The sequence below is a fragment of the Streptomyces mayteni genome (assembly GCF_054783955.1).
Map to the genome: position 1 here is coordinate 1 of NZ_BAAGPR010000051.1, position 51,971 is coordinate 51,971.

Here is a 51,971-nt window from a genome sequence, read left to right on the forward strand (position 1 = left end):
AGTTGCCAGACATATTTGTCTTCCTAAGACCGCTTGGCCTCCGACTTCCCGGCGCAGCAGCCGCAGCGCGGCCAGCGCCGCGGCGGCGGCCGCGGGGGCGAGCCCGGTGTCGAACACGAAGGTGCGCGCCGCGTTGACCAGGTGCTCGATGACCCGGGCCGGGCCGAGCACGGCGCCGCCCTGGCTGCCAAGGGCCTTGGAGAGGGTCACCGTGGCCACCACGTCGAGCGCACCTGCCAGGCCGGCGGCGGCCGTCGCGCCGCGGCCGCCGTCGCCCAGCACGCCGAGGCTGTGCGCCTCGTCCACCACGAGCGCGGCGCCGGCCGCCCGGCACGTCGCAGCGAGCGCGCCGAGCGGGGCGAGGTCGCCGTCCACCGAGAACACGGCGTCGGAGACGGCCAACGCGCGCCGCCCGTCCCGCCCGTCGAGGGCCTTGCGGAACGCGGCCGGCTCGGCGTGCGGCACCACCGCGATCTCGGCGCGGGAGAGCCGGCAGCCGTCGATCAGCGAGGCGTGGTTGCCGGCGTCGGAGACGATCAGCGCGTCCCGGCCGCCGAGCGCGGTGAGCGCGGCCAGGTTGGCGGCGTAGCCGGAGGAGAAGACGAGGGCGGCCTGGTAGCCGCAGAACTCGGCGAGTTCGGCTTCGAGTTCGGCGTGCAGCTCGGTCGAGCCCGTCACCAGCCGGGAGCCGGTGGCGCCGCCGCCCCAGCGGCGCGCGGCCTCGGCCGCCGCCTCGACCACCGCCGGGTGGCGGGCGAGGCCGAGATAGTCGTTCCCGGCCAGATCCAGGACGGTGGACTCGGCGGCGCGCGGGCGCAGTCGACGGGTGAGGCCGGCGCGCTCGCGCCGCTCGGCGACGGCGTCGAGCCAGTCGAAGACGCGTCCTGACGAGTGGTCATCCCGCACGGCCGCCCCCCTGGGATTGTTGAGTACCCATAAAACGTAACCCGCGTCCGCCCCCTGAAACAGGAGGCTGTGGACACAGTCCCCCGTGACGCTTTATGCACTTCCTCCTTTGCCGTGCGGGGCGCCGCTGCGCCAGGATCGTCACCATGGACCTGCTCGACAGCCTGGTGGCCAAGGGGCTCAGCCGTGAACTGCCGACCCGCGAGGAGGCGTTGGCCGTGCTGGCCACGTCGGACGAGGAGCTGTTGGACGTCGTCGCGGCGGCCGGCAGGGTGCGCCGCGGGTGGTTCGGGCGGCGCGTCAAGCTCAACTACCTGGTGAACGTGAAGTCCGGTCTCTGCCCCGAGGACTGCTCCTACTGCTCGCAGCGGCTCGGCTCCCGGGCCGGGATCCTCAAGTACACCTGGCTGAAGCCGGATCAGGCGGCGGACGTGGCCAGCGCCGGGGTGGTGGGCGGCGCCAAGCGGGTCTGCCTGGTGGCCAGCGGTCGTGGCCCGACGGACGGCGACGTGAACCGGCTGACCGACATGGTCGCGGCCATCCGCGAGCGGCACGCCGACGTGGAGGTGTGCGCGTGCCTCGGGCTGCTCTCCGACGGCCAGGCCGACCGGCTGCGCGAGGCGGGCGTCGACGCCTACAACCACAACCTGAACTCGGCCGAGGCGACCTACGGCGACATCTGCACCACCCACGGGTTCGAGGACCGGGTGTCGACCGTGCGGCGGGCCAAGTCCGCGGGTCTCTCGGCCTGTTCCGGGGTGATCGCGGGGATGGGCGAGAGCGACGAGGACCTGGTGGACGTGGTCTTCGCGCTCCGCGAGCTCGATGCCGACTCGGTGCCGGTCAACTTCCTCATCCCGTTCGAGGGCACCCCGCTCGCCAAGCGGTGGGACCTCACCCCGCAGCGCTGCCTGCGGATCCTGGCGATGGTGCGCTTCGTCCACCCCGACGCCGAGGTGCGGATCGCGGGCGGCCGGGAGATCCACCTGCGATCGCTCCAGCCGCTCGCCCTGCACCTGGCCAACTCCGTCTTCCTCGGCGACTACCTCACCAGCGAGGGCCAGGCCGGCCAGGCGGACCTGGACATGATCGCGGACGCCGGCTTCGAGGTGGAGGGCGCGGACACCAGGACGCTGCCGGCGCACCGGGCCGAGCTGGTCGCCGTCCGCCGCCGCGGCGCCGGCACCCGGGTGCCGCCGAATGCCTGACGACATCCCCGACACGACGAGGGAGTTGCTGGAACTCGACCGGCGGCACGTCTGGCACCCGTACGCCCCGATGCCCGGCGCGACGGCGCCGCTGCTGGTCGAGTCGGCGTCCGGGGTGCGGCTGCGGCTCGCCGAACCCGCCAACGGGCAGCGCGAGTTGGTGGACGGCATGGCGTCCTGGTGGTCGGCGCTGCACGGCTACAACCACCCGGTGCTCAACGCCGCGGCGCGAGGGCAGCTGGAGCGGATGAGCCACGTGATGTTCGGCGGGCTGACCCACGAGCCCGCGGTGCGGCTCGCCACCCGGCTCGTCGAGATCACGCCGGCGCCCCTCGAGCACGTCTTCCTCGCCGACTCGGGCTCGGTGTCGGTCGAGGTGGCCATCAAGATGTGCCTCCAGTACTGGCGTTCCGTCGGCAGGCCGGCCAAGCGACGGCTCCTCACCTGGCGCGGCGGCTACCACGGCGACACCTGGCACCCGATGTCGGTCTGCGATCCGGACGGCGGGATGCACCGGCTGTGGTCGGGCGGGCTGCCCGCGCAGGTCTTCGCGGACGCTCCGCCGGCCGGCTTCGACGCCGATCCGGAACCGGGCTACGCACGGTCACTGCGCGAGCTGATCGCCCGCCACGCGCCGGAGTTGGCGGCGGTGATCGTCGAACCCGTGGTGCAGAACGCGGGCGGCATGCGGTTCCACTCCCCCGGATATCTGCGGGTGTTGCGCGAGGCGTGCGACGAACACGGCGTGCTGCTGGTGTTCGACGAGATCGCCACCGGCTTCGGCCGCACCGGCGGGGTGCTGTTCGCGGCCGACCACGCGGGCGTCGCGCCCGATGTGATGTGCGTGGGCAAGGCGTTGACGGGCGGCTACCTGTCGATGGCGGCCGCGCTGTGCGTCTCCCGGGTCGCCGATGGCATCTCGCGCGGCGAGTTCCCGGTGTTGGCGCACGGCCCGACGTTCATGGCCAACCCGTTGGCCGCGGCCGTCGCCAACGCCTCGGTCGACCTGCTGCTCGCCCAGGACTGGGCGGCGGAGGTGAAGCGGATCGAGACCGGTCTGGTGGGCGGCCTCGCGCCGGCGGCCGAGCTTCCCGGGGTGCGGGACGTCCGGGTGCTCGGCGCGATCGGCGTGGTGCAGCTCGACCATCCGGTGGACCTGGCCGCGGCGACGGCGGCCGCGGTGTCGGAGGGCGTCTGGCTGCGGCCGTTCGGCGACCTCGTCTACACGATGCCGCCGTACGTGACCGACGACGCGGACCTCGCGCTGATCTGCCGGGCCGCGTGCGCGGCGGCCCGAGCGGGCTGAGGGGAGTTCCGCCATGACCAGCGCCTTCCTGTTCGTCACCGGCACCGGCACCGAGATCGGCAAGACGGTGGCCACGGCCGCGATCGCGGCCGTGGCCAGGGCCGCCGGGCGCTCGGTGGCCGTGCTGAAACCGGCGCAGACCGGGCTGACGGCGGGTCAGCCGGGCGACGTGGCCGAGGTGGCCAGGCTCGCCGGCCCACTCGCCGGCGTCGAACTCGCCCGCTACCCCGACCCGTTGGCGCCGGCGACGGCCGCCCGCCTGGCCGGGCTGCCGCCGGTCGGCCCCGCCGAGGTGGCCAAGGCCGCCGAGGCCCTGGCCGAGGACCACGACCTGGTGCTGGTGGAGGGCGCCGGCGGCCTGCTGGTGTGGTTCGACGAGTCGGGCAACACCCTCGCCGACGCCGCGAGCCGGCTCGACGCGCCCGTCCTCGTGGTGACGACGGCCGGCCTCGGCACCCTCAACACGACGGCCCTGACCGCCGAGGCGCTGCGCGCCAGGCGGCTGGCCTGCCCCGGCGTACTCGTCGGCAGCTGGCCGGCCGAGCCCGACCTGGCGGCCCGCTGCAACCTCGACGACCTGCCGTCCGTCGCGGAGGCGCCCCTCCTCGGCGTCCTCCCCGCCGGCGCCGGCGGGCTGGCGCCGCGCGCCTTCCGGGAGCGCGCCCGCGGCTGGCTTGGCCCGGCCCTCGGCGGCCACTGGAGCCGCTGACCCACCCGCCGGCCGCCGGCACTGCCGAGCGGCGGCGGGGTCACGTCAGGCGACGGCGGTCCCCTCCAACTCGACCAGCTGGCCCGGGATCGCCAGCCGCGTCACCCCGAGCATCGTGGTGGTCGGCGCCACCCCGGCGGCCCCCAACCGCGATGCCAGCACGCCGTAGTGCTGGAAGAGCAGATCGACGTCGGTGGTGTAGACGTTGAGCCGGACGAGGTTCGCGAGGGACATGCCGGCCTCGCCGAGCACGGCCTCCAGGTTGTCGACGCTCAGCGCCAGTTGGGCCGCCAGGTCCCCTTCGTGCTGGGGCTTGCCCTCCCGGCTCATCGCGGTCTGCCCCGAGCAGTACAGGGTGCGGGTGTGCCCGGAGACGACCTCCCCCTGGTTGAATCCCAGCTCCGTCGACCACGTCACCGGGTTGACCGCCGTTCGTTCCATCGCCACATCGGCTCCATTCGATTCGTGGGGCGTGCCCGCGCCCACCGGCGCGGTGCCCGCCCGCCTCGGACGTCGTGTGGAGAGCCTCGCAACGAAAGCACGACATCCTGTGTCGTGTATTCGGATACGGTTCTCGGATGCGCGCCGACCGGTTGGTCTCGCTGGTACTGCTGCTCCGCCAGCGCGGTCGGCTGTCCGCGACCACGCTGGCCCGCGAGCTCGAGGTGTCCACCCGCACCGTGCTGCGGGACATCGACGCGCTGTCCGCCGCCGGCGTCCCCGTCTACGCCGAACGCGGCAGGCACGGCGGTTTCGCGCTGCTGCCCGGTTTCCAGACGGAGCTCACCGGGCTGAACCACGACGAGGCGCTCGCCCTGCTGGTCGCCGGATCGCGGCGTGGCGCGCAGGTGTTCGGCCTCGGCTCGGCGCTCGCCTCGGCCATGCTCAAGGTGGTCGACGCGCTGCCGGAAGGCCATCGGGACACCGCGGCCGGCGCGGCGCGGCGGCTGCTCATCGACCCGGAGACCGACCTCCTCTCGCGTCGGGTGTCGGCCGAGGAGGTGCCGGACGCCGTGGTGGCCGAGATCCGGCGCGCGGTGTTCGCGGGACACCGGCTGCGCATCCGGTACGCGGCCGTCGACCAGACCCCGAAGTGGCGCACCGTGGACCCGGTCGGCCTGGTCACCGTCCGCGGCCAGGGCTACCTGCTGGCGACGAGGTCGGGCGCGGACCGCACCTACCGGCTGTCCCGCGTCCTGGCCGCCGAGGAACTCGACGAACCGGCACACCGTCCCGACCGGGTGGATCTCGACCGGGCCTGGCGGGAACGCAGCACGCGGTTCCGTGCCGGCGGCGATCAGGTCGCCGTGCTGGTGCGGCTGAACCCGACGCGGCGCGCGGAACTGGTGGCCACCGCGCTGGCCGTCGTCACCGAGGAGCCGGACGCGGACGGCTGGCTGCGGCTCGGGGTGACCTTCCAGGACGCGCGGCACGCCGAGTGGGCGCTGTGGCAGTTGGCCACGGACGCGGAGGCCCTCGACCCGCCGTGGTTGCGCAGCTCCCTGCGCGACCGCGCCGCCGCGATCGCGACCCGGTACGGAGCGCCGTAGGACGGCGCGACGGCGGGTACGCCGCGCAGCGGCGGACGCACGGAAAGTTCCCGGTCCAGGACTCTTGCCCGCGCCGCTTACCCCCGCTTAACATCCCGTCCACACGATCGAATCGATTCGACGAATCGATTCGACAACGCACCGTAGGTACGGGCAGGGCACCGCGAAGGAGCGGGAATGGTCACGATCAAGGATGTCGCGGAGCGCGCGGGCGTCGCCCCGAGCACCGTGAGTTACGTCCTCAGCGGTTCCCGCAAGATCTCGGACCGGACCCGGAGCGCGGTGCAGGAGGCCATCGCCGAACTCGGGTACCACCCGCGCGCCAGCGCGCGCACGCTGCGCAGCGCCCGCAGCGAGGTGCTGGTGCTCGCCGTGCCGCGGGAGCCGGGGAAGTACCGGGCGATGGACGGCCGGTTCGCCATCGAGATCAGCGACGCGGCCCGGAGCCACGGCTACGACGTGCTGATGATGACCGAGCCCGACGGCGTCGAGGGGCTGCGCCGGATCGCCCGCAGCGGGCTAGCCGACGCGGCGATCCTGATGGCCGTCCGCGAGGCGGACCCCCGCGTCGTCGCGCTCCGCGAGTTCGACTTCCCGACCGCGCTGCTCGGCCACGGCGACGAGCGCGACGAGACCGAGGTGCCCTGGGTGGACCTCGACTGGGAGGCGGCCGTCGCCCTCGCCGTGCGGGAGTGCGTCGCGGCCGGCCACCAGCGGATCGTCTTCTGGGCTTCGGCCGAGCACGAGATCGCGGCCCGCCGCGGCTACGCCATGCACGGCCTGGACGGGGCCAGGGCCGCCGCCCGGGAGACCGGCGCCGACGTCCGCGTGCACCCGTCGACCGCGGACCCCGAGCTGCTGCGGGCCAGGCTGCGCGACGTGCTCGCGGCCCGGCCGGCGCCCACCGCGCTGGTGGTCCAGCACCTGATCCCGCTGCCCCTGCTGCTCGACGAGATCGCCGCGCTCGGCCTGCGGGTGCCCGACGACCTGGCCGTGGTGCTGGTCGGCAGCATCCCCGACGAGCCGTCGCTGATGACGCTGCCCCGCATCGACCTGCCCGTGAGCCAGATGGCGGCCGCCGTCGCCCAGCTCGCGGTCCAAGCGATCGGCGCCCAGGGCGAGCCGGGGGTTCCCGCGCCGCACGAGCTGATGTCCCCGGGGATGGCCCCGGGGCCCGTCATCGCCAAGCCGTCCCCCTCCCGCTGATCCACCACAGTGTCGTGAAACGGAGACCACCAAGCCCATGCGATCCAGGCCCATACGATCGAGAGCGCGGCGCATACCGGTGCCCGCCGCGGCGTTGACCATGGCGGGTGCCATGGCCGCGTTCGGGCTCACCGGTTGTGCCGCGCAGCCAGAACCGGACACGGTCACCGTGCTCAACTCGGCCACGGACACGGCGGAGCACGAGGCCAACCAGGACTTCTTCGACCGGTGCGCCGAGCCGCTCGGCCTGCGCGTCGAGCAGATCAGCGTGCCGGCCGACCAGGTCGCGTCCAAGGCGCTGCGGATGGCGTCGTCCGACTCGCTCACCGACATCCTGGAGCTCGACGGCTCGCAGGTGCCGCAGTTCGCCGAGACCGACGGGCTGCTGCCGATCGGGGAGGCCGGCGTCGACACCTCGGTGTTCTCGGACAGCGCCAACTCCCTGGGCTCCTTCGACGGCGCCCAGTACGGCGTGGCCCGCTCGGTGAACTCGCTCGCGCTGATCTACAACGTCGACCTGCTGGCCGAGGCCGGCCTCGAACCGCCCACCACCTGGGACGAGTTGGAGACCACCGCCGCCGCGCTCACCCAGGGCGACACCTACGGCATGGCGTTCAGCGCCAGCCCCAACGCGGACGGCGTCTACCAGTTCCTGCCGTTCTTCTGGTCGGCCGGCGGCGACGAGGCCCACCTGGACGACGGCGCCGGGGTGCCGGCGCTCCAGCTGTGGAAGGACCTGGTCGACGCCGGTTCCGCCTCCCGCTCGGTGGTCAACTGGAACCAGCAGGACGTCAACGACCAGTTCATCTCCGGCCGGGCCGCGATGATGATCAACGGCCCCTGGCAGGTGCCGGTGCTCGACGGTCAGGACGACGTCGACTGGGCGGTCGCCAGCATCCCGGTGCCGCAGGCCGGCCAGGACCCGGTGCCGCCGATCGGCGGCACCGTGATGACGGTGCCGCGCAACGACGACGACCCCGAGCGGGTGAGCAACGCGGGCCGCATCCTGAGCTGCCTCAACTCCGAGGAGAACCAGCTGGCCTGGGGCGAGCGCGTGAACAACGTGCCGACCAGGGCGGAGGCCGCGCAGGCGTACCGCGAGGAGAACCCGAAGCTGGCGCCGTTCGCCGACCTGGTGCTCACCGCGCGCTCACGCACCGCCGAGGTCGGCACCCGCTGGCCGGTGGTCGGCGACGCGCTGGCCGGCGCCTTCCAGTCCGTGCTGACCGGCAGGTCCTCGCCAGAGCAGGCGTTGGACGCGGCCCAGAGCCAGGCCTCGGCCGGAGAGTGAGGACGACGCCATGACGATCACCTCCCTTCCCACGGAGGACCGGGCGCCCGAGCGGCGCGCCGTGGCCTCCCGCTCCGGGGCCGGCCGGCGCCGGCTCTACCAGTGGCTCTTCGTCGCGCCCGCGCTGCTCTACCTGCTGGCGTTCTTCGGCTATCCGCTGGTCCGCAACGTGCTGATGAGCTTCCAGGAGTTCACGCCGCGGACGTACTTCACCGGCGAGGCGCCGTTCAACGGCCTGGACAACTGGCGCGGGGTCCTCGACAACGAGCTGTTCGGCGACGCGCTGTGGCAGACGATCCTGTTCACGGTGGGTTCGCTGGTCGGCCAGTTCACGATCGGCCTCGCCCTCGCGGTGTTCTTCTCGCGCCGCTTCCACCTCTCCGGCGTGATCCGGGCCGTGCTGCTGCTGCCGTGGCTGGTGCCGATGGTGGTGTCGGCCGTGGTCTGGCGGCGGATCATGGACGAGGACCACGGGATCCTGAACAGCTTCCTCGAGACGCTCCACCTGTCGGGTGACGGGGTGTCGTGGCTGAGCAGCCCGAGCGTGGCGCTGCTGTCGGCGATCCTGGTGAACATCTGGATCGGCATCCCGTTCAACATGGTGATCCTCTACGGCGGGCTCCAGGAGATCCCGCGCGAGCTGTACGAGGCGGCGGCGCTGGACGGCGCCGGGCCGTGGCGGACGTTCCGCTCCATCACGCTGCCGATGCTGCGCCCGGTGGTCACGGTGGTGCTGGTGCTCGGCTTCATGTCGACGATCAAGATCCTCGACCTGATCCTGGCGCTGACGGGCGGCGGCCCGGCCGACTCGACGCAGACGCTCGGCACGCTCACCTACCAACTGTCGTTCCTCCAGCTCGACTTCGGCCAGGGCGCGGTCGTCGGCAACGTCCTCATCCTCATCAGCGCCGTCTTCGCGGTGCTGTACCTGCGGATCAACCGCAGCGACAACCCGCAGGGAAGGTGACGGCGATGCTTCGCACTCCCGTGCACGGCTCCCCCGCCCGCTCCCGGGCACGCCGCGCCTGGAACACGGCCGCCGCGCTGCTGATCCTGGCCGTGATGCTGTTCCCGGTGTACTGGATGGTCTCCACCTCGCTCCAGCCGCACTCCAGCATCGCCTCGGCCGACCTGTTCCCGACCTCGCCGAGCTTCGAGAACTTCTCGGCGGCGCTGGACAGTCAGGGCGGCTCGCTGGTGACCAGCCTCGTGGTGTCGCTCGGCGCGGTCGTGGTCTGTCTGGCGCTGGCGGCGCCGGCCGCCTACGGTCTGGCCCAGTTCGGGCTCCGGGGCAGCCGGGGCATCGTGTTCGGCACGCTGATCACCCAGATGGTGCCGGGCATCGTGGTGGCGAACGCGCTCTACAGCGCGTACGCGGAGCTCGGCCTGGTCAACTCCTATCTGGGGCTGATCCTCGCCGACGCCTCGCTCGGGCTGCCGTTCGCGATCGTGCTGCTGCGGGCGTTCATGGTGTCGATCCCGACCGAGGTGGTCGAGGCGGCGATGGTGGACGGCGCCAACCGGTTCACCGCCTTCGTCCGCATCGTGCTGCCGATGAGCCGCAACGCGCTGATCACCTCTGGCCTGTTCGCGTTCCTCTTCGCCTGGGCCGACTTCATCTTCGCGCTGACGCTGAACACGACGGACGACGTGCGCCCCGTGACGCTGGGCATCTATCAGTTCATCGGCGCCCATGTCAGCGACTGGGGCGCGGTGATGGCCACCGCCGTGTTGTCCGCCATCCCGGCGGCGATACTGCTGGTCGTCGCACAGAAGTACATCGCCGCCGGGATCGCCGGCGGATCCGTCAAGTAGAGCAAGGCCGGCCATCGCATATGACTGCCAACGAGACGACAACCGCCCGGGGGCCCGCCACGTCGGGGTTCCCCCGCTTCCCGCAGGGGTTCTTCTTCGGCGCCGCCACCGCCAGCTACCAGATCGAGGGGGCGTACGACGAGGACGGTCGCGGCCCGTCCATCTGGGACACCTACTGCCGTGAGCCGGGCCGCGTCGCGGACGGCGCCACCGGGGACGTGGCGTGCGACCACTACCACCGTTACCGCGAGGACGTCGGGCTGCTGCGCGACCTGGGCGCGGACAGCTACCGCTTCTCGGTGGCCTGGCCGCGGATCCAGCCGACCGGCTCGGGCGCGGCCAACCAGGCGGGGCTCGACTTCTACGACCGGCTGGTGGACGAGCTGCTCGCCGCCGGGATAGCGCCGGCCGCGACGCTCTACCACTGGGACCTGCCGCAGGCGCTCGAGGACCTTGGCGGCTGGCGGGTGCGCGAGACGGCGGAGCGGTTCGCGGAGTACGCGGCGCTGGTCGTCGAGCGGCTCGGCGACCGGGTGCCGCGCTGGATGACCCTCAACGAGCCGTTCTGCTCGGCGTTCGTGGGCTACGCGATCGGCCGGCACGCGCCGGGCGCGCGGGAGGGCCGGGGCGCGCTGGCCGCCGCCCACCACCTGCTGGTGGGCCACGGGCTCGCGGTGCGGGTGCTGCGGGAGGCGGGCGTCGACGAGGTCGGCATCGCGCTCAACCCGGACCTGCTGCTGCCGGCCACCGACTCCGAGGCGGACCTGGGGGCGGTACGGCGGGCCGAGACCCTGCACAACGCGGTCTGGCTCGACCCGCTGCTCGCCGGCCGCTACCCGGAGCACGAGGCGGAGACCTGGGGCGGGCTGGCCGAAGGTCCGTGGCGCCTGGCCGGCGACCTGGACCTGATCGGCGCCCCGCTGGACTTCGTGGGCGTCAACTTCTACCGGCCGATCACCGTCACCGACGCGCCGCACCGCGACCCGGACCCGGCGACCCGCACCGCCGTGGACATCCGGGCCGAGGAGACCTGGCGGGACGACGTGCGGCACACCACGATGGGCTGGCCCGTGGTGCCCGACACGTTCACCCGGCTGCTGACGGACCTGGCCGGGCGCTATCCGACGCTGCCGCCGGTGGTCATCACCGAGAACGGCTCGGCCGAGGCCGACGAGGTGGCGGCGGACGGCGAGGTGCACGACGCCGACCGGGTCGCGTACCTGCGCGACCACCTGCACGCGCTGGCCGACGCGATCGACGCGGGCGTCGACGTGCGCGGCTACTACGTCTGGTCGCTGATGGACAACTTCGAGTGGGCGTACGGCTACGACAAGCGCTTCGGCATCGTGCGGGTCGACTACGACACCCTCGAACGCCTCCCCAAGGACAGCTACCACTGGTACCGGGACATGATCGCCAACCACAAGAAGCAGGAGATGCCTTGAAGTTCACCGACGGCTACTGGTTGATGCGCGAGGGCGTCCAGGCGTCCTGGGCCAAGCAGATCGCCGACGCCCGCGTCGATGACGACCGGCTCACCCTGTACGCGGCGGTGCGGCGGGTGGAGCGCCGTGGCCAGACGCTCAACAGCCCGCTGCTGACCGTGGAGTGTTTCTCGCCCGCCGAGGGCGTGATCGGCGTGCGGTCCGTGCACCACGAGGGCGAGGAGGACCCGGGGCCGCGGTTCCGGCTGAACTCCGAGCCGGGGCACGCGGGTAAGACCTCGGCGGACGGCTCGGTCCTCGAACTGTCCAGCGGCCCGCTGTCGTTGCGGGTCGACACGGACGCGCCGTGGCGGCTCGACTTCACGGCCGCCGGGCGGGTGCTGACCTCGGCAGGGTCGCGCGGCACCGGCTTCGTCACGGACGAGGGGCGGCACTTCTCGGTCGGGCAGCTGTCGCTGGGCGTCGGCGAGCTGGTGTACGGCCTCGGCGAGCGGTTCACGCCGTTCACCAAGAACGGCCAGAGCGTGGACGTCTGGCAGGCGGACGGCGGCACGGCCAGCGAACAGGCGTACAAGAACGTCCCGTTCTACCTCACCAACCGCGGCTACGGCGTCTTCGTCAACCACCCGGGCCTGGTCTCGTACGAGCTGGGCTCGGAGTCGGTGGGGCAGGCGCAGTTCAGCGTCGAGGGGCAGTCGGTCGAGTACCTGGTGATCTACGGGCCCACGCCACGGGAGATCCTGGACCGCTACACGGCGCTGACCGGCCGGCCGGCGCTGCCGCCGGCCTGGTCGTTCGGCCTGTGGCTGTCGACGTCCTTCACCACGGACTACGACGAGGCCACGGTCACCCGCTTCGTCCAGGGCATGGCCGAGCGCGACATCCCGCTGAGCGTCTTCCACTTCGACTGCTTCTGGATGCGCGAGTACCAGTGGTGCGACTTCACCTGGGACCCGGCGGTCTTCCCCGACCCGGAGGGGATGCTGGCCCGGCTGAAGGAGCGCGGGCTGCGGATCTCGGTGTGGATCAACCCCTACATCGGGCAGAAGTCGCCGCTGTTCGCGGAGGCCAGGCGCCTCGGCTACCTGGTGCGCAGGGCCAACGGCGACGTGTGGCAGTGGGACATGTGGCAGGCCGGGATGGCGCTGGTGGACTTCACCAACCCGGAGGCGTGCGACTGGTACGCCGGGAAGCTGCGGGCGCTGGTCGGGCAGGGCGTCGACTGCTTCAAGACGGACTTCGGGGAGCGGGTGCCGACCGACGTGGTCTGGCACGACGGCTCGGACCCGTCGCTGATGCACAACTACTACACCCAGCTCTACAACGAGACGGTGTTCCGGGTGCTCACCGACTCGCGGGGCGAGGGCGAGGCGGTGCTGTTCGCCCGCTCCGCGACCGCCGGCGGGCAGCAGTTCCCGGTGCACTGGGGCGGCGACTGCGAGTCGACGTTCGACGCGATGGCCGAGTCGCTGCGCGGCGGGCTCTCGCTCGGGCTCTCCGGCTTCGGCTTCTGGAGCCACGACATCGGCGGCTTCGAGGGGACGCCGACGCCGGCGGTCTTCAAGCGCTGGGTGCAGTTCGGCCTGCTCTCGTCGCACAGCCGGCTGCACGGCAGCAACTCCTACCGGGTGCCGTGGGACTACGACGACGAGGCGGTGGCCGTCACCCGGGACTTCACCCGGCTGAAGCACCGGCTGATGCCGTACCTGTTCCGCGCCGCCGAGCAGGCGCGCGATTCTGGCACCCCGGTGATGCGGGCGATGCTGCTGGAGTTCCCCGACGATCCGTCGTGCCACGTGCTCGACCGGCAGTACATGCTGGGCGGCGACGTGCTGGTGGCGCCGGTGTTCTCGGAGGACGGCACCGTCGAGTACTACGTGCCCGAGGGCACCTGGACGCACCTGCTGAGCGGTGAGCGGGTCACGGGCCCCGGCTGGCGGCGGGAGCGGTTCGGCTTCGACAGCCTGCCGCTGCTGGCCAGGCCTGGCTCGGTGATCCCGTTCGGCGCCGGGGAGGACTCCCCCGAGTACGCGTGGGCGGACGGCGTGACGCTGCGGGTGCACGCGCCGGCCGACGGCGTGGAGACGGTGACCGTCGTCCCGACGCCGGGCGGCGGCACGCCGGCCACCTTCCGCACCCGCCGGGACGGCGACACCGTCACGGTGACGGCGGACGGCGCGGCGGGACCCTGGCGGGTCCAGCTCGCCGGCCCCCTCGGCTACGCCGACCCGGTGCCGGCCGAGCCGGGCGCCGGCTCGCTCACGCTGCCGGCGGCCGACTGACCCGACGCACTACCGGACCCCTCCGCCCGCCTCGATCCGATCGAGCAGCGGAGGGGTCCAGTGCCGGCCGTAGGCGGCGCGCAGCGCGGGCGACCGCCAGTCCCGGCCGGTCACCCGGCCGCGGCACAGCCCGCTGCCGCAGTGGCAGTCCATGGCCCACTCCTCGACGCCGGTGAGCGTGGCGTAGTCGCTGGTCAGCTCCTCGCCGGTGGCGATGTCGCGCCGGGCGACGATGGTGACGGCGTCCGCGTGCCAGAGGTTGGGCTCGCAGGAGTGATTGCCGTAGCGGACCGGCTCCGCCGGATCGATCAGCAGGTGCCGGCCCTCGCCGATGGTGACACTGCAGTGCGGCGGTTCGAGCGCGGCCAACGCGGCATCACCGATGACGGTGCCGCCGAGCCGCTGCGCGGCGGGGAGCATTCCCCGCAACGTGCAGCACGGCGCCCCGTCAGGGGCGCGGGGAACTGCGCGGCCAGCCACAGCCGGCCCGCGGATACCCATCCGCACCTCCCGCGGAGCGACCCGTTTCGGTTCGGCCCCGCAGGGAACCCGCCAGGTCCGCGAGTCTCGTTGCGGAGGTGGACTGGCATGACCGAGCGGACCGAGCGGACCGCGCGCGCCGTCGTCGACCGGTGTGGGGAGACCTACGCCGAGCAGGCCGGGATCCGGCTGCGGAACAGTCCGGCGGCGCTCTACCAGCTGTTGGTGCTCTCGCACCTGTTGTCCGCGCGGATCAGCGCCGGGGTGGCCGTGGCGGCGGCCCGGGCCCTGTTCGAGGCGGGGATGCGCGACCCGCGCCACATGGCGGACGCGACCTGGCAGCAGCGGGTCGACGCGCTTGGCGTGGGCCACTACCGGCGCTACGACGAACGGACCGCGACCCAGCTCGGGAACGAGGCGCGGCTGCTGCTCGAACGGTACGGCGGTGACCTGCGCCGGCTGCGCGACGAGGGGGACGCCGGGGAGTCGCTGCGGCAGTTCCCCGGCATCGGCCCGGTGGGGGTGGACATCTTCCTCCGGGAGGCGCAGGCCGTCTGGCCCGAGTACGCGCCACGGGTGGACCAGCGGGTGCGGGCCGGTGCCGAGCGGGTCGGCCTGCCGCGGACCCCGAAGACCTTGAGCGGGCTGGTGAGCGAGGAGGAACTGCCACGCCTCGCCGCGGGGCTCGTGCGGGTGTCGCTGAACCGGGGCCTCGCCGACGAGGTGCGCGCGACGGCACGCGGCTCGGCCGGCTGAACCGGCGCGCAGGCGGCCGAATCCGACATACCCACTACCCGGGAGGCTCACCATGGCCGACATCGAGGCGCTGGAACTCGAGGCGCTGTGGACCGACTTCCACTCCGCCGTCAACATGACGTCCCCGGAGCTCGCGGCCTGGCTGCGGACCAGCAGCGCGGGCGAGGACAGCGAGGAGATCCCCGACCACGCGGGGCCGGCCCGCGGCCGGGGCGTACTCGGGATTCTCAGGAAGCGGCAGATGGATCTCACCGACGCCGACGTCGCACTGATGCGGGACGTGGTGGCGGCGGTGCGGGACGAGCGGGAGGCCGGCCCCAGGGCCGAACTGCCGGAGCCGGCGTGGCGCTACCGGCTGATGGCGCTGGGGCACGACCCGCTGCGCGCGCCGAGCTGACCTGGGGCGGGAAACCGCCTCAGTGCTCCACGGGCCGGGGCGCGCGCTCCGCGGCGAGTTCGCCGCCGCCCTCCCGGCCGGGCGCGCCCGAGGCAGCGGCCGCTGCCTCGGGCGCGGGCTTGGCCAGCGCCCGCCACCACGGACGGACCGGCAGGTCCTGGGTGGGCTCGAAGGACTCGCCCGGCCTGGGCACCGCCACCGAGACGCCGGCCGCGCGCGCCGCGCGGACGGACCACTCGGCCGGCTCCTCCCAGGGGTGCGGGGCCAGGTTGAAGGTGGCCCAGTGGATCGGCAGCAGCACCCCGCGCGGGGTGCCGCCCGACAGGTCGAGGTGCGCCCGCACGCCCTCGTCGGGCGTCATGTGCACGTCCGGCCAGAACTCGGGGCTGTAGGCGCCCATCTGCATCATGGTGACGTCGAACGGGCCGAGCGCGGCCCCGATGTCGGCGAAGCCGGGGAAGTATCCGGTGTCCCCGCTGTGGAAGACCCGGTGCCGGGGGCCGACCACCGCCCAGGAGGCCCACAGGGTGGCGCCCTGGTTGCGCAGGCCGCGGCCGCAGAAGTGCTGGCCCGGGGTTGCCGTCAGCGTCAGCTCCCCCACCCTGGTGGACTCGTGCCAGTCGAGCTCGACGACCTTCTCGGCCGGCACCGACCAGTGCTCCAGGTGCGCCCCCACCCCGAGCGGCACCACGAACACCGTGTCGGCCGCGGCCAGCGCCCGCATGGTGGGCATGTCCAGGTGGTCGTAGTGGTCGTGGGAGACGACCACTGCGTCCAGCCGGCCAAGCTCACCGAGGGACAGCGGCGTCGGGTGCAGCCGGCGCGGGCCGACGAAGCCGAAGGGCGAGCAGCGCTCCCCCCACACCGGGTCGAACAGCACCCGGTGGCCGTCGATCTCGGCCAGCGCGGTGGCGTGCCCGAGCCAGGTGATCCGCAGCCCGCTGGCCGGCTCGCCGCCCGGCTCGACGAGGGCGGGCCGCACCACGGGCGGCGGCGCGGTCGGGGTGCGGCGCGCCCACAGATCGCGGCGGAAGGACGCGCGCACCAGCGGCAGCGCCTCCCGGGCCCGCAGCGTGCGGGTGGGCCGCTCGTTGCGGAAGGCGCCGTCCCGGAACTGCGGGGAGCTGCGGATCCGCACCAGGCGCTCCCCTGACGGCTCGGCGCCGAAGGAGGCGGGGCGGAGCCCGGACAGCGGGGACCGGCGGTAGGGCTTCTCGTCACGGGCGGACGGCTCGGCCACGGGGACCTCCCAGTTACGTCTCGTCACTGTAGATGATGGGGGTGACAACCCGTCACGCTCCGTCGACGGTCCGGGGCGGAGGGGTGTCGTCCCTCATCGAGGATGCGACCTCGGGGGTGGGGGCGCCTCCGCCTCGGAGGTGATCTTCCGGGCCGCGGAATACTCCACCGGTTCGACTCGGCTCGTGGGCGGCGGCCTTAGGCTTGCCCGCATGGACTGGGCGCTTCGGGATCTCGGAGGGCGGCGGAGCGGCGCCGGTCGGCACGACCGGGTGGGCCGGGTGGACCCGGTCGACGCCTGGCTGGCGCTGCTGTTGCTCGTGCTCTGCGTGTTCAACATCGCGGTGGACGAGAAGCTGCGCGGCGTCGACCTCCTGGAGGCGGTGCCGCTGGCGCTGGCGATGACCGCCGCGCTGGCGCTGCGGCGGCGGATGCCGGAGCTGACGCTGCTGGTGGCGCTGGCGGCCTGGGTGGTCCAGGTGGTGCTGGAGAACGGTCTCCTGGCCACGGCGCCGGCGCTGTACGCGGTGGTCTCCACCGTCGCGGTCCACGGGGCGCCCTGGGCGATGGGCCTCGCGCTGGCCGGCGGCCTCAGCGCCTCGGTGCTCGCCGCGGCCTGGTCCATCGCCAGGGACGACATGCCGGTCGGGGCGGCGACCCAGCTGGCCGTGGCGATGCTGCTGCCGTTCAGCCTCTGCTGGGCCCTCGGCTACCGGGCGCGGTTCCGGCGCTGCTACCACCACCAGCTGGCGGAGCGCGCCGACACCACGCTCCGGCTCGACGCGGCCCGGCGGGAGGAGGCGTTGGCCACCCAACGCGCCGAGATCTGCCGGGAGATGTACGACATCACCGGGCACCGGGTGGCCGGCATGGTGGTGCAGGCGGAGGCGGCGGGGCGGGTGCTCGACCGCGCGCCTGGGCAGGCGCGGCAGGCGCTGCGCACCATAGCCAGCAGCGGCCGCGAGTCGGAGTGCGACCTGCACAGGACCCGCGGCGTGCTGCGCGAAGAGCCGTGACCCGGCGGCCCCGCCGCGTCCGGGGTCAGACGGGTATGGCCGGGGCACGGGCCGGCTCCGGGCGGTGCACGCCGCGCGGGCGGTAGCCGAGCAGGTCGGCGCGGCCGGTGAGGTCGGCGAGCAGCCAGAGGATGGCGAGCCACATCTCGGTGCCCTGGAGGCCGGGTTCGCGTCCCGGCCCGGTGCCTTCCGGTGCGGGTCCGAAGCCGAAGCCGCCTCCCTCGTGCCAGCGGTCCAGGGCGCGGGCGAGCTGGCTCTCGGCCCAGTCGCGCGCCTCGGCGGCGCGGTGCCCGGTCGAGCGGCCGGCGAGCCACAACGGGTGGGCCACGTCCAGCACGTTGCAGGCGTTCTCGCGCCCGGCGGCGAAGTAGCGGGGGGCGCGGGCGTGGTCGAGGACGGTGTCGACGACCCGCTCCGGGTGCGGCACGGGTATCCCGAACTGGGCGAAGGAGCCGCGGGTGAGCCGGTAGTAGCCGTTGACGACCTGGAGCCGGCCGCTGTCGGGCGCCGGGCGGCCCCACATCCCGGTCCACGGGTCGACGCGGGTGAGCAGCCAGCCGAACAGCGCCTCCAGGGTGCCGGGGGCGGCCGGTTCGGCGCCGAGTTCCAGGTTCCAGAGCGCGCCGGTGGCGAAGGAGTCGATCCAGGCGCCGGCGTGCCAGGCCCGGTCGGCCCAGGGCAGCCGGTCCAGACGGTCGGTCAGCGGGCCGGGCGCCAGGCGGCGCACGGTGTGCACCGGGTGGCGCGGCTCGCCGCCCAGCAGGCGCAGCGCGTAGCCGACGGCCAGGACGTGGTAGAGCGCGGGACCGTCGTCCACGAAGCCGTCCTCGGCGGGCGGCGGCAGGGTGGCGCCGAGTTCGGGCACCAGTCCGGTCGTCGGGTCCTGGGCGGCGCGCAGCCGCTCCAGGTGGGCGGCGGCCGGCAGTTGGGCCGGGGCCTCGCCGAGCAGCAGGTCGGCGATCTCGACGGCGTCGCAGTGGGCGCGGACGGTGGGGGCGGCGCCAGGACGGTCCACGTAGCGTTCGCCGTCCCAGCAGCGGGCCAGCACGGCGGCGGCCCGCTCGCGGGCGGCGGCCGCGAGGGCGGCGAGGCGGCCGTCGAGGTCGTCGGCCACGCGGGGCGCGGCGGGCGCCGCGGGGCGGCGGGACGCGCGGTCCCCGGTGTCGCGGCGGTCGCGGATGAACCGGGCGGGGTTGCCGCCCACCATGGCCCAGTCGGGCACGTCGCGGGTGACGACGGCGCCGGCGCCGATGACGCAGTGGTCGCCGATGGTGACCCCGTCGAGCACCACCACGTGCGAGCCGATCCACACGTCGTCGCCCACCACGATGCCGCGGCTGGTGGTGGGCTGACGGTGGATCCGCCGATCGGGGGAAGTGGAGTGGTTGAAGCCGAGGAGCGAGGTGTGGGCGCCGATGCGGACGGCCTCGCCGAGGGTGACGGTGCCGCGCACCGTGGTGAAGGGGTTGATGGTGCAGTCGGCGCCGGTGGTGACGGTGCCGGTGAGGTAGGCGTGCGCGGCGACGTAGGAGTCGGCGCCGAGCCGCAGGCGGTCGGGGAGGACGGCGGCGAGCGGCGAGAGGAAGCAGCGCTCGCCGATCTCGGCGCCGGTGGCGGCCGTGAGGCGGCGCTGGTGCGCGAGTTGGGCCGCCCGCTGTTCCTGGGTGGCCTCCTTCTCGAAGAGCCACGGGCAGTGGTCGAAGCGTCCGTCCGGGGGAACCTGCGGGTCCTGCGCGTTCATCATGTGCCTCACGGGTGTCGCCTGATGGCCGCGGAGAACGGGGCCAGTGAACCGATTCAAAACGCTAGGCCGCCGGAGTTCCCACGGCAAGGCACCGGCCGACCGATCGAGCCGATTCCGAGCGATCCGGTAACTCCGAAGGGCCGGAACGGTCACGAGCCCGTAAACTCGGTGCGGGTAACCGAAGATCGAAACGCGGGGCCGAAAGGCCTCGTCACGTTTCCAGACCGCGGTCCGATCACCCAGCCATTCGGGAATACTGCCTATGCGAAGCACCGCTGTGCTGAAGCGCGCCCTCACCGCGCGAGACCCGGAGGGTGCCGCGCGATCCGCGCGGCCACCGCTCGTCCGGGAGTTGCCGCTCATCGTGGCCCTCTACCTGGCCTACAAGTTCGGCAGACGGGCGGCCAACGGCCAGTTCGCCGAGGCACGCGACAACGCGGAATGGGTGTGGCAGCTGGAGCGGGCCCTGCGGCTGCCCGGCGAGAAGCTGGTGCAGGACCTGCTGTTGCACAGCGAGGCCGTCATCCGCTTCGTCAACGTGTACTACGCCACGGTCCACTTCCCGGCCATCGTGGTCTTCCTGCTCTGGATGTACTGGCGGCACCCGGGCCACTTCGTCTGGGTCCGCTGGGTGCTGACGTGGCTGACCGGCGCGGCGCTGGTGCTGCACCTGCTGTTCCCGCTGGCCCCGCCGCGGCTCTTCCGGCCGTCGCGGATGATGGATACCGGCGTGGTGTACGGGCCCGCAGTGTACGACAAGCCAGAGGCCGACTCGATGGCCAACCAGTTCGCCGCGATGCCCTCGTTGCACGTCGGCTGGGCGGTCTTCATCGCCGTCGCGCTGATCGTGGCCTCCCGGAGCCGGTGGCGCTGGCTCTGGCTGCTGCACCCGCTGATCACGGTGATCGCCGTCGTCGGCACCGGGCACCACTACTGGATGGACGGCCTGGTGGCCTGCGCGATCCTCGCCGTCGTCCTGGCGGTGCTGCGGCCGCCGCGGACCGCGCCGCGCCGGCCAGCCCCGGCGGCCAAGGGCGCCGCGAGCGCGGACGGTCCGGGACCCGATCCGGGCACCGACGACCCGATCGCCGGCGCGGGCGAGACGGCGCTCGGCGCCCCTGACGGCCGGGCGAGCCCCAAGGGCCTCGCCCACCGGGGCGGCTGACCGGGGCCCGCCCCGGCCCGCCGGCGGGTCCCGGCTTCCGACGGCTCGTCACGGTGGGGCTCGCGGCGACGCACGGCGTCCCCGTGAGCCCCACCGTGCCACCCCTGCTCCCTTGTCGCGCCGGATCGCCGCCCATATCGTTTGATCCGCCGGACAACTCCCGTGATCAAGCCATAATCTGACGGGCGTATGGAGCAGTCCGTTCGGGGAGGGATCAGCCCAATGAGCACACGTGGACGCCACCGCCGCTACCGGCCGAACGCGGTCTCCCGCGCCTCGCTTACCGTGACGGCCTCCGGCGCAGGTCTCGCACTGCCGCTGATCACCGCGGCCTCCTCGTCGGCGGCGCCCGTCGACACCTGGGAGCGGGTCGCCGAGTGCGAGAGCGGCGGCGACTGGGCCATCGACACCGGGAACGGCTTCTTCGGTGGGCTCCAGTTCCAGCAGAGCACCTGGGAGGCGTACGGCGGCACCGCCTACGCGCCGCGGGCCGACCAGGCCACCAGGGACCAGCAGATCGCCGTCGCCGAGGCGGTGCTCGCCGGGCAGGGCCCGGGCGCCTGGCCGCACTGCTCGGGGGTGGCGGGGCTCACCCGCGACGGCGTCGAACCCGAGATCTCGCCCGACGGGGCGCCGGCCGCCGAGGCGGCGGCCGAGACCGAGACCCGGGCCGAGCCGGAGGCCGAGGCCGAGCCCGTCGCCGAGGCCCGCCCCGCCTCCGCCCCGGCCGCCGAGGACACCGGCCGCTACGAAGTGGTGCGCGGGGACACGCTGTTCGGCATCGCCACCACCCACGAGGTGGGCGGCGGCTGGCAGTCGCTCTACGAGCTCAACCGCTCCACCATCGGGGGCGACCCCGACCTGATCATCCCCGGCCAGCGGCTCGCGCTGCGCGGCGAGGCGCCCGCCGAGGAGCGGCGCGCCGACCCGGAGCCCGAGCCCGAGCCGGAGGTCGAGGTCGAGGAGCCGGCCGCCGAGCAGGCCGAGCCGGAGCCGGAGCCGGAGCCGGAGCCCGCGGAGGAGCGGGCCGAGGAGGAGCAGCCGCAGGGCGACCGCGACGACGGGCCGGCCCAGGCCGCCTACACCGCCCCGGTCGACGCCGGCACCGGCACCGCCTACCACGCCACCGGCAGCTCCTGGTCCCGCGGCTACCACACCGGCGTCGACTTCCCGGTGGGCACCGGCACCTCGATCAGGTCCGTGGCCCCGGGCGAGGTGGTCTCCGCCGGCTGGGCCGGCTCCTTCGGCTACGAGGTGATCGTCCGGCACGCGGACGGCCGCTTCAGCCAGTACGCCCACCTCTCCGCCATCTCCGTCTCGGCCGGGCAGCCCGTCGGCTCGGGGCAGCAGGTGGGCCGCTCCGGCTCCACCGGCAACTCCTCGGGGCCGCACCTGCACTTCGAGATCCGCACCGGCCAGGCGTTCGGCACGGACATCGATCCGCTGGCCTATCTGCGGGAGCGGGGCGTCTCCGTGTGACGACCGGGTAAACCGGTTCATCACCGGGGCCGCCCCCGGCACGAATCGGCCGTCACGCTGGCTTGATGCCGCCGGCGTGCCGGCCGACCTATCGGGACAGATGGCCAGGTAACCCCCTGGAGTGGCAAGGTCGCTCCCCGGTTTCCTTCCCTCGCATGGCGCGAAGTCAGTACCCTCGACCGTCGGGGCCAATTCGTGCATATGCAGGGGACATTGGAGACGCCGATGGAACGACCCGCCTGGGCGCCGCACGGCATCGACCTGTCGGTGCCGAGTGTTTCCCGGATGTACGACTACTACCTGGGCGGTTCGCACAATTTCGAGGCCGACCGGGCGGCCGCCCGCAAGGCCATCGAGGCCTTTCCCGGGCTCCCCAAGATCATGCAGGCGAATCGCGCCTTCATGCGCCGCGCCGTGCGCTTCGCGATATCCCGGGGCGTCACGCGGTTTCTCGACATCGGCTCCGGCATTCCGACCTTCGGCAATGTCCACGAGACGGCCAGGGCGGCGAGCGACGAGGCGCGCGTCGTCTACGTGGACAACGACCCGGTGGCCGTCGCGCACAGCCGGGCCGTGCTGGCCGACGACGAGCGCGCCGACATCCTGGCGGCCGACTTCCGCGACCCGCTGTCCATCGTGGACAGTGAGCAGGTCCGCCGGCTGCTCGCCCCCGACCAACCGGTGGCCCTGCTGCTCGTCGCCCTGCTGCACTTCCTCGACGACGAGGCCAAGCCGGGGCAGCACGTCGCCCGGCTTCGCGACGCGCTGCCGCCCGGCAGCCTGCTCGTGATCAGCCACGCCGCCACCGAGAGCCTGCCGGGGAGCCGCGAGCGCGGGAACCGGCTGAGCGACGTCTACCGCAGGGGCGGCGCGACCCTGGTGATGCGCACCAGGGAGGAGGTCGCCGCCTTCTTCGACGGCTTCGACCTGGTGGAGCCCGGGGTCGTACCGCTCCCCGACTGGCGCCCGGAGGCGCCGGTCGAGGAGGAGGACCCCATCGTCTATGCCGGCTACGCGGGAGTAGGACGCAGAGCGTGACCCCCTCGCCCTCGGGCCCCGCCGGGGGTTCCCTCGCCGGTCTCGGCACGGAACCACCTGACGGGCCAAGACGTTTCGCCAGAATCCTGTGCCGCGCCGTGTTCCCGGCCACCGCCACCTCGATGACCAGCGCCGAGTTCGAGGAACTGCTCGTCGGCCTGACCACCAGGCTGGCCACCGCGCTGCACGCCAGGCCCTTCGACCCGACGCCGGCGCGCGCCGTGGGCGAGGCGCTGGTGGCGGCGCACTGCACGGCCGCCGACTCGCTGCCCCGGGTGCTCGGCGTCATCGACGCCTACCTCGTCCTCTACTGCGCCGACCCGGCCACGCTCGCCCCCGACGAGTCGCGGAACCGCTGCGCCAGGCTCCAACACGCCATCGCCGCCGGCTTCGCCCAGGCCCTCCAGGAGCGCACCAGGCGCGAGCAGGAGTCGCTCTCCCGCGCCGCGATCACCGCCCAGACCGAGATCGCCCAGGCCCTGCACGAGAGCGAGACCCGCTTCCGCGCGGTCTTCAACGACGCCGCCATCGGCATCGCCATCGCCGACATGGCGGGCGACATCCTCAACGTCAACGACGCGTTGGCCCGGATGTTCGGCGGCTCGGCGCACCAGGTCCGCAGCCGCAACCTCCTCGACCTGACGCACCCGGAGGACTCCCCCGACATCTGGCGGATGCAGCGCGAGCTGATGCGCGGCGAACGCGAGCACTACCGGGTCGAGAAGTCCTACGCGCGCGCCGACGGCACCGTGCTGTGGACCAACCTGACGGTGTCCCTGCTGCGCGACGCGGACGGCGAGCCCCGCTACATGATGACGATGATGGAGGACATCTCGGAGCGCCGGCTGCTGCACCTCAGGCTGCGCTACCAGGCCACCCACGACGCGCTCACCGACCTGCCCAACCGCTCGCTGTTCTTCGAGCGCCTCGAACAGGCCCTCTCCCCCGGCTCCGGCTACGGCCGGGTGGGCCTGTGCTACCTCGACCTGGACGGCTTCAAGGCCGTCAACGACAGCCTTGGCCACGCCGTCGGCGACCAGTTGCTGATCGCGGTGGCCGAGCGGCTGCAGTCCTGCGCGGCGGGCTCCGGGCAGATGCTGGCCAGGATCGGCGGCGACGAGTTCGTCGCGCTGGTCGTCGACCCGCCCACCCCCAGGACGGTCACCGAGCTGGCCGAGCGCGCCCTGGAGGCGCTGGCCTCGCCGGTGGAGCTGGGCGGCCGGGAGCTGATGGTGCGGGCCAGCATCGGCGTCGTCGAGGGCCCGACGCGCGACCTCACCGCGGCCGAGGTACTGCGCAGCGCCGACATCACGATGTACCGGGCCAAGGCCGCCGGCGGCAACCGGTACGCGCTGGCCGACCCGGACTCCGACGCCCGGGCCATCAGCCGGCACCACCTCACCCACCACCTGCCGGCGGCGCTGCGCGGCGCCGAGTTCTTCATCGAGTACCAGCCGCTGGTCGCCATGCGGGACGGCAGCCTGGAGGGCGCCGAGGCGCTGGTGCGGTGGAGTCACCCCCGGCACGGGGTGCTCGGCCCCGACCGGTTCATCCCGCTCGCCGAGCACACCGGCCTCATCGTGCCGCTCGGCCGCTGGGTGCTGCGCGAGGCGGTGCTACAGGCCTGCCAGTGGCAGGTGCGCGGCATCGGGGGCCCGCGGCCGCTCAAGGTCAACGTGAACCTGTCGCCGCGCCAGCTGCACCACCCGGAGCTGGTCGAGGAGACGGTCACGGTGCTCGAGGAGGCCGGCCTGCCGCCCAGCTCGCTCTGTCTCGAGGTCACCGAGACGGCCATGATCAGGGCCGACGAGAAGGAGCTCAGGCCGCTGCGCGAGCTGGCCGACCTCGGAGTGGGCATCGCGCTCGACGACTTCGGCACCGGCTACTCCAACCTGGCCAACCTGCGCCGGCTGCCCGCCAGCACGCTCAAGCTCGACCGGTCGTTCACCCTGGGGCTGCAGCGCTCCCCGGCCGACCCGGTCGACCTCAAGATCGTCGAGGGCATCGTCTCGCTGGCCCACACCCTCGAGCTCTCGGTGACCGTGGAGGGCGTGGAGACGTCCATCCAGGCACAACAGCTGCGCGACCTGGGCTGCGACTCGGCGCAGGGCTGGTACTACGCGCGGCCGGGACCGCCCGAGCAGCTTCCCGAGGCGGTCTGAAGGGCCGGGTCCTGGCGGGAAACGCGCGTGAGAGCGGCACGCCCGGCTCGGTAGGATGGGTGAGTTCAGACGCCGTGATCCGTCACCTTCCGTGACCGTGATCGCGCTCGCGCCCTTCTTGACCATTGGAGCATCCGAGGATGGCCCGACACCTCATCACCAGTGCGCTGCCCTACATCAACGGGATCAAGCACCTGGGGAACATGGTCGGCTCGATGCTCCCGGCCGACGTGTACGCACGTTACCTGCGGCAGCGCGACCACGACGTCCTCTACATCTGTGCCACCGACGAGCACGGCACGCCGGCCGAGCTGGCCGCGCAGGCCGCCGGGCTGCCGGTCGCCGAGTTCTGCGCCCAGCAGCACGACGCGCAGAAGGCGATCTACGACGGGTTCGGCCTCCGCTTCGACTACTTCGGCCGCACCTCGTCCGCGCAGAACATCGAGATCACCCAGCACTTCGCGCGCCGCCTCAAGGAGAACGGGTTCATCGAGGAGCGGACCACCCGCCAGGTGTACTCGCTCGCCGACGGGCGCTTCCTGCCCGACCGCTACATCGTGGGCACCTGCCCCTACTGCGGCTACGAGGCGGCCCGCGGCGACCAGTGCGAGAACTGCACCCGGGTGCTCGACCCGACGGACCTGCTGGAGGCCCGCTCGGCGGTGAGCGGCTCCACGGAGCTCGAGGTGCGGGAGACCAAGCACCTCTTCCTGCTCCAGTCCAAGCTGGAGGGCGAGGTCGCCGCCTTCGTCGAGGCGCACGGCAAGGAGTGGCCCACGCTCTCCTCCTCCATCGCCCGCAAGTGGCTGACGGAGGGCCTGCACGACCGGGCGATCACCCGCGACCTGGAGTGGGGCGTGCCGGTCCCGGCCGACGCCTGGCCCGACCTGGCGGCCGAGGGCAAGGTCTTCTACGTCTGGTTCGACGCCCCGATCGGCTACATCGGCGCCACCAAGGAGTGGGCGGACGCGGCCGGCGACGGCGAGGAGCGCGACTGGCGCTCCTGGTGGTTCGAGGCCGACGAGTCCGTGCGCTACACCGAGTTCATGGCCAAGGACAACGTCCCCTTCCACACCGTGATGTTCCCGGCCACCGAGCTGGGCACCAGGGAGCCCTGGAAGAAGGTCGACTACGTCAAGGCGTTCAACTGGCTGACGTACTACGGCGGCAAGTTCTCCACCTCGCAGCAGCGCGGCATCTTCACGGACGCCGCCCTGGAGCTGCTGCCGGCCGACTACTGGCGCTACTTCCTGATGGCCGGCGCCCCCGAGTCGGACGACTCGTCGTTCTCCTGGGAGCTGTTCTCCTCGGTCGTCAACAAGGACCTGGCCGACACCCTGGGGAACTTCGTGAACCGGGTGCTCTCGTTCTCCCGCAAGCGCTTCGGCGACGCGGTGCCGGCCGGCCACCAGCCGGGCGAGGCCGAGGAACGCCTGGGCGAGGAGATCGCCAGGCTGCTCGCCGAGTACGAGGAGCACCTGGAGGCGCTCCAGTTCCGGAAGGCGGCCTTCGCGCTGCGCGCGCTGTGGAGCGCGGGCAACGCGTACCTGGAGGAGAAGGCGCCCTGGCTGGAGATCAAGACCGACCAGGAGGCGGCGGCCCTGACGCTGCGCACCGCGATGAACCTGATCCACCTCTACGCGGTGGTCTCCGAGCCGTTCATCCCCTTCACCTCCGAGGCGCTGCGCGGGGTCTTCGACGCGCCGGCGGCCGCCGGGGCGGCCTGGGTGACGAGCGAGGAGGCCAGGGCGCTCGACGCCGTCGCGGCGGGCACGGCGTTCACCGTGCCCCCGGTGCTGTTCGCCAAGATCACCGACGAGGACCTGGAGTCCTTCCGGGAGCGGTTCGGCGGCCAGGTCGAGCAGGAGGGCCAGCAGGGCTGAGCCACGCTCAGGTGTGGGCGGCGGGCGACCTGCCGGGGCGTGGCTCCCGGCCGGTCGCCCGCCCGCTTCTGACGTCGATCAGGTGCTGGACGAGGGCCACCAGCACCTGGGTGGCCGAGGCGGACTTCCGGGCGTCGCACAGCACCACGGGCACCTCGGGGCGCAGGTCCATCGCGGCCCTGATCTCCTCGGGCGGATAGCGGATCGCGCGGTCGAACTGGTTGACCGCCACGATGAAGGCGAGGCCGCGGCGCTCGAAGAAGTCCACGGCGGGGAAGCTCTGTTCGAGGCGCCGGGTGTCGACCAGCACGACGGCGCCGAGCGCCCCCTGGCACAGCTCGTCCCACATGAACCAGAACCGCTCCTGCCCTGGCGTGCCGAACAGGTAGAGCACGTGCCGGTCGTCCAGGGTGATGCGGCCGAAGTCCATGGCCACGGTGGTGGCGTCCTTGTGCTCCACGCCCTCCAGGCTGTCCGTGCCGGCGCCGGCCTGGGTGAGCAGCTCCTCGGTGCACAGCGGCTCGATCTCGCTGACGGCGCCGACCAGCGTGGTCTTGCCGACGCCGAAGCCGCCGGCGACGAGGATCTTGACGGCGGTGGGAAAGGGGTCACAGGCGTGCGCGGAGTCCATGCAACACCGCCTCCAGCAGGTCTCGGTCGGTCACGGAACGGCCCGCCGGCACGGGCGAGTTGAGGGTCACGGCGCCGAGCTCGAACAGGTCGGCGAGCAGCACCTTGGTGACCGCGACCGGCAGCCGCACCTGGGCGGCGATCTCGGCCACCGGCATCGGCCCGCCGCACACCCCGAGCACCTGGGCGTGCTCGGGTCCAAGCCGGCGGCGCAGCGGCCGCCCGGTGGCCAGCACCATGGTCAGCAGGTCGAGGTGGACCGTGGGGCGGGTGCGGCCGCCGCAGGCGGTGAAGGGGCGGATCAGCCGGCCGGCGCTCTCGTCGAGCCAGGGCAGCTCGGGCACCGGCGGGTAGGCGGTGCCGGGCTCGGGGGCGGCGTCCGGCACCCGGGTGGCATTCAACGGGCCGCTCGCTGCCTGGCCGGGGTGGCCAGGAAGGGGCGCACGCTCCGCACCAGCAGCGCCATCTCGTAGCCCAGGATGGCCGGATCGGCCTCCCGGCCGGTGAGGACCGCGAGGCAGGCGCCCTGGCCGGCGGCGCAGACGGACAGCAGGGCGCCCGCCAGCTGCACCACCACCTGCCGCACCTCGCCGCCGGACTCCCAGGTGTCGGGGTCGGCCTCGGACGGCGCCTGCGGCAGGGTGGCGGCGCTCCTGGCCAGCGAGTAGAGGCCGGCCGCCAGGGCGGCCAACTGGTCGGCGGTGCGCGGTTCCAGGCCGTGCTCGGCCTTGACGAGGCCGTCGGCGGACAGCAGCAGCGCGCTGCGGGCGTGCGGCACCCGCTCGACCAGACCCGTCAACAGCCAGGACACGTCCGCCTGCCGGCCGAAGGGCACGTCGCTCTCCATGGTCATGGTCGCCTTGATCTCCTCGGGCAGAAGGCTTGGTCAGGGGTGGTCGGCTCGTGCGGGGGCGGGTGGCGGACGTGCCCGGGACGGGCTCGTCGGGCGCTAGGGCATGTCCGGGGTGTCCGGCTGGTCGGCGAGGCTGGCGCCCCGCCGGAAGGCGGCCATCAGCCCCGGGTCGACGCGGGCCTCGGGCTCCGCGACGGCGCCTGGCGCGGACTGCGGCGTGGCGTCCCGCAGTTGGGGCACCAAGTGCTGCTGGCGCTGGCGGCGCGGCAGCGGGAGGCGGCTGTCGGCCCCGGCGAGCCGGGGCGCGGACGCGACGGCCAGCCCCGCGGCGTGGGCGGCCACCGGCGGCTCGCCAAGGGCGCCCCCGAGCGTCAGCCTGGCCAGTTGTCCTGGCGCGGCGGCGGGCGGCGGGTACGGGGGCGGCGGCGGCACGGCGGGCCTGGCGGCCGGCACGTAGACGCCCTCCGACTCCTCGCCCAGCAGCTCGTGCGGCAGCACCACCACGGCCTGGACGCCGCCGTAGATGTTGCTCTGCAGCTGGACCACGACGTCGTGCCGCCTGGCCAGCGTGGAGACCACGAAGAGGCCCACCCGGCCGTCCTCGAGCAGTTGGGCCACATCCAGCCGCTCGGCGCCGGAGAGCACCGCGTTCATCCGGTTCTGCTCGGCCGCCGTCATGCCGAGCCCGCGGTCCTCCACCTCGATGACCATGCCGGCGGTCACCCGCTGGACGCGGAGCAGGACCTGGGTCTGCGGGGCGGAGAACTCGGTGGCGTTCTCCACGAGTTCGGCGAGCAGGTGGACGACGTCGGCGACGGCGTGGCCGCGCACGGTGCCCTCGATGGGCGGCACGAGCCGGATCCGCGAGTAGTGCTCCACCTCGGCCATGCAGGACCGCAGCACCTCGGACATGCAGACCGGGCGGCTCCACTGGCGCCGGGAGATGGCGCCGCCGAGCACCGCCAGGTTCTCGGCGTGCCGGCGGATCCTGGTGGCCAGGTGGTCGATCTGGAAGAGGCCCTTGAGCAGGTCGGGGTCCTCGACGTCGTTCTCCAGTTCGTCGAGGTACTCGAGTTGCCGGTGCACGAACGACTGCATGCGCCGGGCCAGGTTGACGAAGACCTCGACCCGCTCGTCGCCGCCGCCCGCGAGGCCCGTGGCGGCCGCCTGGGCCACGGCCGCCTCGGCCGCGTATCCGGCGGTGGCGATCTCGTGCCTGAGCTGGTCGAGCGGGGCCTCCTCCGGCTCGGCCGGCGGCGGCCCCTCGGGCGGCTTGAGCCGCTCGCCGCGCTCCACCTTGCGGAGCAGCGCCTGGAGTTCGACCCGGACCCTGGTGGCCTGCCGGCGCAGCAGGGTGAGCCTGGCGAGCAGGGCACCGGCCTCGCAGACGGCGGCCACGGCGGCGCTCGCCGCCACGGCGCAGCACAGCACGCCGGCCCCGACCAGGACGCAGACCAGGGCGGCACCCCCGCCGGGCACCTGGCGGGGCCCGCTGAGCAGATAGCCCACGACGACCGTCGCGACGACGGCCACGAGCGCGGCGGGTAGCAGGGCGAGGCACAGCAGCCGGCGTCTGGTCCCCGGCTCCGTGCGGCTCGGTCCCGGGACGGCCAGCCTGCTGTGGCGGGCGGAGTGTGCCCCGTGGCGTAGCTGTTCGGGCATTGGTGTCCTTATCGGGCGGTTCATCATGCGTAGGGCCACGCTATGCGTCAATGGCACTGCGGAGAGGCACGGTTCGCACAATCGCCACCCCTCGCCAGCTTCCATCGAGTGATATCGACGGGGGCGCGTTTGACCAGGGTTCGCCGACCGGACGGCAATGACCGGATATCGACCGGGATCAGTGGTTTATCGGATGGCCCTGTCGTAGGGTCGGGGGACCTTCGCCCCGCCCCAGGGAGGACCCGTGACCCGACAGTCCGCGGAACCCGCGCTCACCGGAGTGGTCAACTTCCGCGACGTGGGCGGGCTGCCGACGGTCGACGGGCGCCGGGTGCGGCACGGGGTGCTGTTCCGCAGTGGCCACCTGGCCCACGCCACCGCCGCCGACCAGGCGTTCCTCGGCGCGCTCGGGCTGCACACGGTCTTCGACTTCCGCAACGCGGCGGATCAGGATCTCGACGGCCACGACGTGGCGCTGCCCGGGGTGCGGCATGTCAACATCCCGCTCAACGATCCGGCCGAAGGCGCGGCGTTCTGGACGCTGGTGCGGGACGGCAGCCTGGCCGAGCTGCGCGCCGAACTCACCGGCCGGCAGGCGCCCGGCATGATGATCGCCTCGTACCGGCGGATGGTGCTGGACCGCACCGCCGAGCACGGCCGGGTGCTGCGCGCGCTGTCCGCCGGCGGCGTCCCCGCGCTGCTGCACTGCGCGGCCGGCAAGGACCGGGCGGGGCTCACGGTGGCGCTGGTGCTGCTCGCCGTCGGCGTGGAGCGCACGGCGATCGTGGGTGACTACCTGAAGTCGAACGCCCCGCACCGCAGGTACCGGCTGCGGCGACCCGGCGACGGGCGGCCGGCGCTGCCGGCCGACGTGGCGGAGGTCGAGGGGCTGTTGGCACCGCTGTTCGACGCCAGGGCGGAGTATCTGGAGTCCGCCTTCGAGCAGATCGACGCGAGCTGGGGCGGGCCCGACCGGTACCTGGCCGAGGGGCTCGGGGTGACAGAACCCGACCGGGAGCGGCTGCGCGACCTGCTGGTGACGGTGGCCTGACCACCCCGGAGGCCCCGGGCGGGGGCCCGCCGGGGCCTACTTGCGGCGGACCACCACGAAGTCGGCCAGCGCGGTCAGCTGCTCCCGCACCCCGGCCGGCATGTCGAGGCCGTCCAACGCGGCCAGGGCGGTGCGGTGTTGCCGCCTGGCCTCCTCCTCGGTCCAGGACCGGCCGCCGGCCTCGTCGATCAGCGCGGCGCGGGTGGCGAACTCGGCCTCGTCGAAGTCCTCGAACTCCTCCTGGCTCTTCTTGGCGTCCGCCGTGAGCAGCGCCGTCAGCCGCTCGGCGGCCGGGCCCTCGGCCGCCACCGCCGCGACCACCGGCAGCGACTTCTTGCGCTGCCGCAGGTCGCTCCAGGTCAACTTGCCCGTGGTGGCCGGGTCGCCCCAGATGCCGAGCAGGTCGTCGACGGCCTGGAAGGCGAGCCCGAGGTGGTGGCCGTAGGTCTCCAGGGCGTCGGCGAGGGTGTCGTCCGCGCCGCCGATCACCGCGCCGATGCCGGCGGCGCAGGCCAGCAGCGCGCCGGTCTTGTTGCCCTCCATCTCCAGGCACTCGGCGACGCTGACCCGCTCGCGGTGCTCGAAGGCGATGTCCTGCGCCTGGCCGTCCACCAGCTTGCGGCTGGCGGCGGCGAGCCGGCGGGCGGCGCGGGCCGCGTGCTCGGTGCCGCCCTCCAGGATGACCTCGACGGCCAGCGCGAACAGCGCGTCGCCGACCAGGATGGCCTGGGCCGGGCCGTGCACCTTCCAGACGGTGTCGCGGTGCCGGCGCTGCTCGTCGCCGTCCATCAGGTCGTCGTGCAGCAGCGAGAAATTGTGCACCAGCTCGACGGCGACGGCGCCCGGCACGCCGGCCTCCGCGCCGGCGCCCGCGGCCTCGGCGGACAGCAGCGCGAGGGCGGGCCGCACGGCCTTGCCGCTGTCGGCCTCGGTCGGCCGGCCGTGGGCGTCGATCCAACCGAAGTGGTAGGCGGCGACGTTGTTCATGGGCGGGGCCAGCCGGTCGACGGCCGTGCGCAGCGCGGGAGCGGCAAGTGCCCGCCCGCGCTCCAGCAGTGCCAGGGCGGCACCATGGCCGTGGGGGTCTGCGGGGTTCACGAGCTCTCCTTGGGAAGATGCGAAGACGTCTGGCGGTACTGGGGTGGGGCCTCGCCGGCCGGCGGCGGTCATGGCGAAGGGGGGCATATCCGCGCCGCCCGCACCGCCCGCGCGGCCGCGAGCCCGCTGCGCACCGCGCCCTCCATGGTCGCCGGCCAGCCGGTGGCCGTCCACGCACCGGCCAGGTAGAGCCCGGGGGCCCGGGTGACCGGGCCGGGGCGCAACCGGCCCACGCCGGGCGCCGGCGCGAAGGTGGCGGCGCGCTCCCGGGTGACGAAGAAGTCCCGCACCCGGGCGCCGGCCACGGGCGGCAACAGCCGGGCGAGCTCGGGCAGGTAGCGCTTGCGCAGCACGTCGGTCGGCAGCTGGATCTCGTCCTGGGCCGCGGACTGGGAGAGCGCCAGGTACTGGTCGCGGTGGCCAGGCCGGTCGGCGAGGCCGGCCGGCCCGGTGCGGTCGAACACCCACTGCACCGGGCTGCCGAGCGCGGCGAAGAACGGGCGGCGCAGCACCGGCCGGTCGTAGATCACGTGGACGTTGAGGATCGGCGCGTTGTCGATGCGCAGCAGCCGCCCCTGGTCGGCGAGGGCGCCGGAGGGCAGCAGGCGGTGCGCGGCCTCCTGCGGGACGGCCAGGACGACCGAGTCGGCGGCGAGTTCGTCGGGGCCGGACTCCGGGACGCGCTGCCGGCTGTCGACGGTGACCCGCCAGCCGCCGGGAGTCTGGCTCAGCCGGCGGACCTTGGTGTCGGTGAGCACGCTGACCCCGACCCGGTCCAGGGCGCCGCGGGCGAGGGTGTCGTGCAGGTGGCCGAGCGGCACCCGGGGCACGCCGATGTCGGCGGCGTCGGGCCCCGACAGCAGCCCGGTGCGGAAGACCATGGCGGCGATGGAGAGCGAGACGTCGTCGGCCCTGGCGTTGAGGGTGGCGACGCCGATCAGGTCCCAGACGGCCTCGATGCCCCGGTCGCGCTGCCCGTGGCGGCGCAGCCAGCTGCCGAAGTCCTGGTCGTCCAGGGCGGGATCGGCCGGGTCGAGGCGGCGCAGCGCGGCGACGGCGCGGACCACGGCGGCCCGCTCGGCCGGCGGCAGGTGCGGGTAGCGGGCTAGGGTGCCGGCCAGGTGGAGCGGCACGGGGAGGGCGGCGCGGCGGATACGGCCGAGGCGCCGGCGCTCGGCGTCCAACACGGGAACGTCGAGGCGGGGTTGCAGGGGGGCGAGCGCGGTGCCGCCGATCCGGTCGAGGAACCCCCGGTAGGCCGTGCAGCAGCGCAGGTAGACGTGCTGGCCGTTGTCGACGGTGAGCGGGCCGATGGCACTGTCCCGGCGGAACGAGAAGGCGAGGCCGCCGAGCCGGGGGCGGGTCTCGAGCAGGGTGACCCGCCGGCCGCGGTCGGCGAGGGCGAGGGCCGCGGCCGTGCCGGCCAGGCCACCGCCGACGACCACGGTGTGCCCGCGCGGCCGCCCGGTCACGGCCACGCCCGCCCGGCGGCGCGGCGGGCGTCGACGCCGGACAGGCCGCGCACGGCGACCAGCACCTTCTGCGCGGCCGGCAGGCCGACCCGGCCGCGGAGCACCGCGTGGGGGTCCTCGGCGATGCGGTCGAGCAGCCGGTGGTAGGTGCCGGCCATGGCGGCGACGCAGGCGCCCGAGCGGCGGTCGAGCATCGGCAGCAGCCGGAAGCCCTCGGCGAACAACTCGCGGGCGCGGGCGACCTCGAAGCGCACCAGGCCGACGAAGTCGCCGCCGGCGCGGGGCGGGACGAGGGCGGGCTCGCCTTCGTCGTCCAGGAAGCCGAAGCGCTCTTGGTCGGCGAAGCCGAACTTCTCGAGATCCTCGGCCGGCAGGTAGGTGCGGCCGTTCTCGGCGTCCTCGCGGATGTCGCGGAGGATGTTGGTGAGTTGGAGGCCGAGGCCGAGGGTGTCGGCGTACTCGGGGGCGCGCTCGACATGGCGCGCGCCCGGCACGGTGCCGAACACGCCCAGGGTGAGCCGGCCGATGGCGCCGGCCACGCAACGGCAGTACGAGCGCAGGTCGTCCCAGGTCTCGTAGCGGCGCCCCCGGACGTCCATCAGGACGCCGTCGATCAGTTCGTCGAGGCCGTCGAGCGGGATCGGGTAGCGGCGGCTGGCGTGGGTGAGGGCGACGGCCACCGGGTCGACGTCGTCCTCCGGGACGGCACCGGCCCGCACCCGCTCCAGCAGGGCTCGGGCCTCGGCGAGCCTGACCTCCTTGACGTCGGGGGCGAGGCCCCCGTCGCCGATGTCGTCGACGCGGCGGGCGAAGGCGTAGATGGTGCAGAGCGCCTGCCGCTTGGCCGCCGGCACCAGCCGGGCGCCGTACTTGAAGTTCCTGGCGTGCTGGCCGGCGACGGCCTCGCAGTACTGGTAGGCGGCGACGACGGCGGGCGTCGGGTTCTGGCTGGTCGGGCTGTTGGTCACGAGGTTGAGCTCACGCGCCCCTTCTGAGTGTGGTTCCCGCCGCGTACAGCAGGCCGGCCTTGCTCGCCTTGGGCGACCCCGCCAGCACGTCGTACCCGGCGTCGGCGATGGCCTGGGCGGCCGCCCTGCCGCCGCCGACGAATCCGGCGAGCATCAGCCGCAGCCGCCCCTGGACGCTGCCGACCAGGGGGGCGCCCTCGTCGAGCAGCCTACGTGCCCGATCGGTGAGATGGGCGATCAGGGTGCGGACGGACGCGTTGGCGGTGGGCTCCGCGAGGTCGGCCTCGGTGACGTGGAACCTGGCCATGGCGTCGGCCGGCAGGTAGATCCGCCCCTGTTCGAGGTCCTCCGCGACGTCCTGCAGGTGCTCGATGACCTGGAGGGCGGAGCAGATGGCGTCGGAGCGGCGGATCCGCTCCGGGGTGGCGGTGCCGGTGACGCCGAGCACCATCCGGCCCACCGGGTTGGCCGAGAGCTCGCAGTAGCCGAGCAGTTCGTCGAAGGTGGCGTAGCGGTGGGTGTGCTGGTCGACGCGGTTCGCCTCGATCAGCGCGTGGAACGGCTCGGGGTCGAGGCCGGCGCGCCGGACGGTGGGCACGAGGCGGGCGACGAGCGGGTGGCGGGGCGGGCCGCCGCCCTGGACGAGGCGGGCGGCGGCGAAGGCGCGGTCGAGGTCGGCCGCCAGCGCGTCGAGCATGGCGGGGCGGTCGTCGGCCAGGTCGGCGGGGAGGCCGAGCAGCAGGGCGTCGGAGCCGCCGGGGGGCAGGTCGCCGTCGCCGATGTCGTCGACGAGCCTGGCGTAGCCGTAGAGGGCCATCAGGTCGTCGCGCCAGGCGCGCGGCAGGAACCGCGGCGCCACCGGGAAGTTCTCGTGTGCCGACTTCGCGAGCACCGCTTCGGTGCCCGCGCCGGCCGGAGCGGTCAGCACGGGCTTCCCGCCGTCGCCAAGCTGGTCATACCTGTATTTCTACCGGAACAACCCCGCGTGTGCGGGGAGGAGAGGTTCGTGCGCCCGAGGTCCAGCTGAGGCGCGTCGGACGCCGCTGGTCCGGGCAGGCGGCCCGGACCAGCGGAGAACGGCTACTTGCCGGTCTCCTCCTCGTACGCCTTGAGCACCTGGTCGGTGGGGCCGTCCATGAGCAGCTCGCCCTTCTCCAACCACAGTACCCGGTCGCAGGTGTTGCGGATGGACTTGTTGTTGTGGCTGACCAGGAAGACGGTGCCGGCCTCGGTGCGCAGCTCGCGCACCCGGTCCTCGGAGCGACGCTGGAACTTCTTGTCGCCGGTGGCCAGGGCCTCGTCGATCATCAGCACGTCGTGGTCCTTGGCGGCGGCGATGGAGAACCGGAGCCTGGCCTGCATGCCCGAGGAGTAGGTCCGCATCGGGAGACTGATGAAGTCCCCCTTCTCGTTTATGCCCGAGAAGTCCACGATGTCCTCGTAGCGCGCCTTGATCTGCTCCCGGGACATGCCCATGGCCAGGCCGCCGAGGATCACGTTCCGCTCGCCGGTCAGGTCGTTCATCAGAGCCGCGTTCACGCCGAGCAGCGAGGGCTGACCGTCCGTGTAGACCCGGCCGCGCTCGGCGGGCAACAGCCCTGCGATGGCGCGCAGCAGCGTCGACTTGCCGGAGCCGTTGGTGCCGATCAGCCCGATCGCCTCGCCGCGGTAGGCGACGAAGCTGACGCCGCGCACCGCGTGCACCTCGCGCACCCTGGCCCGGGGCTGGCGCTTGACGATCCGGCGCAGCGCGGCGGTGGCGTTGCCCCGCGGGCCGTGGCCGTAGACCCGGTAGACGATGTGCAGGTCATCCGCGATGACGGTGGGCACGCGCCCGTCGCCCGCCGCACCGGCGGGGATGTTGGAATCAGCCACGGCCGTACTGCTCCTCAGCCTTCCAGAAGTACACGAAGCCGCCGACACCTATGACGACCGCCCAGCCCACAGCGTAGACCCAGGTGATCTGGGGGACGCCTTCGGCATAGGCCCCGTCCATCAGGGCGTGGCGCATGAGGTCGATGTAGACGGTGGCCGGGTTGGCCTCCAGCACGTCGATCACCCAGGACGGCGCGTCGGTTTCCTCGATCTTGTAGCGCAGCGGGAAGATCACGCCGGAGCCGTACATCCAGGTGCGCAGGATGAACGGCATCAGCTGGGCCAGGTCGGGGGTGTTGCTCCCCATCCTGGCGAAGACCATGGCGAGCCCGGTGTTGAAGACCAGCTGGAGCGCCAGCACGGGGACCACCAGCACCCAGGAGAAGCCGGGGAAGTGCTGGAAGCCGATCATCACGACGGCCAGCACGGCCATCGAGTAGAGCAGTTGCTGGAGCTGCTGGAGGGAGAAGGAGATGGGCAGCGAGGCCCGGGGGAAGTGCAGGGCCCGGACCAGGCCCAGGTTGCCGGAGATCGACTTGACTCCGGAGATCACCGAGGCCTGGGTGAAGGTGAAGACGAAGATGCCGGTGACCAGGAACGGGATGTACTCGTCGTTCTTCATGTCGTCCTTGCCACCCATGACAAGGCCGAAGATCAGGAAGTAGACGAAGGCGTTGAGCAGTGGCGTGAAAACCTGCCAGAGTTGGCCGAGTTTCGCCTGGCTGTACTGAGCCATCAACTTCGCCTGCGAGAAGGCGACGATGAAGTGCCGGCGTCCCCACAACTGCCGTACGTACTGGGGCAACGAGGGTCGCGCACCGCTGACGGACAGACCGTGAAGGGCCGCGAGTTCGGCCGGTGTCACCTCGTGTGGGGGTGCGCTGGTGCGCGTGGTCTCACTCACCTTGAAAACTCTCGTCCTCGCAGGGCAGCAGGCGGATGGCGCCGCGGAGCCGCGGCTCCAGGATGGTCTCAGATCCGAGCTTGTCAGATGACGGGAGGTCGGCCGAGACGTGTCAGGCGCCACACCGTACGCCACCGCATCGGTCTCCGGCGACCACACGGCGTCCGCCAGCCCTCCACGAAGCCGCGGAACCACGCTCCGAGGGCCGCCATGGAGCGGGTTCTGGCCACCGTGAGCAGCAGCCAGACCAGCAGGTAGACCGGCACCAGCACCAGTGGCAGGTTACGCCTGGCCAGCCACACCCGGTTCCGCGCGACCATGCGGTGGAAGCCGGGGTGCCTGGACGGCGCGGTGGCCGGGTGGTGCAGCACCAGGTCGGCGCGGTACTCGATCCGCCAGCCGGCGTCCAGCGCCCGCCAGGCCAGGTCGGTCTCCTCGTGGGCGTAGAAGAAGTCCTCGGGGAGGCCGCCGACCTCCTGGAACACCCGGGTGCGCACCGCGTTGGCGCCGCCGAGGAAGGTGGTGACCCGCGAGGAGCGGTGCGGGTCGGAGGCGCGCAGCCGGGGCACGTGGCGGCGCTGGGTGGTGCCGGTGGCCGGGTCGGCGATGCGGAAGCTGACGATGCCGAGGCGCGGGTCGGCGCCGAAGGCGGCGCGGACCAGCTCGGCGGTGTCGTGGTGGGGCAGGTGGCCGTCGTCGTCGAGGAAGAGCAGCACGTCGACCTCGTGGCCGCCGGGGCCGAAGGCCTCGATGCCGACGTTGCGCCCGCCGGGGATGCCCAGGTTCTCCGGCAGCTCTATGCCGCGGACCGCCTCGGGCAGGTCGGGCAGCGCGGCGCCGTTGCCGACCACCACGACCTCGATCGGATCGCCGTCCTGCCCGGCGACCGAGTCGAGGAGCGCGCGCAGCTCCTTGGGGCGGTCGCCCATGGTGAGGACGATCGCGCCGAGCCTCGGCGGTGCGGCGCCCCGGCTCCCGCCGGGGCCCCCGGGCGCCTCCGTCACCGCAGTCTGCTGGAGGCGAGGATGGACACCAGGTGCAGCAGGGTCTGGACCACCGCTATCGCGGCCAGCAGGGCGACCCCGAACCGGGTGAAGAACAGGTCGCCGCGGGCCAGGTCGAGGACCCCGACGAGCAGGATCAGCAGCGACGCCTCGACGCCGCCGACCAGCCGGTGGAACTTGAGGGCGGCGGCCGCCCGGCGGGCCAGCGCCATGCCGGAGGAGCGGGGCACGGCGGCCTCGTCCCGGACGGCGGCGAGGCCGCTGCGGGTCCTGGCCACGTCGACGAGGTCGGTCTCGGCCTTGATCAGGATGGCGCCCAGGGCGGCCACGGTGCCGAGGAAGGCCCACAGCCAGTTGGGCGCGGGCCCCTCCTGGGCGAAGACGTCGGCGGCCCGCACGCCGAAGCCGACCAGCAGCGCGGCCTCGGCCAGGTAGTGGCCGATCCGGTCGAGGTAGACGCCGGTGACCGAGGTCTGGGCGCGCCACCTGGCGACCTCGCCGTCCACGCAGTCGAGCAGCAGGTAGAGCTGGATCAGCAGGGCCGCGAGCAGCGCGCCGGCCAGCCCGGGCACCAGCAGCGCGGCGCCGGCGGCCACCCCGGCCACCACCATCAGGTAGGTGAGCTGGTTGGGGGTGATCCGCGAACCGACCAGGTGCCTGGTCCAGCGCAGCGAGATCTCCCGCATGTAGAGGCGGCCGGCCCAGTGCTCGCCGCTGCGCCGGTCCTTGACCCCGGCCGGGTGCACGACCGGTCGGAGTTCAGCTACTGATGGCTTTGACATAGTCCGCGTACGCGTCCCTGATCTCGTCGGTGGTCAGGTCGAGGTGCTCGAGGATGGTGTAGCGCCCCGGCCTGGTCTGTGGCGCGAAGGCCACGGCCGTCACGAACTCCTCGGTGCTGAAGCCGATGTCGCCAGGCAGCACCGGCAGGCGGTGGCGCCGCAGCACGTCGACGATCAGCCGGCACTGCTCGCGGGCGCCGCGCAGGTGCATGGCGAAGGCCGCGCCGAGGCCGCACTGCTCGCCGTGCGGGGCCGACCGCTTCGGGTAGAGGATGTCCAGCGCGTGGCAGATCTCGTGGCAGGCGCCGGAGGACGGCCGGCTGTGACCGGCGATGGACATGGCGATGCCGGAGAGCACCAGCGCCTCGGCGAGCACGGTGAGGAACGCGTCGTCGCCGCAGTCGCCCGGGTGGCGCAGCACGGCCTCGCCTGCCTGCCTGGCCATGGCGGCGGCCAGCCCGTCGATCTGCTCGCCGGTCTCGCGGTGGGACAGCTCCCAGTCGGCGATGGCCGAGATGTTGGAGACGGCGTCGCCGACCCCGGAGCGCACGTAGCGGACCGGGGCCTGGCGGATCACGTCGAGGTCGACGACGAGCGCGATCGGGGTGGGCACCCCGTAGGAGCCGCGCCCCGCGTCGTTGTCCAGCGTGGAGACGGGCGAGCAGATGCCGTCGTGGGCGAGGTTGGTGGCGACGGCCACCAGCGGCAGCCCGACGCGGGCGGCGGCGTACTTGGCGACGTCGATGATCTTGCCGCCGCCGAGGCCGACGACGGCGTCGTAGTGGCCCGAGCGCATGGCGTCGGCGAGCTGGACGGCGGCGTCGATGGTCCCGCCGCCGACCTCGTACCAGTCGGCGCCCGGGAGGGCCGGGGCCAGCCGCTCGCGCAGGCCGGCGCCCGAGCCGTTGCTGATGGCGAAGGCCAGCCGGCCCGAGGAGGAGATCCGCTGGTCAGCGAGGAGCCCCGCCAGGTTGTCCAGGGCCCCGGCGGCGATGTCGACCGAGACGGGGGACGGGATGAGGCGGGTCAGTACCGGCACGCGATCTCCCTGCCCTTGGCGAGGTCGTCGTGGTTGTCGATCTCGACCCAGCTGACCTCGCCGATGGGGGTGGTGTCGACCTGGAAGCCGCGGTTGACCAGCTCCTGGTAGCCGTCCTCGTAGTAGAGCTGGGGGTCGCGCTCGAAGGTGGTGCGCAGCGCGTCGGCCAGCTCGGCGGCGGCCTCGGGTTCGATCAGGGTGACGCCGATGTACTCGCCGGTGGCCTCTGCGGGTTCCATCAGCTTGGTGATGCGGCGGACGCCGGTGACCGGGTCGGCGACGACCTTCATCTCCTCGTCGGCGAGCTTCTTGACGGTGTCCAGGGCGAGGAGGATCTTCTGCCCCTGGCCGCGGGCCGCGAGGAGGGTCCTCTCGACGGAGGCGGGGTGCACGGTGTCGCCGTTGGCGAGGATCACCCCCTCCTTGATGACGTCCCTGGCGCACCAGAGGGAGTAGGCGTTGTTCCACTCCTCGGCCTTGTCGTTCTCGACGAGGGTGAGCTTGACGCCGTAGCGGCTCTCCAACTCGGCGCGGCGCTCGTAGACGGCCTCCTTGCGGTAGCCCACGACGATGGCCGCCTCGGCGAGGCCGACCTCGGCGAAGTTGGCCAGCGTGAGGTCGAGGACGGTTCTCGGCTCGCCTCCGTCGGTGGGCTCGACCACCGGGACCAGCGCCTTGGGCAGGGTGTCCGTGTAGGGGCGAAGACGCCGGCCGGCGCCGGCGGCCAGCACGAGGCCGATCATGCGGGTTCTCCTGTTTCGTCGTGTACGGCGGGTGCCTGGGAGGAGATCCAGAAGCGGATGCTCTCGCCAAGCACCAGAAGCGCGAGACCGCCGGCGAGGACGGACAGCGCGGCGGTGAGGCCCGCCCCGGCCGACCAGAGGGCGGCAGCGGCGGTGACCGCCAGGGTGCGGCCCTCGTGGCCGCCGGCGGCCGTCACCAGCCAGTGGGGGGGCGACCCGGCGCCGCCACGGAGGCGGTACACCGTGTCGTAGTGATGGTAGGCGCTGGCCGCAACCAGGCAGAAAGCGGCCGGCAATGCTCCGTTCACCCCGCTGTCGGCGGCGATGAGGAGCACGGTGAGGTACTCGCCGGCCCGGAAGAGCGGCGGCAGCAGCCAGTCGAACGGCCGGGTCGGCTCGGCGGCCAGCGCACGGCCGGCGCAGAGCGCGTAGAGCGCGGCGGCGCCGACGGCGGCCCAGCCGCCGGCGACGCCGAACGGCAGCAGGCCGGCGAGCAGCGCGGGGGTGCCGGCCAGGGCCCAGAGGGGCGCGGCGAGCGCCGGGCGGCGTATGGGGGTGCGGGCGGCGGCGACGGCGTCGGCGAGGGCGACATGATCGGCGAGGCCGTCGAGGGCGTGGACGCGATCCTGGCCGAGGGCGGGCAGCCGCCGGGAGCGCAGCAGCCGGCCCGCGGTGGTGTAGCAGGCGGCGAGGCCGCAGGCCACCAGCAGTACGACGAGGGTGGTGCGGGGGGTGGTGAGCGCGGTGAGGACCGCGATCAGGGCCCAGCGCTCGCCGATGGGCAGCACGACCATGCGGCGGGCCCAGACCGTCCAGCCGATGCGGTCGAGCCGGCCGGTGAGGGCGGCGGACGCGGCGCCCGCCGAGGCGCCCTGGGGGGTGACGTGGGCCTCGTTGAAGGCGAAGTCGACGATGTGGCGGCAGGTCTGGAGCACCATGGCGCCGAGCGCCAGTGCCCACACGTCGTCGCCGCCGCGGGCGGCGCCGATGGCGAGTCCGGCGTAGTAGGCGTACTCCTTGGCCCGGTCGAAGGTGGCGTCGAGCCAGGCGCCGAGCGTCGAGTACTGGAGGGAGTACCTGGCGAGCTGGCCGTCCGTGCAGTCGAGCACGAAGGAGAACAGCAGCAGCAGACCGGCGGCGACGAAGCCGCCCCGGCTGCCGGTGGCGGCGCAGCCGGCCGCCACCAGGGCGGTGAGCAGCGAGGCGGTGGTGACCTGGTTGGGGGTGAGGCCGCGGTTGGCGCACCAGCGGGCCAGGTAGCGGGAGTAGGGGCTGACGAGGTGGGTGGTGAAGAAGCCGTCGCGCGACTTGACGGCGGAGCGCAGCCGGACGGCCTCGTCGTCGACGGCGGCGACGGCCGCGGCGGCCTCCGTGCGCTCGGCGCCGGTGGCGGGGACGGCGGCGACCAGGGTGCCCAGCTCGGGGCGGTGCACCGGGGTGCCCTCGGCCTCGACGCGCTCGGCCAGCCGGTCGGGCAGGCAGCCGGTGGTCGGCGGGGCGGCGACCGCGCCGCCGGCGGCCCCCGGCTCACCGGCCGTGGCCCGGGCGGCGTCCTCGGTGGCGGAGGCCGTCAGCGCGCCGCGCTCGCTCGGCAGCACGGCGACCGCGCCGGGGATGGCGGCCACGCCGAAGCGGGGGTCGGTGAGGCCGAGGCGCAGGCTGTGCCGGTGCCCGACGAACCTGGGGTCGACCACGGCGACGCGCTGGCCGGCCGGCACGGCGGCCAGGGCCTGCGCGAGGGCGGCGGGCCGCTCCGCCTGCCGCACGGCGAACCCGAGCGCCGAGAGGTCGCGCTCGAGCGTCGACCCGGGGACGGGCGGACCGGTGAGGATCGCGGTCGACAGGTGACTCACTCCTTGGGGCGAGGGCGCGCTCTGCGCCCCGCACGTCGGCAGAGATTATCTGATGAGAACCCTGCGGCAAGAATGGCGTTGGCCTCAGGAAACCCGGAGTTCATGTCACTCCCCTCCGCGGGCACGAATGCGACCCTACGCGATCGGTCGGACACGGTGCGCGCCCGCGGTTAGGCTGCCGCCATGAGCTGGCTGATCACCGGTGGCGCCGGGTACATAGGGGCACATGTCGTCGAGGTCCTGCGGGCCGCGGGAGAGCGGGTCGTGGTGCTCGACGACCTCTCCACGGGGCGGGCCGAGCGGCTGCCGGCCGACGTGCCCCTGGAGGTCGGCTCGACGCTCGACCGGGAGCTGCTCGACCGGGTCCTCACGGTCCACCGAGTCACCGGCGTCGTGCACCTGGCGGCGCGGAAGCAGGTCGCGGAGTCCGTCGGCGACCCGCTGGGCTACTACCGGGCCAACGTGCACGGCCTCACGGTGCTGCTCGAGGCGGTGGCGGCGGCGGGGGTGCGCCGGTTCGTCTTCTCGTCGTCCGCCGCCGTCTACGGGATGCCGGCGGCCGACGACCTCACGGACGGCCTGGTCACCGAGGAGACGCCGTGCCGGCCGATGAACCCCTACGGCGAGACCAAGCTGGCCGGCGAGTGGCTGGTGCGGGCCGCCGGGCGGGCGCACGGGCTCGGCACGGTCTGCCTGCGCTACTTCAACGTGGCCGGCGCCGCCAGGACCGACCTCGTGGACACGGGGGCGGCGAACGTCATCCCGATGTTCTTCGAGCGCCTGGAGCGCGGCGAGGCCCCGCTGATCTTCGGCGACGACTACCCGACGCCGGACGGCACCTGCGTCCGGGACTACGTGCACGTCTCCGACCTCGCCGAGGCCCACCTGGCCGCCGTCCGCCATCTCCAGCGCGCGGACGACCCGGCGGCGGCCGGCGACCTGACCGTGAACATCGGCACCGGCCGGGGGGCCTCGGTGCGGGAGCTGGCCGAGCTGGTGGCCGAGGTGACCGGCGTGAAGGAGCCGGCGCCGCGGGTCGCCGACCGGCGCCCTGGCGACCCGGCGCGCGTGGTGGCGTCGGCCGCGCTGGCGCGCGACCGGCTCGACTTCGAGGCGCGCAGGAGCCTGGCCGAGATGGTGGAGTCCGCCTGGGCCGGCTGGCGCGCCCGACCCCAGGAACCGGCCTGACCTGAGGGTTCGCGCCAGCGGCGGGCCACTACCGCGGACACCGTCACCAGAACTGGCAAACCCGCAGGTCAGCGCAATGACAACGGTGTTCAGTGCCGCGTTGCCAGATACCCCCCACCCGTAGTTCACTGAGGTCGCGACGCCGGATCGATCTCAGGAGGGCGCCGAGCCATGGGAGCCGGACACAACCACGGACACCAACACCACCACGGGGGCCCGACGGGGGCAGCGGGCACCGCGGGCGCGGCCTATGTCGGCCGGCTCCGCTGGGCCCTCGTGCTGGCCCTCACGCTGCTGGTCGCCCAGATCGTCGGCGCGGCCGTCACGGGCTCGCTCGCCCTGCTGGCCGACGCGGGCCACGTGGCGACGGACTCGGTCGGCGTCGCCCTGGCGCTCTTCGCGATCCACGTCGCCAACCGGCCGGCGAGCGAGCGGCGCACCTTCGGCTTCGCGCGGATGGAGATCCTCGCCGCGCTGGTGAACTGCCTGCTGCTGTTGGGCGTCGGCGGCTACATCGCCTTCGAGGCGGTCGAGCGACTGCGCGAGCCGGCCGAGGTACCCGGCGGCCTCACCGTACTGTTCGGCGTGGTGGGCCTGGCGCTCAACCTGGTGGCGCTCGCGCTGCTGATGCGCGGCCAGCGGGAGAGCCTGAACGTGCGCGGCGCCTTCCTCGAGGTGCTGGCCGACGCGCTCGGCTCGGTGGCCGTGGTGGTCGCCGCGGTTGTGATCATCACCACGGGCTGGCAGCAGGCCGACACCATCGCCTCGCTGGTGATCGCGGCGCTGATCGTGCCGCGCACCGTGAAACTGGCCAGGGAGGCGCTCGACGTGCTGCTCGAGGCGGCGCCGAAGGACGTGCGGATCGCCGAGGTCAGGTCGCACATCCTGGAGCTCCCGGGAGTGGCGGACCTGCACGACCTGCACGTCTGGACGATCACCTCGGGGATGCCGGTGCTCTCCGCGCACGTGGTGGTGGACCAGGACACCCTGGACGCCATCGGCCACGAGCGGATGCTGCACGACCTCCAGAACTGCCTGGGCGAGCACTTCGATGTGGCGCACTGCACATTCCAGTTGGAGCCGCGCGGTCACGCGGCACACGAGGCGGGGCTCTGTCACTGACCCCGTGGGGCACACTGGTCGAAGGGCTGGTCCAAACAGAGCGAGCGCGGGGCCAGTAATACCGGGAGAACAGGTCTCACATGCCCCACAGCACAGCCGTCGCGGCCGATCCGATCCTGCTCGAACTCGTCGACGAGGACGGCAGGACGATCGGCACCGCGGAGAAGCTCTCCGCCCACCGGGCGCCGGGGCTGCTCCACCGGGCCTTCTCCGTCTTCCTCTTCGACCCGGCAGGGCGGCTGCTGCTCCAGCGTCGGGCGGCCGGCAAGTACCACTCCCCCGGCGTCTGGTCCAACACCTGCTGCGGGCACCCCTATCCGGGCGAGCCGCCGTTCCTGGCCGCGACCCGCCGCACCGCCGAGGAGCTCGGCGCGGCACCGGCGCTGCTCCGCGAGGCCGGCACGGTGCGGTACAACCACCCGGACCCGGCCTCGGGCCTGGTGGAGCAGGAGTACAACCACCTCTTCGCCGGCGTCGTCACCGAGCCGCTGCGGCCCGATCCGGCGGAGGTCGACGACACGGCCTTCGTGACCCCTGGCGAGCTGAGCAGGCTGCGGGCCGCCCGGGCGTTCTCGGTCTGGTTCCACACCGTGCTCGACGCCGCCCGGCCGGCGATCCGGGAGCTGACGGGGGCCACCGCCGGCTGGTGAGTCGGCCGGGCGGCCGTTCAGAACCCGTCCACCGGGAGGGCGGCCCAGATCAGCTTGCCGCCGGTCGCGGTCGGCGCGACCCCGCAGTCCCCGCCGGCCTCCAGCGCGGTCGCCTTGACCAGCAGCAGACCGCGCCCGCCGGTGTGTTGCTGGTCGGGCGCGGCCTCCAGGGCCCGCGGCCGGTACGGGTGCCCGTCCTCGACCGAGAGCCGGACCCAGTGCGCGTCGAAGCCGACCTCGACGCCGATCTCGGTGGTGAGCAGCGCGGCGTGCCGGACGGAGTTGGTGACCAGTTCGGAGAGGATCAGCAACACGCCGTACAGCCGGTCGGCCGTGAGCGGTGCCTGTTGGCGGCGGAGCAGATCGCGCACCGCGTGCCGGATACGCGGCACCGCGTGCTCGACCGGCGGGACGCTGAACCGCCAGATCCCGGCGTGGCCGGTTGTCGGAGGGACCCCGGGGAACGGCAGGGCGGCGCCTGATCTACTGTCCATGGCACCGAGTCTTGGCATGTGCCAGGACGGCATGACCCAGTGACCGCAACTCGCCACAAATAGGACGCAATTCGATCGAGCGTTTTCGGGTGCGACCGATTGCCGACCGGATTTGCCCGGCGAGCCCTCAGCACCCCCCGAAGGCCGCCAAGGCCGAGGTCACCCGACCGGCCGGGGCGCACCGTAGCGAATCCGTGGCGGGCCGCGCCCCCGACGCGAGCGCCGGAGTGCGCCGCCGCTTGTGTCGCGACTATACGCAAGTTGAGAAATAGGACCGCTGGGCGACCACAGCGCGACGGTTTCGAAAGGGTCGGCACCATACATGGTTACTATCACCATGTATATGAATTAGCCCGAACCATACGCAATAGGGCCGAGACCACTCGCTATCGACATTTCGGAGAGTGTTCGAGGGGGATGAGGGGCAAGGTCATCCCGACTCTTTCCCCTGGACGTTGGAGTGCTGCTGTCATGGCTCTTCCGCAAGGTCCCCTGGAGCACCGCTACCGGGGGGAACATCCGGTGCGGACCCTCGCCTATCTCTTCCGGGACGCCCGCCTCCGGATAGTGGTCGCCGTGCTCGCATTCATCGTCAAGCACAGCCCCGTCTGGCTGCTCCCGCTGGTCACCGCCAACATCATCGACATCGTCGTGGAACGCCGGCCGATCTCCCAACTCGGCGTCAACACCATGGTGCTGACCGTCGTGCTGCTGCTGAACTACCCCACCCACCTGCTCTACGTCCGCTGCATGCACGGCAGCGTGCGGCGCGTGGGCACCGGGCTGCGCTCCGCGCTCTGTCGGCGGATGCAGGAGCTGTCCATCGGCTACCACTCGCGGATCAGCGCGAGCGCCCTGCAGACCAAGGTGATCAGGGACGTGGAGAACATCGAGGTGTCGGCGCAGCAGACCGCCGACACCGGTCTTGGCGCCATCATCACCCTCGTCGGCGGCATGGTGGTCATCGCGGCCCGGGTCCCGGAGGCGCTGCCCGTCTTTCTGGTGATGGTGCCCGCCACCACCCTGCTGGTGCGCAGGCTGCGCGGCCGGCTGCGCAGCCACAACGAGCGGTTCCGCCGCCAGGTGGAGCAACTCTCCTCCCGGGTCGGGGAGATGACCAGCCTGATCCCCGTCACCCGGGCCCACGGCCTGGAGCGGACCGCGATCGGCCGGGTCGACGGCAGCCTGCGCCAGGTGCTCACCGCGGGTATACGGCTCGACCTGATCAACGGTCACTTCGGGGCGCTCGCCTGGATCCTGCTCCAGGCCATCGGCATCGGCTTCCTGGCCGGCGCGGCGCTGGTCTCGTACTACGCCTGGCTGCCGATCAGCCCGGGCGACGTGGTGATGCTCAGCACCTTCTTCACCACCCTGACCGGCTCCATGACGATGATGATGAGCCTGACCCCGATCATTTCCAAGGGCCTGGAGTCGGTGCGCTCGGCCGGCGAGGTGCTCGAGGCCCCCGACCTGGAGGTCAACGCGGGCAAGGCCCAGGTGACGGCGGTCAAGGGCCGGCTCGACTTCGAGGACGTCAGCTACCGGTACGACGGCGAGGGACCCGCCGCCGTGACCAGGTTCGACCTCCGGGTGCCGCCCGGCCAGACGATCGCCCTGGTGGGCGCCTCGGGCGCCGGCAAGTCCACCGTCCTCAACCTGCTGATCGGCTTCATCCGCCCGGTCTCCGGCCGGATCCTGCTGGACGGCAGCGACATGGCAGGACTCGACCTGCGCAGCTACCGCCGCTTCCTCTCGGTGGTCCCCCAGGAGTCCGTGCTGTTCGAGGGCTCGGTCCGGGAGAACGTCGGCTACGGCATGCCGGACATCGACGAGGAGACCGTGCGCGACGCCCTGCGCGACGCCAACGCGCTGGAGTTCGTCGACCGGCTGCCCAACGGGCTCGACACGGTGGTCGGCGAGCGCGGCGCCCGGCTCTCCGGGGGCCAGCGGCAGCGCATCGCCATCGCCAGGGCGCTGATCCGCGACCCGCGGATCCTGGTGCTCGACGAGGCCACCTCCGCCCTCGACACCCGCTCGGAGGCGCTGGTCCAGGAGGCCATGAACCGGCTGATGCGCGGCCGCACGGTCTTCGTCGTCGCCCACCGGCTGTCCACCGTCCGCGGGGCCGACCGGATCGTGGTACTCGACCAGGGGCGGATCCAGGAGGTCGGCAGCCACGCGGAGCTGCTGCGCCGCGGCGGGGCCTACGCCCGGCTCCAGTCGAACCAGCTCGGCTAGGGCCGGGCTCACGGGCATCCGCGGGGCACGGGGCCGGTCGGGTGGGCCGGCCCCGCCGCGGCTCATCCCGGGTCGACCTCGTTCAGCTCCCCGTCCAGGGCCAGCCACCTGGTGACCCCGATACCGCGCAGGAACGGCAGGTCGTGACTGACCACGAGCAGCGCCCCACGGTAGGAGTGCAGCGCCGAGGTCAGCTGCCGGACGCTGGCCAGATCCAGGTTGTTGGTCGGCTCGTCGAGCATCAGCAGCTGCGGGGCGGGCTCGGCCAGCATCAGCGCGGCCAGCGACGCCCGGAAGCGCTCGCCGCCCGAGAGGGAGCCGACCAGCTGGTCGGGGCGCCCCTTCCTGAAGAGGAACCTGGCCAACTGGGCCCTGATGTGCTGCGGGTCGGCCGCCGGCGCGAGCCGGCGGACGTTCTCGAGGATGCTCAGCGACTCGTCGAGCAGGTCGAGGCGCTGCGGCAGATACCGCAGCGGCACGTGTGCCAGAGCCGCGCCCGACACCGGTTCGAGCGCGCCCGCCACGGTGTCGAGCAGCGTCGTCTTGCCGGCGCCGTTGTCGCCGGTCAGCGCGATCCGCTCGGGGCCGATCACCTCGAGTGCGGCCAGGACGCCACCGCGCAGTTCGAGGTCGGCGAGTTCCAGCACCCGGCGGCGGGCCGGCACCGCGGTGTGCGGCAGGTCGACCCGGATCTCGTCGTCGTCCCGGACGGCGGTCTCCGCCTCGGCCAGGCGCTCCCTGGCGTCGGACAGCCGGTCCTCGTGCAGCCCGCGGTGGCGACCTGCGGTCTCCTGGGCGCGCCGCTTCCTGGCCCCGATCAGGATCTTTGGCGCGCCGCCGCGCTCCGCCTCCCGCCTCCCCTGGCCGGCCCGGCGCGCCAGCTTCTCGTTGGCCTCGACCAACTCCCGCTTCTGACGCCGCACATCGGCCCCGGCGGCGCGCACCGTCCGCTCGGCGGCCTCCTGTTCCACGGCCAGCGCGGCCTCGTACGCGGAGAGCGTGCCGCCGAACGAGCCGATCCTGCCCTCCCGCAGGTCGGCGATCTGATCGACCCGCTCCAGGAGTTCGCGGTCGTGGCTGACCACCACGAGCACCCCGGACCAGCCGGCCACCGCCGCGTGGAGCCGCTCGCGGGCCCGCAGGTCGAGGTTGTTGGTGGGCTCGTCGAGCAGCAGCACGTCGGGACGGCGCAGCAGCAGGGCGGCGAGGCCGAGCAGCACGGTCTGACCGCCGGAGAGCCGGCCCACGGTCCGGTCCAGGTCGACGCCGGTCAGGCCGAGTTGGTCGAGGGTGGCCCTGGTGCGCTCCTCAACGTCCCAGTCGTCGCCGACGGCGGCGAAGTGCTCGTCGGCCACGTCCCCTGACTCGATGGCGTGCAGCGCGGCCCGAGCCCGGTCGACGCCGAGCACCTGGTCGACGCGCTGCCCGGTGTCCAGGGTGACGTTCTGCGGCAGGTAGCCGAGCTCGCCGGTCACCCGGACCGTGCCGGAGGTGGGGGTGAGGCGGCCGGCGAGGAGCCGCAACAGGGTGGACTTCCCGCTGCCGTTGAGCCCGATCAGGCCGGTGCGGCCGGGCCCCGCGGCGAAGTCGAGGCCGTCGAACAGCCGGGTGCCGTCCGGCCAGGTGTAGCCGAGCCGGACACAGGTGAGCTGGGCGGTGGTGGGCATCTCGAAGCTCCGGTGTTTGTCACGAACGATTGACGGAACGTGGCGACACCGGGCCCGGAGACGGCCGGGACAGGCAGATCGGAGCGGACGACGAGACGGGCGGGAGGGCCGGGCTCAGCCGAGGTCGATCACGCGACGCGGCGCCGCACGTCCGACTCGGGACGCGCGGGCATCGGGCTCGCGGTGTCAGCGACCTCAGCCCTCCAACGGGCCCTCCTCACGACGACGACAGGTCGTGGACGAGCGTAGGAGACGGCCGGGCGGCGGGGCAACCGGTTATCGGCGCGGGCACCGCCCGGCGGAAGGGGAGGGCGTCAGGCCTTGCCCCGGGCGACGAGCCTGGCCTGCCTGGCGGCCAGGCGCTCGTCGAAGATCGTGGCCTCGGAGTCGAGACCGCCGAGGAACTGGCCGAGCTCGTCCTGGGCCTTCAGGCCCTCGGGACCGAGGCCGCTGACGTCCAGCGCCTTGAAGAAGCGCAGCACCGGCTGGAGCACCTCGTCGTGGTGGATGCGCAGGTTGTAGATGCCGCCGATGGCCATCCGGGCCGCGGCCCGCTCGAAGCCGGGGATGCCGTGTCCCGGCATCCGGAAGTTGACCACCACGTCGGCGACGGCCCGCATCGCCTGGTCGGGGGCCAGCTCGAAGGCCGCCTTCAGCAGGTTGCGGTAGAAGACCATGTGCAGGTTCTCGTCGGTGGCGATCCGGGCCAGCATCCTGTCGCACAGCGGATCACCGGACTCGCGGCCGGTGTTGCGGTGCGATATTCGGGTGGCCAGCTCCTGGAAGGCCACGTACGCGACGGAGTGCAGCATCGAGTGCCCGTTGTCGGACTCGAACCCCTCCGACATGTGCGACATGCGGAAGTTCTCCAGCGCCACCGGGTCGACGGCACGGGTGGTCAGCAGGTAGTCCCGCAGCACGATGCCGTGCCGGCCCTCCTCCGCGGTCCAGCGGTGCACCCAGGTGCCCCAGGCGCCCTCACGGCCGAAGATCGAGGCGATCTCGTGGTGGTAGCTCGGCAGGTTGTCCTCGGTGAGCAGGTTGACCACCAGGGCGGTGCGGCCGATGTCGGTGACCTTGGACTGCTCCACGGCCCAGGGCTCGCCGCCCATCAGACCGTCGAAGTTCCGGCCGTCGCTCCACGGCACGTACTCGTGGGGCATCCAGTCCTTGGCTATGGCCAGGTGGCGGTTGAGCTCCTTCTCCACCACCTCCTCCAGGGCATGGATCAGGCGGACGTCGGTCCACTGGTCCGAGCTGTGCGGTGGAGTGGGGCTGAGGGTCACTGGAGCTCCTGGCGGGAAACGCGAATACCTACGAGACCGTAGGTTACGGCACCGTAAGTTGTTACCCGCCGGTCTGGCAAGGGAATGGCCGTAAAACGCGGGCCACTTCACAACGCGGCGGCCCGGACCTTCCCGGTCCGGGCCGCCGTGACGTGCTTGGTCGCCGGTCAGCGCTTGCCGCGCTCCGGCCGCACCAGGCCGGCGCGACGCAGCGCGTCGGCCATGGCGCTGTTCGCTGGCGGCGCATCGCGCCGCTGGCCACCGCCGCCGGAACCGCCGGCGCCGCCGCCACCGCGCCGGTCCCGCTGTCGCGGG

46 protein-coding genes are annotated in these 51,971 nt (G+C 73.2%); 23 read left to right on the top strand and 23 right to left on the bottom strand.

All coding sequences use genetic code 11. The annotated features are described in order from the left end of the window. Positions 1–906 (bottom strand): aminotransferase class I/II-fold pyridoxal phosphate-dependent enzyme (locus ACYVPE_RS21960; RefSeq protein ID WP_461035378.1); only part of this gene is annotated, 906 nt, incomplete at its 3' end. A 146-nt stretch (positions 907–1,052) separates the two neighbouring features. Here ACYVPE_RS21960 and bioB point away from each other — a divergent pair. Genes bioB through bioD form a run of 3 tightly spaced genes read left to right on the top strand, consistent with a single transcriptional unit; the run spans position 1,053 to position 4,129 of the window. Beyond that, positions 1,053–2,114 carry a biotin synthase BioB gene (gene bioB / locus ACYVPE_RS21965; RefSeq protein WP_461035379.1) on the top strand — a complete coding sequence of 354 codons (1,062 nt, stop codon included), beginning with the start codon at positions 1,053–1,055 and terminating at the stop codon, positions 2,112–2,114. Next, the gene (locus ACYVPE_RS21970; RefSeq protein WP_461035380.1) at positions 2,107–3,420 is read left to right on the top strand and encodes an adenosylmethionine--8-amino-7-oxononanoate transaminase; all 1,314 of its coding nucleotides are present in this window, start codon (positions 2,107–2,109) and stop codon (positions 3,418–3,420) included. Before bioB ends, ACYVPE_RS21970 begins: the two co-directional genes overlap by 8 nt. A gap of 13 nt (positions 3,421–3,433) precedes the next feature. Beyond that, complete coding sequence (gene bioD, locus ACYVPE_RS21975; protein WP_461035381.1) at positions 3,434–4,129, top strand: dethiobiotin synthase; 696 nt, start codon at positions 3,434–3,436, stop codon at positions 4,127–4,129. Between the two features lie 45 nt (positions 4,130–4,174). On the opposite strand, the gene ACYVPE_RS21980 is transcribed toward bioD, so the two are convergent. Continuing rightward, the gene (locus ACYVPE_RS21980) at positions 4,175–4,570 is read right to left on the bottom strand and encodes a RidA family protein (RefSeq protein WP_461035382.1); all 396 of its coding nucleotides are present in this window, start codon (positions 4,568–4,570) and stop codon (positions 4,175–4,177) included. 137 nt (positions 4,571–4,707) lie between these two features. On the opposite strand from ACYVPE_RS21980, the gene ACYVPE_RS21985 reads away from it, so the two are divergent. The 7 genes from ACYVPE_RS21985 (at position 4,708) to yicI (ending at position 13,718) form a co-directional block, all read left to right on the top strand. Then, on the top strand, positions 4,708–5,679 hold the full coding sequence (locus ACYVPE_RS21985; RefSeq protein WP_461035383.1) for a helix-turn-helix transcriptional regulator: 972 nt from the start codon (positions 4,708–4,710) through the stop codon (positions 5,677–5,679). A 177-nt stretch (positions 5,680–5,856) separates the two neighbouring features. Next, positions 5,857–6,885 carry a LacI family DNA-binding transcriptional regulator gene (locus tag ACYVPE_RS21990; RefSeq protein WP_461035384.1) on the top strand — a complete coding sequence of 343 codons (1,029 nt, stop codon included), beginning with the start codon at positions 5,857–5,859 and terminating at the stop codon, positions 6,883–6,885. Between the two features lie 112 nt (positions 6,886–6,997). Beyond that, the gene (locus ACYVPE_RS21995) at positions 6,998–8,176 is read left to right on the top strand and encodes a sugar ABC transporter substrate-binding protein (protein ID WP_461035385.1); all 1,179 of its coding nucleotides are present in this window, start codon (positions 6,998–7,000) and stop codon (positions 8,174–8,176) included. Between the two features lie 10 nt (positions 8,177–8,186). After that, positions 8,187–9,143 (top strand): carbohydrate ABC transporter permease, encoded by a 957-nt coding sequence (locus ACYVPE_RS22000; protein WP_461035386.1) that lies wholly within the window; start codon positions 8,187–8,189, stop codon positions 9,141–9,143. A gap of 5 nt (positions 9,144–9,148) precedes the next feature. Then, the gene (locus tag ACYVPE_RS22005; protein WP_461035387.1) at positions 9,149–9,991 is read left to right on the top strand and encodes a carbohydrate ABC transporter permease; all 843 of its coding nucleotides are present in this window, start codon (positions 9,149–9,151) and stop codon (positions 9,989–9,991) included. A gap of 20 nt (positions 9,992–10,011) precedes the next feature. Then, positions 10,012–11,436 carry a GH1 family beta-glucosidase gene (locus tag ACYVPE_RS22010; RefSeq protein WP_461035388.1) on the top strand — a complete coding sequence of 475 codons (1,425 nt, stop codon included), beginning with the start codon at positions 10,012–10,014 and terminating at the stop codon, positions 11,434–11,436. After that, positions 11,433–13,718, top strand: coding sequence for an alpha-xylosidase (gene yicI / locus ACYVPE_RS22015; RefSeq protein WP_461035389.1), 2,286 nt, complete (start codon positions 11,433–11,435; stop codon positions 13,716–13,718). The genes ACYVPE_RS22010 and yicI overlap by 4 nt, the downstream gene beginning before the upstream one ends. Positions 13,719–13,727: 9 nt before the next feature. On the opposite strand, the gene ACYVPE_RS22020 is transcribed toward yicI, so the two are convergent. After that, the gene (locus ACYVPE_RS22020) at positions 13,728–14,138 is read right to left on the bottom strand and encodes an SET domain-containing protein-lysine N-methyltransferase (RefSeq protein ID WP_461035390.1); all 411 of its coding nucleotides are present in this window, start codon (positions 14,136–14,138) and stop codon (positions 13,728–13,730) included. Between the two features lie 168 nt (positions 14,139–14,306). Here ACYVPE_RS22020 and ACYVPE_RS22025 point away from each other — a divergent pair, with 168 nt between their 5' ends. Further along, on the top strand, positions 14,307–14,954 hold the full coding sequence (locus ACYVPE_RS22025; protein WP_461035391.1) for an HhH-GDP family DNA glycosylase: 648 nt from the start codon (positions 14,307–14,309) through the stop codon (positions 14,952–14,954). Between the two features lie 52 nt (positions 14,955–15,006). Continuing rightward, positions 15,007–15,351, top strand: coding sequence for a DUF3140 domain-containing protein (locus ACYVPE_RS22030; RefSeq protein ID WP_461035392.1), 345 nt, complete (start codon positions 15,007–15,009; stop codon positions 15,349–15,351). 19 nt (positions 15,352–15,370) lie between these two features. Here ACYVPE_RS22030 and ACYVPE_RS22035 read toward each other — a convergent pair whose 3' ends face one another. Beyond that, on the bottom strand, positions 15,371–16,591 hold the full coding sequence (locus ACYVPE_RS22035; protein WP_461035393.1) for an MBL fold metallo-hydrolase: 1,221 nt from the start codon (positions 16,589–16,591) through the stop codon (positions 15,371–15,373). Positions 16,592–16,802: 211 nt separating this feature from the next. Between ACYVPE_RS22035 and ACYVPE_RS22040 the strand changes: the two genes are divergently transcribed. After that, on the top strand, positions 16,803–17,606 hold the full coding sequence (locus ACYVPE_RS22040; RefSeq protein ID WP_461035394.1) for a DUF7134 domain-containing protein: 804 nt from the start codon (positions 16,803–16,805) through the stop codon (positions 17,604–17,606). 25 nt (positions 17,607–17,631) lie between these two features. Here ACYVPE_RS22040 and ACYVPE_RS22045 read toward each other — a convergent pair whose 3' ends face one another. Continuing rightward, positions 17,632–19,350 (bottom strand): acyltransferase, encoded by a 1,719-nt coding sequence (locus ACYVPE_RS22045; protein ID WP_461035420.1) that lies wholly within the window; start codon positions 19,348–19,350, stop codon positions 17,632–17,634. Between the two features lie 262 nt (positions 19,351–19,612). Here ACYVPE_RS22045 and ACYVPE_RS22050 point away from each other — a divergent pair, with 262 nt between their 5' ends. The 5 genes from ACYVPE_RS22050 (at position 19,613) to metG (ending at position 27,077) form a co-directional block, all read left to right on the top strand. Further along, a complete protein-coding gene (locus tag ACYVPE_RS22050) occupies positions 19,613–20,515 on the top strand; it encodes a phosphatase PAP2 family protein (RefSeq protein WP_461035395.1) in 903 nt (300 codons plus the stop codon). A 222-nt stretch (positions 20,516–20,737) separates the two neighbouring features. Next, positions 20,738–21,994: a transglycosylase family protein gene (locus tag ACYVPE_RS22055; RefSeq protein ID WP_461035396.1), complete on the top strand. Its 1,257-nt coding sequence runs from the start codon at positions 20,738–20,740 to the stop codon at positions 21,992–21,994. A gap of 225 nt (positions 21,995–22,219) precedes the next feature. After that, positions 22,220–23,032 carry an SAM-dependent methyltransferase gene (locus ACYVPE_RS22060; protein ID WP_461035397.1) on the top strand — a complete coding sequence of 271 codons (813 nt, stop codon included), beginning with the start codon at positions 22,220–22,222 and terminating at the stop codon, positions 23,030–23,032. After that, a complete protein-coding gene (locus ACYVPE_RS22065) occupies positions 23,029–25,194 on the top strand; it encodes a putative bifunctional diguanylate cyclase/phosphodiesterase (RefSeq protein WP_461035398.1) in 2,166 nt (721 codons plus the stop codon). Before ACYVPE_RS22060 ends, ACYVPE_RS22065 begins: the two co-directional genes overlap by 4 nt. A gap of 140 nt (positions 25,195–25,334) precedes the next feature. Next, positions 25,335–27,077 (top strand): methionine--tRNA ligase, encoded by a 1,743-nt coding sequence (gene metG, locus ACYVPE_RS22070; RefSeq protein WP_461035399.1) that lies wholly within the window; start codon positions 25,335–25,337, stop codon positions 27,075–27,077. A 7-nt stretch (positions 27,078–27,084) separates the two neighbouring features. Here metG and ACYVPE_RS22075 read toward each other — a convergent pair whose 3' ends face one another. From ACYVPE_RS22075 to ACYVPE_RS22090, 4 genes are all read right to left on the bottom strand, one after another. Next, positions 27,085–27,708, bottom strand: a complete 624-nt coding sequence (locus tag ACYVPE_RS22075; protein ID WP_461035400.1) for a GTP-binding protein — start codon at positions 27,706–27,708, stop codon at positions 27,085–27,087. Next, entirely contained in the window at positions 27,686–28,108 is a 423-nt protein-coding gene (locus ACYVPE_RS22080; RefSeq protein WP_461035401.1) for a DUF742 domain-containing protein, read from the bottom strand. Before ACYVPE_RS22080 ends, ACYVPE_RS22075 begins: the two co-directional genes overlap by 23 nt. Next, entirely contained in the window at positions 28,105–28,554 is a 450-nt protein-coding gene (locus tag ACYVPE_RS22085; protein WP_461035421.1) for a roadblock/LC7 domain-containing protein, read from the bottom strand. Before ACYVPE_RS22085 ends, ACYVPE_RS22080 begins: the two co-directional genes overlap by 4 nt. Positions 28,555–28,656: 102 nt before the next feature. Continuing rightward, positions 28,657–30,222, bottom strand: a complete 1,566-nt coding sequence (locus ACYVPE_RS22090; protein ID WP_461035402.1) for a sensor histidine kinase — start codon at positions 30,220–30,222, stop codon at positions 28,657–28,659. A 244-nt stretch (positions 30,223–30,466) separates the two neighbouring features. Between ACYVPE_RS22090 and ACYVPE_RS22095 the strand changes: the two genes are divergently transcribed. Next, on the top strand, positions 30,467–31,273 hold the full coding sequence (locus ACYVPE_RS22095) for a tyrosine-protein phosphatase (RefSeq protein ID WP_461035403.1): 807 nt from the start codon (positions 30,467–30,469) through the stop codon (positions 31,271–31,273). Positions 31,274–31,309: 36 nt separating this feature from the next. Here the strand turns inward: ACYVPE_RS22095 and ACYVPE_RS22100 are convergent, their stop codons facing one another. The 11 genes from ACYVPE_RS22100 to ACYVPE_RS22150 form a co-directional block, all read right to left on the bottom strand. Next, complete coding sequence (locus ACYVPE_RS22100; protein ID WP_461035404.1) at positions 31,310–32,443, bottom strand: polyprenyl synthetase family protein; 1,134 nt, start codon at positions 32,441–32,443, stop codon at positions 31,310–31,312. Continuing rightward, positions 32,440–33,843: a hydroxysqualene dehydroxylase HpnE gene (hpnE, locus tag ACYVPE_RS22105; protein ID WP_461035405.1), complete on the bottom strand. Its 1,404-nt coding sequence runs from the start codon at positions 33,841–33,843 to the stop codon at positions 32,440–32,442. Before hpnE ends, ACYVPE_RS22100 begins: the two co-directional genes overlap by 4 nt. Continuing rightward, on the bottom strand, positions 33,840–34,811 hold the full coding sequence (gene hpnD / locus ACYVPE_RS22110) for a presqualene diphosphate synthase HpnD (protein WP_461035406.1): 972 nt from the start codon (positions 34,809–34,811) through the stop codon (positions 33,840–33,842). Before hpnD ends, hpnE begins: the two co-directional genes overlap by 4 nt. Positions 34,812–34,821: 10 nt before the next feature. Then, positions 34,822–35,739: a squalene synthase HpnC gene (gene hpnC, locus ACYVPE_RS22115; RefSeq protein WP_461035407.1), complete on the bottom strand. Its 918-nt coding sequence runs from the start codon at positions 35,737–35,739 to the stop codon at positions 34,822–34,824. Between the two features lie 152 nt (positions 35,740–35,891). Then, entirely contained in the window at positions 35,892–36,686 is a 795-nt protein-coding gene (locus tag ACYVPE_RS22120; protein ID WP_461035408.1) for an ABC transporter ATP-binding protein, read from the bottom strand. Next, on the bottom strand, positions 36,679–37,590 hold the full coding sequence (locus tag ACYVPE_RS22125) for an ABC transporter permease (protein ID WP_461035409.1): 912 nt from the start codon (positions 37,588–37,590) through the stop codon (positions 36,679–36,681). Before ACYVPE_RS22125 ends, ACYVPE_RS22120 begins: the two co-directional genes overlap by 8 nt. 83 nt (positions 37,591–37,673) lie before the next feature. After that, entirely contained in the window at positions 37,674–38,519 is an 846-nt protein-coding gene (locus tag ACYVPE_RS22130) for a glycosyltransferase family 2 protein (protein WP_461035422.1), read from the bottom strand. A gap of 71 nt (positions 38,520–38,590) precedes the next feature. Then, entirely contained in the window at positions 38,591–39,376 is a 786-nt protein-coding gene (locus ACYVPE_RS22135) for a CDP-alcohol phosphatidyltransferase family protein (protein ID WP_461035410.1), read from the bottom strand. Continuing rightward, positions 39,354–40,415 carry an iron-containing alcohol dehydrogenase family protein gene (locus ACYVPE_RS22140; protein ID WP_461035411.1) on the bottom strand — a complete coding sequence of 354 codons (1,062 nt, stop codon included), beginning with the start codon at positions 40,413–40,415 and terminating at the stop codon, positions 39,354–39,356. The genes ACYVPE_RS22135 and ACYVPE_RS22140 overlap by 23 nt, the downstream gene beginning before the upstream one ends. Then, a complete protein-coding gene (locus ACYVPE_RS22145) occupies positions 40,403–41,158 on the bottom strand; it encodes a phosphocholine cytidylyltransferase family protein (protein ID WP_461035412.1) in 756 nt (251 codons plus the stop codon). Before ACYVPE_RS22145 ends, ACYVPE_RS22140 begins: the two co-directional genes overlap by 13 nt. Next, positions 41,155–43,002: a DUF5941 domain-containing protein gene (locus ACYVPE_RS22150; protein ID WP_461035423.1), complete on the bottom strand. Its 1,848-nt coding sequence runs from the start codon at positions 43,000–43,002 to the stop codon at positions 41,155–41,157. Before ACYVPE_RS22150 ends, ACYVPE_RS22145 begins: the two co-directional genes overlap by 4 nt. Positions 43,003–43,194: 192 nt before the next feature. Here ACYVPE_RS22150 and galE point away from each other — a divergent pair, with 192 nt between their 5' ends. From galE to idi, 3 genes are all read left to right on the top strand, one after another. After that, positions 43,195–44,199, top strand: coding sequence for a UDP-glucose 4-epimerase GalE (gene galE, locus ACYVPE_RS22155; protein WP_461035413.1), 1,005 nt, complete (start codon positions 43,195–43,197; stop codon positions 44,197–44,199). Positions 44,200–44,370: 171 nt separating this feature from the next. Then, entirely contained in the window at positions 44,371–45,321 is a 951-nt protein-coding gene (locus tag ACYVPE_RS22160) for a cation diffusion facilitator family transporter (protein WP_461035414.1), read from the top strand. An 80-nt stretch (positions 45,322–45,401) separates the two neighbouring features. Then, the gene (gene idi, locus ACYVPE_RS22165; RefSeq protein WP_461035415.1) at positions 45,402–45,971 is read left to right on the top strand and encodes an isopentenyl-diphosphate Delta-isomerase; all 570 of its coding nucleotides are present in this window, start codon (positions 45,402–45,404) and stop codon (positions 45,969–45,971) included. Positions 45,972–45,988: 17 nt separating this feature from the next. Here idi and ACYVPE_RS22170 read toward each other — a convergent pair whose 3' ends face one another. Next, positions 45,989–46,465 carry an ATP-binding protein gene (locus tag ACYVPE_RS22170; protein ID WP_461035416.1) on the bottom strand — a complete coding sequence of 159 codons (477 nt, stop codon included), beginning with the start codon at positions 46,463–46,465 and terminating at the stop codon, positions 45,989–45,991. Between the two features lie 471 nt (positions 46,466–46,936). Between ACYVPE_RS22170 and ACYVPE_RS22175 the strand changes: the two genes are divergently transcribed. Beyond that, positions 46,937–48,703, top strand: a complete 1,767-nt coding sequence (locus ACYVPE_RS22175; RefSeq protein ID WP_461035417.1) for an ABC transporter ATP-binding protein — start codon at positions 46,937–46,939, stop codon at positions 48,701–48,703. Between the two features lie 62 nt (positions 48,704–48,765). Here ACYVPE_RS22175 and ACYVPE_RS22180 read toward each other — a convergent pair whose 3' ends face one another. Together ACYVPE_RS22180 and ACYVPE_RS22185 are read right to left on the bottom strand one after the other, a co-directional pair. Beyond that, entirely contained in the window at positions 48,766–50,370 is a 1,605-nt protein-coding gene (locus ACYVPE_RS22180) for an ABC-F family ATP-binding cassette domain-containing protein (RefSeq protein WP_461035418.1), read from the bottom strand. 314 nt (positions 50,371–50,684) lie between these two features. After that, the gene (locus tag ACYVPE_RS22185) at positions 50,685–51,656 is read right to left on the bottom strand and encodes an acyl-ACP desaturase (protein ID WP_461035419.1); all 972 of its coding nucleotides are present in this window, start codon (positions 51,654–51,656) and stop codon (positions 50,685–50,687) included. Positions 51,657–51,971: the final 315 nt, after the last annotated feature.

Excerpts from the sequence above, each read along its gene's own strand:
- ACYVPE_RS22090 (WP_461035402.1), bottom strand. The coding sequence starts at position 30,222 with ATGCCCGAACAGCTACGCCACGGGGCACACTCCGCCCGCCACAGCAGG.
- ACYVPE_RS22045 (WP_461035420.1), bottom strand. The coding sequence starts at position 19,350 with ATGATGAACGCGCAGGACCCGCAGGTTCCCCCGGACGGACGCTTCGAC.
- idi (WP_461035415.1), top strand. The coding sequence starts at position 45,402 with ATGCCCCACAGCACAGCCGTCGCGGCCGATCCGATCCTGCTCGAACTC.
- ACYVPE_RS22040 (WP_461035394.1), top strand. The coding sequence starts at position 16,803 with ATGGACTGGGCGCTTCGGGATCTCGGAGGGCGGCGGAGCGGCGCCGGT.
- ACYVPE_RS21985 (WP_461035383.1), top strand. The coding sequence starts at position 4,708 with ATGCGCGCCGACCGGTTGGTCTCGCTGGTACTGCTGCTCCGCCAGCGC.
- bioD (WP_461035381.1), top strand. The coding sequence starts at position 3,434 with ATGACCAGCGCCTTCCTGTTCGTCACCGGCACCGGCACCGAGATCGGC.
- galE (WP_461035413.1), top strand. The coding sequence starts at position 43,195 with ATGAGCTGGCTGATCACCGGTGGCGCCGGGTACATAGGGGCACATGTC.
- ACYVPE_RS22160 (WP_461035414.1), top strand. The coding sequence starts at position 44,371 with ATGGGAGCCGGACACAACCACGGACACCAACACCACCACGGGGGCCCG.
- ACYVPE_RS21995 (WP_461035385.1), top strand. The coding sequence starts at position 6,998 with ATGGCCGCGTTCGGGCTCACCGGTTGTGCCGCGCAGCCAGAACCGGAC.
- ACYVPE_RS22175 (WP_461035417.1), top strand. The coding sequence starts at position 46,937 with ATGGCTCTTCCGCAAGGTCCCCTGGAGCACCGCTACCGGGGGGAACAT.
- ACYVPE_RS22030 (WP_461035392.1), top strand. The coding sequence starts at position 15,007 with ATGGCCGACATCGAGGCGCTGGAACTCGAGGCGCTGTGGACCGACTTC.
- ACYVPE_RS22075 (WP_461035400.1), bottom strand. The coding sequence starts at position 27,708 with ATGGACTCCGCGCACGCCTGTGACCCCTTTCCCACCGCCGTCAAGATC.
- ACYVPE_RS22170 (WP_461035416.1), bottom strand. The coding sequence starts at position 46,465 with ATGGACAGTAGATCAGGCGCCGCCCTGCCGTTCCCCGGGGTCCCTCCG.
- ACYVPE_RS22135 (WP_461035410.1), bottom strand. The coding sequence starts at position 39,376 with ATGTCAAAGCCATCAGTAGCTGAACTCCGACCGGTCGTGCACCCGGCC.
- ACYVPE_RS22010 (WP_461035388.1), top strand. The coding sequence starts at position 10,012 with ATGACTGCCAACGAGACGACAACCGCCCGGGGGCCCGCCACGTCGGGG.
- ACYVPE_RS22025 (WP_461035391.1), top strand. The coding sequence starts at position 14,307 with ATGACCGAGCGGACCGAGCGGACCGCGCGCGCCGTCGTCGACCGGTGT.
- ACYVPE_RS22085 (WP_461035421.1), bottom strand. The coding sequence starts at position 28,554 with ATGGAGAGCGACGTGCCCTTCGGCCGGCAGGCGGACGTGTCCTGGCTG.
- ACYVPE_RS21980 (WP_461035382.1), bottom strand. The coding sequence starts at position 4,570 with ATGGAACGAACGGCGGTCAACCCGGTGACGTGGTCGACGGAGCTGGGA.
- ACYVPE_RS22000 (WP_461035386.1), top strand. The coding sequence starts at position 8,187 with ATGACGATCACCTCCCTTCCCACGGAGGACCGGGCGCCCGAGCGGCGC.
- ACYVPE_RS22130 (WP_461035422.1), bottom strand. The coding sequence starts at position 38,519 with ATGGGCGACCGCCCCAAGGAGCTGCGCGCGCTCCTCGACTCGGTCGCC.
- ACYVPE_RS22060 (WP_461035397.1), top strand. The coding sequence starts at position 22,220 with ATGGAACGACCCGCCTGGGCGCCGCACGGCATCGACCTGTCGGTGCCG.
- ACYVPE_RS21990 (WP_461035384.1), top strand. The coding sequence starts at position 5,857 with ATGGTCACGATCAAGGATGTCGCGGAGCGCGCGGGCGTCGCCCCGAGC.
- metG (WP_461035399.1), top strand. The coding sequence starts at position 25,335 with ATGGCCCGACACCTCATCACCAGTGCGCTGCCCTACATCAACGGGATC.
- ACYVPE_RS22050 (WP_461035395.1), top strand. The coding sequence starts at position 19,613 with ATGCGAAGCACCGCTGTGCTGAAGCGCGCCCTCACCGCGCGAGACCCG.
- ACYVPE_RS22180 (WP_461035418.1), bottom strand. The coding sequence starts at position 50,370 with ATGCCCACCACCGCCCAGCTCACCTGTGTCCGGCTCGGCTACACCTGG.
- ACYVPE_RS21970 (WP_461035380.1), top strand. The coding sequence starts at position 2,107 with ATGCCTGACGACATCCCCGACACGACGAGGGAGTTGCTGGAACTCGAC.
- ACYVPE_RS22055 (WP_461035396.1), top strand. The coding sequence starts at position 20,738 with ATGAGCACACGTGGACGCCACCGCCGCTACCGGCCGAACGCGGTCTCC.
- ACYVPE_RS22100 (WP_461035404.1), bottom strand. The coding sequence starts at position 32,443 with ATGACCGCCGCCGGCCGGCGAGGCCCCACCCCAGTACCGCCAGACGTC.
- bioB (WP_461035379.1), top strand. The coding sequence starts at position 1,053 with ATGGACCTGCTCGACAGCCTGGTGGCCAAGGGGCTCAGCCGTGAACTG.
- ACYVPE_RS22020 (WP_461035390.1), bottom strand. The coding sequence starts at position 14,138 with ATGCTCCCCGCCGCGCAGCGGCTCGGCGGCACCGTCATCGGTGATGCC.
- ACYVPE_RS22005 (WP_461035387.1), top strand. The coding sequence starts at position 9,149 with ATGCTTCGCACTCCCGTGCACGGCTCCCCCGCCCGCTCCCGGGCACGC.
- ACYVPE_RS22145 (WP_461035412.1), bottom strand. The coding sequence starts at position 41,158 with ATGATCGGCCTCGTGCTGGCCGCCGGCGCCGGCCGGCGTCTTCGCCCC.